The organism is Cupriavidus sp. SS-3 (assembly GCF_035818815.1).
GTDB lineage: Bacteria > Pseudomonadota > Gammaproteobacteria > Burkholderiales > Burkholderiaceae > Cupriavidus > Cupriavidus taiwanensis_C.
On sequence record NZ_JAYLVT010000010.1, the window covers coordinates 53,951 to 108,408 of the forward strand.

General features: G+C 68.3%; 56 protein-coding genes and 1 pseudogene (2 of these 57 running past the window's edge). 28 read left to right on the forward strand and 29 right to left on the reverse strand.

The window, feature by feature from the left end:
• Positions 1 to 59, forward strand: the 3' end of a protein-coding gene (locus tag U9J39_RS16755; protein ID WP_115679087.1) for a transcriptional regulator GcvA. It extends 898 nt beyond the left edge of the window; 59 of the gene's 957 nt are visible here — the last part of the coding sequence; the start codon falls outside the window, past its left edge; it ends in the stop codon at positions 57 to 59.
• A gap of 1 nt (position 60) precedes the next feature.
• Here the strand turns inward: U9J39_RS16755 and U9J39_RS16760 are convergent, their stop codons facing one another.
• From U9J39_RS16760 to U9J39_RS16790, 7 genes are all read right to left on the reverse strand, one after another.
• On the reverse strand, positions 61 to 1,143 hold the full coding sequence (locus U9J39_RS16760) for a tyrosine recombinase XerC (protein WP_116312016.1): 1,083 nt from the start codon (positions 1,141 to 1,143) through the stop codon (positions 61 to 63).
• Between the two features lie 24 nt (positions 1,144 to 1,167).
• Positions 1,168 to 1,854, reverse strand: a complete 687-nt coding sequence (locus U9J39_RS16765; protein ID WP_115707718.1) for a DUF484 family protein — start codon at positions 1,852 to 1,854, stop codon at positions 1,168 to 1,170.
• 140 nt (positions 1,855 to 1,994) lie between these two features.
• Entirely contained in the window at positions 1,995 to 3,137 is a 1,143-nt protein-coding gene (gene rodA / locus U9J39_RS16770) for a rod shape-determining protein RodA (protein WP_115707716.1), read from the reverse strand.
• Between the two features lie 11 nt (positions 3,138 to 3,148).
• Positions 3,149 to 5,455, reverse strand: coding sequence for a penicillin-binding protein 2 (gene mrdA, locus U9J39_RS16775; RefSeq protein ID WP_116312015.1), 2,307 nt, complete (start codon positions 5,453 to 5,455; stop codon positions 3,149 to 3,151).
• Between the two features lie 60 nt (positions 5,456 to 5,515).
• Positions 5,516 to 6,028 carry a rod shape-determining protein MreD gene (mreD, locus tag U9J39_RS16780; protein WP_012351397.1) on the reverse strand — a complete coding sequence of 171 codons (513 nt, stop codon included), beginning with the start codon at positions 6,026 to 6,028 and terminating at the stop codon, positions 5,516 to 5,518.
• Positions 6,025 to 6,990 (reverse strand): rod shape-determining protein MreC, encoded by a 966-nt coding sequence (mreC, locus tag U9J39_RS16785; protein WP_115707712.1) that lies wholly within the window; start codon positions 6,988 to 6,990, stop codon positions 6,025 to 6,027. Before mreC ends, mreD begins: the two co-directional genes overlap by 4 nt.
• Before the next feature lie 196 nt (positions 6,991 to 7,186).
• Positions 7,187 to 8,230 (reverse strand): rod shape-determining protein, encoded by a 1,044-nt coding sequence (locus tag U9J39_RS16790; RefSeq protein ID WP_008648066.1) that lies wholly within the window; start codon positions 8,228 to 8,230, stop codon positions 7,187 to 7,189.
• Positions 8,231 to 8,833: 603 nt separating this feature from the next.
• On the opposite strand from U9J39_RS16790, the gene gatC reads away from it, so the two are divergent.
• The 5 genes from gatC (at position 8,834) to gatB (ending at position 13,881) form a co-directional block, all read left to right on the forward strand.
• Complete coding sequence (gene gatC, locus U9J39_RS16795) at positions 8,834 to 9,133, forward strand: Asp-tRNA(Asn)/Glu-tRNA(Gln) amidotransferase subunit GatC (protein WP_018006687.1); 300 nt, start codon at positions 8,834 to 8,836, stop codon at positions 9,131 to 9,133.
• 76 nt (positions 9,134 to 9,209) lie between these two features.
• A complete protein-coding gene (gatA, locus tag U9J39_RS16800) occupies positions 9,210 to 10,715 on the forward strand; it encodes an Asp-tRNA(Asn)/Glu-tRNA(Gln) amidotransferase subunit GatA (protein WP_115707710.1) in 1,506 nt (501 codons plus the stop codon).
• A 2-nt stretch (positions 10,716 to 10,717) separates the two neighbouring features.
• A complete protein-coding gene (locus U9J39_RS16805) occupies positions 10,718 to 11,176 on the forward strand; it encodes a hypothetical protein (protein ID WP_115707709.1) in 459 nt (152 codons plus the stop codon).
• A gap of 35 nt (positions 11,177 to 11,211) precedes the next feature.
• Complete coding sequence (locus U9J39_RS16810; RefSeq protein ID WP_116312014.1) at positions 11,212 to 12,333, forward strand: dienelactone hydrolase family protein; 1,122 nt, start codon at positions 11,212 to 11,214, stop codon at positions 12,331 to 12,333.
• 90 nt (positions 12,334 to 12,423) lie between these two features.
• A complete protein-coding gene (gene gatB / locus U9J39_RS16815) occupies positions 12,424 to 13,881 on the forward strand; it encodes an Asp-tRNA(Asn)/Glu-tRNA(Gln) amidotransferase subunit GatB (protein ID WP_115707705.1) in 1,458 nt (485 codons plus the stop codon).
• A 264-nt stretch (positions 13,882 to 14,145) separates the two neighbouring features.
• On the opposite strand, the gene U9J39_RS16820 is transcribed toward gatB, so the two are convergent.
• Both U9J39_RS16820 and U9J39_RS16825 read right to left on the reverse strand, forming a co-directional pair.
• Positions 14,146 to 14,850 (reverse strand): tetratricopeptide repeat protein, encoded by a 705-nt coding sequence (locus U9J39_RS16820; RefSeq protein ID WP_115707703.1) that lies wholly within the window; start codon positions 14,848 to 14,850, stop codon positions 14,146 to 14,148.
• A 144-nt stretch (positions 14,851 to 14,994) separates the two neighbouring features.
• A complete protein-coding gene (locus U9J39_RS16825; RefSeq protein ID WP_116312013.1) occupies positions 14,995 to 15,966 on the reverse strand; it encodes a magnesium and cobalt transport protein CorA in 972 nt (323 codons plus the stop codon).
• Positions 15,967 to 16,184: 218 nt separating this feature from the next.
• On the opposite strand from U9J39_RS16825, the gene minC reads away from it, so the two are divergent.
• The 4 genes from minC to U9J39_RS16845 all read left to right on the forward strand — a co-directional run bounded on the left by minC (position 16,185) and on the right by U9J39_RS16845 (position 19,559).
• Positions 16,185 to 16,985 (forward strand): septum site-determining protein MinC, encoded by an 801-nt coding sequence (gene minC / locus U9J39_RS16830; protein ID WP_115707700.1) that lies wholly within the window; start codon positions 16,185 to 16,187, stop codon positions 16,983 to 16,985.
• 67 nt (positions 16,986 to 17,052) lie between these two features.
• Entirely contained in the window at positions 17,053 to 17,868 is an 816-nt protein-coding gene (minD, locus tag U9J39_RS16835; RefSeq protein WP_115707698.1) for a septum site-determining protein MinD, read from the forward strand.
• Between the two features lie 21 nt (positions 17,869 to 17,889).
• Positions 17,890 to 18,144, forward strand: coding sequence for a cell division topological specificity factor MinE (gene minE / locus U9J39_RS16840; RefSeq protein WP_012351386.1), 255 nt, complete (start codon positions 17,890 to 17,892; stop codon positions 18,142 to 18,144).
• A 335-nt stretch (positions 18,145 to 18,479) separates the two neighbouring features.
• The gene (locus U9J39_RS16845; protein ID WP_116312012.1) at positions 18,480 to 19,559 is read left to right on the forward strand and encodes a porin; all 1,080 of its coding nucleotides are present in this window, start codon (positions 18,480 to 18,482) and stop codon (positions 19,557 to 19,559) included.
• 51 nt (positions 19,560 to 19,610) lie between these two features.
• Here U9J39_RS16845 and U9J39_RS16850 read toward each other — a convergent pair whose 3' ends face one another.
• Complete coding sequence (locus U9J39_RS16850; protein WP_116312011.1) at positions 19,611 to 20,372, reverse strand: sensor histidine kinase; 762 nt, start codon at positions 20,370 to 20,372, stop codon at positions 19,611 to 19,613.
• Positions 20,369 to 21,097: a response regulator transcription factor gene (locus U9J39_RS16855; protein WP_115681359.1), complete on the reverse strand. Its 729-nt coding sequence runs from the start codon at positions 21,095 to 21,097 to the stop codon at positions 20,369 to 20,371. Before U9J39_RS16855 ends, U9J39_RS16850 begins: the two co-directional genes overlap by 4 nt.
• A 231-nt stretch (positions 21,098 to 21,328) precedes the next feature.
• Here U9J39_RS16855 and U9J39_RS16860 point away from each other — a divergent pair, with 231 nt between their 5' ends.
• Positions 21,329 to 22,009: a response regulator transcription factor gene (locus U9J39_RS16860; protein ID WP_115679073.1), complete on the forward strand. Its 681-nt coding sequence runs from the start codon at positions 21,329 to 21,331 to the stop codon at positions 22,007 to 22,009.
• A 35-nt stretch (positions 22,010 to 22,044) separates the two neighbouring features.
• Here the strand turns inward: U9J39_RS16860 and U9J39_RS16865 are convergent, their stop codons facing one another.
• The 3 genes from U9J39_RS16865 to U9J39_RS16875 all read right to left on the reverse strand — a co-directional run bounded on the left by U9J39_RS16865 (position 22,045) and on the right by U9J39_RS16875 (position 24,409).
• Complete coding sequence (locus U9J39_RS16865) at positions 22,045 to 23,034, reverse strand: Bug family tripartite tricarboxylate transporter substrate binding protein (RefSeq protein ID WP_115707692.1); 990 nt, start codon at positions 23,032 to 23,034, stop codon at positions 22,045 to 22,047.
• Positions 23,035 to 23,133: 99 nt separating this feature from the next.
• Positions 23,134 to 23,400, reverse strand: coding sequence for a hypothetical protein (locus U9J39_RS16870; RefSeq protein ID WP_240987640.1), 267 nt, complete (start codon positions 23,398 to 23,400; stop codon positions 23,134 to 23,136).
• A 97-nt stretch (positions 23,401 to 23,497) separates the two neighbouring features.
• On the reverse strand, positions 23,498 to 24,409 hold the full coding sequence (locus U9J39_RS16875; protein ID WP_116313211.1) for an EamA family transporter: 912 nt from the start codon (positions 24,407 to 24,409) through the stop codon (positions 23,498 to 23,500).
• Positions 24,410 to 24,506: 97 nt separating this feature from the next.
• Here U9J39_RS16875 and U9J39_RS16880 point away from each other — a divergent pair, with 97 nt between their 5' ends.
• Positions 24,507 to 25,058 carry a MarR family winged helix-turn-helix transcriptional regulator gene (locus U9J39_RS16880; protein ID WP_116377969.1) on the forward strand — a complete coding sequence of 184 codons (552 nt, stop codon included), beginning with the start codon at positions 24,507 to 24,509 and terminating at the stop codon, positions 25,056 to 25,058.
• A 21-nt stretch (positions 25,059 to 25,079) separates the two neighbouring features.
• On the opposite strand, the gene U9J39_RS16885 is transcribed toward U9J39_RS16880, so the two are convergent.
• Entirely contained in the window at positions 25,080 to 26,327 is a 1,248-nt protein-coding gene (locus tag U9J39_RS16885; RefSeq protein ID WP_326347566.1) for an MFS transporter, read from the reverse strand.
• 127 nt (positions 26,328 to 26,454) lie between these two features.
• On the opposite strand from U9J39_RS16885, the gene U9J39_RS16890 reads away from it, so the two are divergent.
• Positions 26,455 to 27,327, forward strand: coding sequence for an AraC family transcriptional regulator (locus tag U9J39_RS16890; protein WP_198035956.1), 873 nt, complete (start codon positions 26,455 to 26,457; stop codon positions 27,325 to 27,327).
• Between the two features lie 24 nt (positions 27,328 to 27,351).
• Here U9J39_RS16890 and U9J39_RS16895 read toward each other — a convergent pair whose 3' ends face one another.
• The 3 genes from U9J39_RS16895 to U9J39_RS16905 all read right to left on the reverse strand — a co-directional run bounded on the left by U9J39_RS16895 (position 27,352) and on the right by U9J39_RS16905 (position 30,405).
• Positions 27,352 to 28,596, reverse strand: a complete 1,245-nt coding sequence (locus U9J39_RS16895; protein WP_116312008.1) for a M20 aminoacylase family protein — start codon at positions 28,594 to 28,596, stop codon at positions 27,352 to 27,354.
• A 204-nt stretch (positions 28,597 to 28,800) separates the two neighbouring features.
• Positions 28,801 to 29,649: a fumarylacetoacetate hydrolase family protein gene (locus U9J39_RS16900; protein WP_116312007.1), complete on the reverse strand. Its 849-nt coding sequence runs from the start codon at positions 29,647 to 29,649 to the stop codon at positions 28,801 to 28,803.
• Positions 29,650 to 29,685: 36 nt separating this feature from the next.
• Complete coding sequence (locus tag U9J39_RS16905; protein WP_172581706.1) at positions 29,686 to 30,405, reverse strand: GntR family transcriptional regulator; 720 nt, start codon at positions 30,403 to 30,405, stop codon at positions 29,686 to 29,688.
• 190 nt (positions 30,406 to 30,595) lie between these two features.
• Here U9J39_RS16905 and U9J39_RS16910 point away from each other — a divergent pair, with 190 nt between their 5' ends.
• The 3 genes from U9J39_RS16910 (at position 30,596) to gstA (ending at position 33,487) form a co-directional block, all read left to right on the forward strand.
• On the forward strand, positions 30,596 to 31,894 hold the full coding sequence (locus tag U9J39_RS16910; RefSeq protein ID WP_115679065.1) for an MFS transporter: 1,299 nt from the start codon (positions 30,596 to 30,598) through the stop codon (positions 31,892 to 31,894).
• Between the two features lie 98 nt (positions 31,895 to 31,992).
• On the forward strand, positions 31,993 to 32,721 hold the full coding sequence (locus U9J39_RS16915; RefSeq protein ID WP_116312006.1) for a maleate cis-trans isomerase family protein: 729 nt from the start codon (positions 31,993 to 31,995) through the stop codon (positions 32,719 to 32,721).
• A 139-nt stretch (positions 32,722 to 32,860) separates the two neighbouring features.
• Positions 32,861 to 33,487, forward strand: a complete 627-nt coding sequence (gene gstA, locus U9J39_RS16920; RefSeq protein WP_115707682.1) for a glutathione transferase GstA — start codon at positions 32,861 to 32,863, stop codon at positions 33,485 to 33,487.
• Positions 33,488 to 33,512: 25 nt separating this feature from the next.
• On the opposite strand, the gene U9J39_RS16925 is transcribed toward gstA, so the two are convergent.
• From U9J39_RS16925 to U9J39_RS16950, 6 genes and pseudogenes are all read right to left on the reverse strand, one after another.
• Positions 33,513 to 34,142, reverse strand: a complete 630-nt coding sequence (locus U9J39_RS16925; RefSeq protein WP_116312005.1) for a glutathione peroxidase — start codon at positions 34,140 to 34,142, stop codon at positions 33,513 to 33,515.
• Positions 34,143 to 34,225: 83 nt separating this feature from the next.
• A pseudogene (locus U9J39_RS16930) lies at positions 34,226 to 35,715 on the reverse strand (MDR family MFS transporter).
• A 360-nt stretch (positions 35,716 to 36,075) separates the two neighbouring features.
• Complete coding sequence (locus U9J39_RS16935; protein WP_018006712.1) at positions 36,076 to 36,516, reverse strand: CBS domain-containing protein; 441 nt, start codon at positions 36,514 to 36,516, stop codon at positions 36,076 to 36,078.
• Positions 36,517 to 36,671: 155 nt separating this feature from the next.
• Complete coding sequence (gene dbpA / locus U9J39_RS16940) at positions 36,672 to 38,081, reverse strand: ATP-dependent RNA helicase DbpA (RefSeq protein WP_116312003.1); 1,410 nt, start codon at positions 38,079 to 38,081, stop codon at positions 36,672 to 36,674.
• A gap of 22 nt (positions 38,082 to 38,103) precedes the next feature.
• Entirely contained in the window at positions 38,104 to 39,039 is a 936-nt protein-coding gene (locus U9J39_RS16945; RefSeq protein ID WP_116312002.1) for a DUF72 domain-containing protein, read from the reverse strand.
• Positions 39,040 to 39,191: 152 nt separating this feature from the next.
• Positions 39,192 to 40,397, reverse strand: a complete 1,206-nt coding sequence (locus tag U9J39_RS16950) for a DUF4382 domain-containing protein (protein ID WP_326347567.1) — start codon at positions 40,395 to 40,397, stop codon at positions 39,192 to 39,194.
• A gap of 302 nt (positions 40,398 to 40,699) precedes the next feature.
• Between U9J39_RS16950 and U9J39_RS16955 the strand changes: the two genes are divergently transcribed.
• Entirely contained in the window at positions 40,700 to 42,499 is a 1,800-nt protein-coding gene (locus tag U9J39_RS16955) for a methyl-accepting chemotaxis protein (protein WP_116312000.1), read from the forward strand.
• 12 nt (positions 42,500 to 42,511) lie between these two features.
• Here the strand turns inward: U9J39_RS16955 and U9J39_RS16960 are convergent, their stop codons facing one another.
• The gene (locus U9J39_RS16960; RefSeq protein ID WP_116311999.1) at positions 42,512 to 42,955 is read right to left on the reverse strand and encodes a helix-turn-helix domain-containing protein; all 444 of its coding nucleotides are present in this window, start codon (positions 42,953 to 42,955) and stop codon (positions 42,512 to 42,514) included.
• 65 nt (positions 42,956 to 43,020) lie between these two features.
• On the opposite strand from U9J39_RS16960, the gene U9J39_RS16965 reads away from it, so the two are divergent.
• Entirely contained in the window at positions 43,021 to 43,914 is an 894-nt protein-coding gene (locus U9J39_RS16965) for a class I SAM-dependent methyltransferase (RefSeq protein WP_115707666.1), read from the forward strand.
• A complete protein-coding gene (locus U9J39_RS16970) occupies positions 43,907 to 44,416 on the forward strand; it encodes a DUF2938 domain-containing protein (RefSeq protein WP_116311998.1) in 510 nt (169 codons plus the stop codon). The genes U9J39_RS16965 and U9J39_RS16970 overlap by 8 nt, the downstream gene beginning before the upstream one ends.
• Before the next feature lie 30 nt (positions 44,417 to 44,446).
• Here U9J39_RS16970 and U9J39_RS16975 read toward each other — a convergent pair whose 3' ends face one another.
• The 4 genes from U9J39_RS16975 to U9J39_RS16990 all read right to left on the reverse strand — a co-directional run bounded on the left by U9J39_RS16975 (position 44,447) and on the right by U9J39_RS16990 (position 46,486).
• Positions 44,447 to 45,337 (reverse strand): restriction endonuclease, encoded by an 891-nt coding sequence (locus U9J39_RS16975; RefSeq protein WP_116311997.1) that lies wholly within the window; start codon positions 45,335 to 45,337, stop codon positions 44,447 to 44,449.
• Between the two features lie 113 nt (positions 45,338 to 45,450).
• On the reverse strand, positions 45,451 to 45,774 hold the full coding sequence (locus tag U9J39_RS16980) for a nucleotide pyrophosphohydrolase (RefSeq protein ID WP_116355271.1): 324 nt from the start codon (positions 45,772 to 45,774) through the stop codon (positions 45,451 to 45,453).
• 95 nt (positions 45,775 to 45,869) lie between these two features.
• Entirely contained in the window at positions 45,870 to 46,211 is a 342-nt protein-coding gene (locus U9J39_RS16985) for a type II toxin-antitoxin system RelE/ParE family toxin (RefSeq protein WP_326347568.1), read from the reverse strand.
• Positions 46,211 to 46,486 carry a type II toxin-antitoxin system Phd/YefM family antitoxin gene (locus U9J39_RS16990; RefSeq protein WP_062796107.1) on the reverse strand — a complete coding sequence of 92 codons (276 nt, stop codon included), beginning with the start codon at positions 46,484 to 46,486 and terminating at the stop codon, positions 46,211 to 46,213. Before U9J39_RS16990 ends, U9J39_RS16985 begins: the two co-directional genes overlap by 1 nt.
• A gap of 215 nt (positions 46,487 to 46,701) precedes the next feature.
• Here U9J39_RS16990 and U9J39_RS16995 point away from each other — a divergent pair, with 215 nt between their 5' ends.
• The 9 genes from U9J39_RS16995 to U9J39_RS17035 all read left to right on the forward strand — a co-directional run.
• Positions 46,702 to 47,496, forward strand: a complete 795-nt coding sequence (locus U9J39_RS16995) for an IclR family transcriptional regulator (protein WP_326347569.1) — start codon at positions 46,702 to 46,704, stop codon at positions 47,494 to 47,496.
• Between the two features lie 82 nt (positions 47,497 to 47,578).
• Positions 47,579 to 48,334 (forward strand): glutamine ABC transporter substrate-binding protein, encoded by a 756-nt coding sequence (locus tag U9J39_RS17000; protein WP_115702899.1) that lies wholly within the window; start codon positions 47,579 to 47,581, stop codon positions 48,332 to 48,334.
• 18 nt (positions 48,335 to 48,352) lie between these two features.
• On the forward strand, positions 48,353 to 49,021 hold the full coding sequence (locus U9J39_RS17005) for an amino acid ABC transporter permease (RefSeq protein ID WP_115679049.1): 669 nt from the start codon (positions 48,353 to 48,355) through the stop codon (positions 49,019 to 49,021).
• A complete protein-coding gene (locus U9J39_RS17010) occupies positions 49,018 to 49,779 on the forward strand; it encodes an amino acid ABC transporter ATP-binding protein (protein WP_115707654.1) in 762 nt (253 codons plus the stop codon). Before U9J39_RS17005 ends, U9J39_RS17010 begins: the two co-directional genes overlap by 4 nt.
• A complete protein-coding gene (gene hutG / locus U9J39_RS17015; RefSeq protein WP_326347570.1) occupies positions 49,776 to 50,726 on the forward strand; it encodes a formimidoylglutamase in 951 nt (316 codons plus the stop codon). The genes U9J39_RS17010 and hutG overlap by 4 nt, the downstream gene beginning before the upstream one ends.
• Positions 50,727 to 50,910: 184 nt before the next feature.
• Positions 50,911 to 52,305, forward strand: coding sequence for a saccharopine dehydrogenase NADP-binding domain-containing protein (locus tag U9J39_RS17020; protein ID WP_326347571.1), 1,395 nt, complete (start codon positions 50,911 to 50,913; stop codon positions 52,303 to 52,305).
• Complete coding sequence (locus U9J39_RS17025) at positions 52,305 to 53,480, forward strand: glutathionylspermidine synthase family protein (protein ID WP_326347648.1); 1,176 nt, start codon at positions 52,305 to 52,307, stop codon at positions 53,478 to 53,480. The genes U9J39_RS17020 and U9J39_RS17025 overlap by 1 nt, the downstream gene beginning before the upstream one ends.
• Before the next feature lie 3 nt (positions 53,481 to 53,483).
• Positions 53,484 to 54,206 carry a hypothetical protein gene (locus U9J39_RS17030; RefSeq protein WP_326347572.1) on the forward strand — a complete coding sequence of 241 codons (723 nt, stop codon included), beginning with the start codon at positions 53,484 to 53,486 and terminating at the stop codon, positions 54,204 to 54,206.
• Positions 54,207 to 54,266: 60 nt separating this feature from the next.
• Positions 54,267 to 54,458, forward strand: the beginning of a protein-coding gene (locus U9J39_RS17035; RefSeq protein WP_326347573.1) for a DUF350 domain-containing protein. It continues 207 nt past the right edge of the window; the window shows 192 of its 399 coding nt (coding positions 1-192); its start codon is at positions 54,267 to 54,269; its stop codon lies beyond the right edge, outside the window.

The window sequence follows — 54,458 nt, forward strand, 5'->3', positions numbered from 1 at the left end:
GCGGCTGGCTGCTGCCCGAGATCGAGCGCTTCCGAGAGGTGCTGGCGCAGTGGGAGTGAGTCAGTCTTGCGGGGTGTCGTCGACGTGCGCCGCACTGGCAGCGGCAGCGGCATCGGCTGCCGGCTTTGCGCGCGCCCGGCCGGCGCGCGGGTGAGCCTTGTCGTAGACCTTGGCCAGGTGCTGGAAATCCAGCGCGGTGTAGACCTGCGTGGTCGAGATGCTGGCATGGCCCAGCATCTCCTGCACCGCGCGCAGGTCGCCAGATGACTGCAGCATGTGCGTGGCGAAGGAATGCCGCAGCATGTGCGGATGCACGTCGGCCGGCACGCCGGCGCGCAGCGCCTGCTGCTTGAGCCGCAGCTGCACGGTGCGCATCGACAGGCGCCGTCCGCGCGGACCGAGGAACAGGGCATGGGCGTCCTCGGGCGCGGCGCCCGGCCGCAGCAAGCCGTCGCGCACCGCCAGCCACGCCTGCAGCGCCGCGAGGGCCTTGCTGCCGACCGGCACCGAGCGCCGGCGCGAGCCCTTGCCGGTTACGGTGACCTCGGCGCCGGCCAGGTCGAGCCAGCCGCTGGAGCGGTAGCCGTCGGCATCGGCATAGCGCAGGTCCAGTTGCACCAGCTCGGACAGCCGCAGCCCGCTCGAGTAGAACAGTTCGTAGACGGCCTGGTCGCGCAGCGCCTCGGCGTCGGTGCCGGCAGGGTGCGCCACCAGCGCCACCGCGTGCTCGACCGACAGCGCCTTGGGCAGCGCGTGCCCGGAGCGCGGCGCGCGCACGCCGTCGACCGGATTCACGCTCACGCCATGGCCATGGCGCGCCGCCCAGAGGTAGAAGCCGCGCCATGCCGACAGCGCGCGCCCGATACTGGTGCCGACCAGTCCGGCGGCATGCAGCCGTGCGGCGAAATTGCGGATATGGTGGGTCTGCAGCGCCAGCAGCGCGACGCCCGGCGCATGCTGCGCCGCGTGCGCCTGCAGCACGCGCAGTTCGCGCGCATAGCCCGACAGCGTGTGCTCGGCCAGCTTGCGGCTGCCGCGCAGCCAGTCGAGATAGCGCGTGACCAGCGGGTCAGGCGGCGGCGCTTCGCCGCCGGCGGGAGCGGACGGCGCGACCACATCGCGCGGCGGCCGGCGTGCAGTCATGGCGTCATGCCGAGTGCCGCGGCTTCAGTCGCGCAGCCGCTTCAGCGCGGCGCCCGCGACCTCGCCGATCTGCGACAGGTAGGCGGTGCCCATGCCGTCGTGGAAGCGGCGCGGATCGGGCGAGCCGAGCACCAGCAGGCCAAAGGCCGCGCCACGCACGTCGGCGCCGGCCTCGGCCTCGCCGGCGCGCAGCGGCACGCGCAGCGTCACCATCGCCAGCGAGGTGATATCGTCGCGCTCCAGCAGGCTGGCCGCCTCGAAGCCGCTGTTGCTGCCGCAGTACGGCGCACGCAGGCCTTCGGCGAAGATGCGCAGGTCTTCGCCGGCGCCCTGCGCCACTTCCATGTGCGCGTACTGTTCGGCGACATCCCACAGCCTGAGCGCCACCGCCGGCACGTCGAACACCTGCCGCAGGCCGTCCTGCACCGCATACGGCAGCGCATGCGAATCGGCCTCGGCCAGCAGGCGCAGTTGCCAGTCGTGCAGGCGCTGCTGGGTGCGGTCGTTCTCGTGGCCATGGCGGACCAGGTCCGCCAGGCGCAGCTCCAGGCCCTTGTTCTTCTCGCGCAGGATTTCCATCTGGCGCTCCTGCAGCGACACGGCGCGATGGCTGTGCGGGCTGGTCAGCTGCACCGCGGCCAGCAGCTCGGCATGTTCTTCGAAGAACTCGGGATGGCTCTGCAGGTAGGCGGCAACGTCTTGGGCGTTCATGGGGCGTGGACCGGTAGAGGTAAAGTGGGTGGCAGTTTAGCAAAGGGGGCGCCAAGCGCACGGCGAAGGCGGTCGCGCCGCGCTGGCAGGCTCCCTCTCCCGCAAGCGGGAGAGGGGAGCAAACCACCGGCGTGCCCCCGCTACGTCTGGATCAGCCGCTTCTGCCGCGAAATGCTCATCAAGATGCCGATGCCCGCGCCCAGCGTCACCAGCGCGGTGCCGCCGTAGCTGAGCAGCGGCAGCGGCACGCCCACCACCGGCAGGATGCCGCTGACCATGCCCATGTTGACGAAGGCATAAGTGAAGAAGATCAGCGTGATCGACCCCGCCAGCAGTCGCGAGAACAGCGTCGGCGCATTGGCCGCGATAAAGAGCCCGCGGAAGATCAGCAGCAGGTACAGCACCAGCAGCACCGCGTTGCCGATCAGGCCAAACTCCTCCGAGTACACGGCGAAGATGAAGTCGGTGTGCTTTTCCGGAATGAACTCCAGGTGGGTCTGCGTCCCCTTGAGCCAGCCCTTGCCCTCGACCCCGCCCGAGCCGATCGCAATGATCGACTGGATCGTGTGGAAGCCCTTGCCGAGCGGATCGCTGGTCGGATCCAGCAGCGTGCAGACGCGGTGCTGCTGGTAGTCGTGCAGCACCGGCCAGTTCACGCCTGGCGCGCACATGTCGTTCTGGAACGTGATCAGCAGCGTGATGGCGACCACCAGGATGCCCATCAGCGGCAGGATCAGCTTCCACGACAGCCCGGCGAAGTAGATCACGTACAGGCCCGCGGCCATCACCAGCAACGCCGTGCCCAGGTCGGGCTGCTTGGCGATCAGGCCCACCGGGATCAGCAGCAGCCCCAGCGCGACGATGAAGTCGAACCAGCGGATCACGCCTTCGCGCTTCTGGAAGTACCATGCCAGCATCAGCGGCATCGAGATCTTCATGATCTCGGACGGCTGGATCACCATGCCGACATAGAGCCAGCGGCGCGCGCCCTTGCGGATCAGGCCGAACATGGCCACCGCGATCAGCAGCGCCACCCCCACCGTATAGATCGGCACCGCCACCCGCATCAGCGTCTGCGTCGGCAGGTAGGCGATCACGAACATCACCACGTACGACAGCAGGATGTTGCGCAACTGGTCCTCGACCCGGCCGGGCATGTCGATGGCGGCCGAGTACAGCGCCACGATGCCCGTGGCGAACAGCAGGAACACGATCAGCGAGAGCGGCTTGTCAAAACCGGTCAGCGCGCTCTTGACCAGGGACATGACGCGGCGTCGATCCATGCGCGTCTCCTTCAGCGGGTGGCGTCGGCACCGCTGGCTGCCTTGGCAGCGACGGGCTTGACGCGTGGTTTGGGCGCGGGCGCCTTGGCCGGCACGACCGTCGCGGAGGCCGGCGCGGGGGTCTGCGGCTTGCTGTGGCCCAGCGCCTGCAGCATGCGCTGGTCCAGCGTCTGCACCGCCGAGGCCGGGGCGATGGCGTCCGGGTCCAGCATCGCGGCGATCGCCTCCGGCGTCGGCACCTGCGCGGCCGAGGCCGCCGCCACCGCGCTGGCGTCAGCGCCGCTGGCCGGTGCGCCGCCGCTGGACATCACCGTGGCACTGGCAATGCTGGCGGTCTGGCCGGTGGTGAACACGCTCGGCGTATCCACCGGCGCGCGGCCGGCCACGCGCTCGCCGGCGGGCGGCGCGATCGCCTCCAGTTCGGCGGGCCACTTGCCGGTCAGGTAGTAGTCCATCACCTTGCGCGCGATCGGCGCGGCCACCGCGGCGCCGAAGCCGGCGTTCTCGACGATCAGCGCGATCGCGATCTTGGGGTTGTCGGCTGGCGCGAAAGCGGTGTACAGCGAGTGGTCGCGCTTGTGCTCGGCGAGCGCGTGGTGGTTGTACTTCTCGCCCTTGGACAGGCTGTAGGTCTGCGCCGTGCCGGTCTTGCCGGCGGATTCGTAGGCGGCGCCGGCAAACACGCGCGCGGCGGTGCCCGAGTGCGTCACCGCCACCATGGCGCGCTTGATCACGTTGATGTCGGCCTGCTTGAACGGGATGGTGTAGCTTTCCTTGGGCACGGTCAGCGTGCGCTTGCGCGTGACCGCGTCCTCGATGGCCTTGACCAGGTGCGGCTTCATCACCTTGCCGTCGTTGACGATCACCGAGGTGGCCTGCGCCAGCTGCAGGATGGTGAAGCTGTTGTAGCCCTGGCCGATGCCCAGCGAGATGGTCTCGCCCTCGTACCACTTCTGCTGCTCGGGCTTGCGGTAGGCGCGGCGCTTCCAGTCGGTCGACGGCAGGATGCCGCGGCTTTCGCCTTCGATATCGATGCCGGTGATCTGGCCGAAGCCCAGCGGCTTCATGAAGTCATGGATGCCGTTGACGCCCATGTCGCGCGCCAGCGCGTAGTAATAGGTGTCGCACGAATGCACGATCGAGCTGTGCATGTCGACCCAGCCGTGGCCGCCCGGCTTGTCGTCGCGGAAGGTGTGGTTGCCCAGCGTGAAGAAGCCCGGGTCGGACATGCCCCACGCCGCGGTGCGCTTGCCGGTGGTCAGCGCGGCCAGCGCCATGAACGGCTTGTAGGTCGAGCCCGGCGGATAGGTGCCCCGGAGGGGTCGGTTCAGCAGCGGCTTGTCGGGCGAGCCGTTGAGCTCGTTCCAGGTATTGGTGTCGATGCCCTCGACGAACAGGTTGGGGTCGAAGGTCGGCTTGGAGACGAAGGCCAGGATGTCTCCGGTGGACGGCTCGATCGCCACCAGCGCGCCGCGGCGGTTGCCATAGAGCGCCTCGGCCAGCTGCTGCAGGCGGATGTCGAGCGACAGGATCAGGTTGTTGCCCGGCGTGGCGGGCGAGGTCGACAGCGTGCGGATCGGGCGCCCGCCGGCGCTGACTTCCACTTCCTCGAAGCCGGTCAGCCCGTGCAGCTCGCTCTCGTAGCTCTGCTCCAGGCCAATCTTGCCGATGTAGTTGGTGCCCTTGTAGTTGTCGGCATCCTTGCGCGGATCGTACTTGGCGCCGTCGGCGTCGTTGGCCTCGTCCATGGCCTCGATGCGCTCCTGGTCGCGCTGCGAGATCCGGCCCAGGTAGCCAACCACGTGCGAGGCCGACTCGCCCAGCGGGTACTGGCGGAACAGCCGCGCGCGCACGTCGACGCCGGGGAAGCGGAAGCGCTGCGCGGAGAAGCGCGCCACCTCGGCATCGGTCAGCTGGCTGCGGATCGGCAGGCTTTCGAAGCTGCGCGACTCCTCCATCAGCCGCTTGAAGCGGCGCCGGTCGCGCGGCTGGATCTCGACCAGGCCGGACAGGCTCTCGATGGTGTTGTCGAGCGTATCGGTCAGCTTGGACGGAGTGATCTCCAGCGTATACGCCGAATAGTTGCGCGCCAGCACGATGCCGTTGCGGTCCATGATGATGCCGCGGTTGGGCTCGATCGGCGCCACCGAGATGCGGTTGTCCTCGGCCTTGGCCGAGTACTGGTCATGCTTGTACCACTGCAGCCACAGGAAGCGCGAGAACAGCAGGCCGAAGCAGATCACCGTAAACAGCGCCGCGGCCGCCACGCGGATGCGGAAGCGGCCGATTTCCAGTTCGACGTTGCGGATTTCGGTCATGGTACTGCGTGGCCTGGAGAAATCGGGGGTGGACGGTGGCGGGCGATGGCGGCGGCGGCGTCAGATCGGCCGGGTCTCGTCGACATCGGTCGAGCGGCGCTGCGGCGCCAGCAGCAGGCTGGTGGCCAGCGGCCACAGCAGCGCCTCGATCGCCGGCGCCAGCAGCAGCGGCCAGCCCGGCAGCGGCGCGCCCATCGCCAGCCGGATCAGCACCGGCACCGCGTGGGCGATAAACAGCAGCGGCAGCACATGCAGCGCCTGGGTATAGACCGTGAACCACAGCACGCGGCGGTGGATGGTGATGGCGAAATAGGCCAGCAGCGTGTACGCCAGCGCATGTTCGCCCAGCAGGCGGGCATCGTGCACGTCCATCAGCAGGCCGAGCAGGAAGGCCACGCCCATGCCCACCTTGCGCGGCTGGTGGATGTTCCAGAACACCAGCACCAGCGCCACCATGTCCGGGATCCACAACGTGGTGCCCCACGGCATCAGGTTGAACAGGAACGCCAGCACGAAGCTGAAGGCGATAAAGGCCGGGTTGACCGGCCGCAGCAGGTATTGGGGATTGGTCACCGTGATGCCTCCTTGGCGGGCGCCGCCTTGCCGGCCGCGGCGCTGTCTGCGGCGGCGCGCGCCGCGGCGGACTTGGCGCCCTTGACCGGCGCTTCCGGCCGGGCCTCGACCGCTTCGCGCGCCGGGATGTTGGCGTCGTAGCGCACCACCAGCAGCTGGCGGTGCGCGCGCACGCCGGCCACCGGCTCGCAATACACGCGCGAAAACGCGGTATCGGCCTTGCGCTCGATCTGCACGATCTTCGCCACCGGCAGGCCCGGCGGATAGGTGCCGTCCAGGCCCGAGGTCACCAGCAGGTCGCCCTGCTGCAGGTCGGCGGCAGCGGCCATGAAGCGCAGGTCCAGGTGGCCCGCGCGCGCGCCGCCGAAGGCCACGCTGCGCAGGCCGTTGCGCACCACCTGCACCGGAATCGCCTGGTCCTTGTCGGTCAGCAGCGTCACCTCGGACTGGAACGGCGACACGCGCGTCACCTGCCCGACCACGCCGCGCTCGTCGATCACCGGATAGCCGGCGCGCAGGCCGTGCTGGCTGCCCTTGTCGATGACGATGCGCTGGCTGTACGGGTCGCGCGCGTCATACAGGATCTCGGCCGCGGTCACCGGCGTGGCCGACTGCTGCGCCAGCCCAAGCAGCTTGCGCAGCTGGTGGTTCTCGGCCTCGAGCTGCGCCTGGCGCACCGAGGCCTGGGCCTGCTGCACCGCGTTCTGGCGCAGTTCGCGGTTCTCGGTGGCGAGCATCGCCGACGACTGCGCATAGTCGAACATGGTGCGCAGCGCGTCGCGCGGCGCCAGCACCAGGCGCTCGACCGGCATCAGCACGGTGGCGGCAACCTGCCGGCCCACGCGCAGCGCGTCGAAACGGGCATCGACCACCAGCAGCGCCAGCGCGATGCCGACGTACAGGACCAGCCTGGCGACGGCCGAGGTGCCTTGCTTGAAGAGCGGCGGAGGGGAGTAATCCATTTACCCGAACAAAGGCCGGAGGCCACGCGGAAACGCCCCGCCGCCCGCCGTGGCGCGCCCCGCCCCCTGGCGGGGACAGGCGCGGCACGGTCGGGCGGCGGGAGCTGCCAGGGCCCGGCCCCGGCGGATGAGGCGCCGCGACGCCGCCATGATCGGTCGATCCGGCAGGCCGCGCATCGCCACGTGAGCGTCCTTCTTACTCGTAGGAGAAGATGCTGCCCAGCTTGTCCATGCGTTCCAGCGCCATGCCGGAGCCGCGCACCACGCAGGTGAGCGGGTCTTCGGCGACCAGCACCGGCAGGCCGGTTTCCTCGGCCAGCAGGCGGTCCAGGTCGCGCAGCAGCGCGCCGCCGCCGGTCAGCATCATGCCGCGTTCGGCGATGTCGGCGCCCAGTTCGGGCGGGGTCTGTTCCAGCGCGATCTTCACCGCCGACACGATCTGGTTCAGCGGATCGGTCAGGGCTTCCAGGATTTCATTGGACGACACCGTGAAGGCGCGCGGGATGCCTTCGGACAGGTTGCGGCCCTTGACTTCCATCTCGCGGACTTCGGAGCCCGGGAAGGCCGAGCCGATTTCCTTCTTGATGGCCTCGGCGGTCTGCTCGCCGATCAGCATGCCGTAGTTGCGGCGGATGTAGTTGACGATGGCCTCGTCGAACTTGTCGCCGCCGACGCGCACCGAACCCTTGTAGACCATGCCGCCCAGCGAGATGATGCCGACCTCGGTGGTGCCGCCGCCGATATCCACCACCATCGAGCCCGACGGCTCCGACACCGGCAGGCCGGCGCCGATCGCGGCCGACATCGGTTCCTCGATCAGGTACACCTGGCTGGCGCCGGCGCCCAGCGCCGATTCGCGGATGGCGCGGCGCTCGACCTGGGTCGAGCCGCACGGCACGCAGATGATGATGCGCGGGCTCGGGCGCAGCAGCTTGCTGTCATGCACCATCTTGATGAATTGCTTGAGCATCTGCTCGGTCACGGTGAAGTCGGCGATCACGCCGTCCTTCATCGGGCGGATCGCCTCGATATTGCCCGGCACCTTGCCCAGCATCTGCTTGGCTTCCTTGCCCACCGCCGTGATGGTCTTCTTGGCGTTGGGGCCGCCCTCCTGGCGGATCGCAACGACCGAGGGCTCGTCCAGCACGATGCCCTTGTCGCGCATGTAGATCAGCGTGTTGGCGGTGCCGAGGTCGATCGCCAGGTCGTTGGAGAAGTAGCTGCGGAGAAATCCGAACATCAGGAATCCTGTCTGTGATGGGGTTCGCGGGTAAGCGAAGCGGCCGGCGCCGCGAGCGGCCCGGCCACGAAATGGGTTGTGTTGCGTTGAATACGGAATGGTTCTCGGCTTCCCGCTCCGCCCGCCGCCCGGGCCGGAGGCTGTCCGGCCGGATGGGAATGGGATCGGTACCGCCGGCGCACCGTGCGCGCCGGCCCTACGGGAACCTTTGATTAGACCCCGCCGAAAAGTTCGCGGAAATGTGCAGGCGCCGGCGCATCATGCTGCTTGTCGCGCAGCATGCGGAGACCGGCGGCAAGGCCTAATCAGAGGACCCAGGTTTGCCCTTCGGGCGCCTTCGGACACCGGGCGCACAGGCGCCGGACGCAGGCCATGTGGCGTAGGCGTTGCCAAAGGTCGGTAACTCGCAATGATACCTTATAATTCTGGCGACTTCGGGCGTTTACAGCCTGAAAATACCTGCAATTCTGGCGACTGCGGCGTGCCCACCGGCGCCTGCGGTCAGGCTTCGGGCCGTGCGACGCAATGGCCCCGTGAGCCAGCCGCCGGCGCAGCCCGCGCCGCCCTTCGTATCCCAGTATCCGAGCATCGACCCACCACGCCATGGCCCTCGACCTATCCGACGTCAAGCGCATTGCCCACCTCGCCCGCATCGAAACCAGCGATGACGAGGCCGCCCAGACGCTTGCGCAGCTGAACAACTTTTTCTCGCTGGTCGAGCAGATGCAGGCGGTCGACACCACCGGCATCGAGCCGCTGGCGCATCCGCTGTCGGCAGTGCGCGACATGGTCCAGCGCCTGCGCGAGGACGTGGTCACCGAAGCCGACCGCCGCGCCGATTACCAGCGCCCCGCGCCGGCCACCGAAAACGGCCTGTACCTGGTGCCCAAGGTCATCGAATGACCCTTGCCCGGGCCGTGCCGCCAGCCGCGCCACGGTCCGCCCGCCAGTACAACACCCCTGATGCCAACCGACTGTCATGCCCTTTTCCGCTGATTCCGTGACCTCCCTGCGCCAGCTTGCCGACGCCCTGGCCGCGCGCTCCGTCTCCGCCGAGGAACTCGCGCGCGAGTACCTGGCCCGCATCGAGCAGGCCGCCGCGCTCAACGCCTTTATCCACGTCGATGCCGAGCTGACCCTGGCCCAGGCCCGCGCCGCCGACGCACGCCGCGCGCGCGGCGAAGCCGCGCCGCTGACCGGCGTGCCGGTCGCGCACAAGGATGTGTTCGTCACGCGCGGCTGGCGCGCCACCGCCGGCTCGAAGATGCTGGGCAACTATGAAAGCCCGTTCGACGCCACCGTGGTCGAGCGCATGGCCGCCGCCGGCATGGTCACGCTGGGCAAGACCAATATGGACGAGTTCGCGATGGGCTCGTCCAACGAGAATTCGCATTTCGGCCCGGTACGCAACCCGTGGGACGCCAGCCGCGTGCCCGGCGGCTCGTCGGGCGGCTCGGCCGCGGCCGTCGCCGCCGGCCTCGCGCCCGCCGCCACCGGCACCGACACCGGCGGCTCGATCCGCCAGCCGGCATCGTTCTCGGGCATCACCGGCATCAAGCCGACCTACGGCCGCGTGTCGCGCTACGGCATGATCGCCTTTGCCTCGTCGCTGGACCAGGGCGGCCCGATGGCCCACACCGCCGAGGACTGCGCGCTGCTGCTCAACGCCATGGCCGGCTTCGACCCCAAGGACTCGACCAGCATCCCGCCCGCGCAGGGCGGCGTGGACGAGGACTACACCCGCCTGCTGGGCCAGCCGCGCGCCGGCGCCAGCGCCGAGCGCCCGCTGGCCGGCCTGCGCATCGGCCTGCCCAGGGAGTACTTCGGCAAGGGCCTGGCGGCCGACGTCGAGCAGGCCGTGCGCGCGGCGCTGGCCGAGTACGAGAAGCTGGGCGCGACGCTGGTCGAGGTGTCGCTGCCCAAGACCGAGCTGTCGATCCCGGTGTACTACGTGATCGCGCCGGCCGAGGCCTCGTCCAACCTGTCGCGCTTCGACGGCGTGCGCTACGGCCACCGCGCCGCCGAGTACCGCGACCTGCTCGACATGTACAAGAAGACCCGTGCCGAAGGCTTCGGCGCCGAGGTCAAGCGCCGCATCATGGTCGGCACCTACGTGCTGTCGCACGGCTACTACGACGCCTACTACCTGCAGGCGCAGAAGATCCGCCGCATCATCGCCGACGACTTCCAGCGCGCGTTCGCCCAGTGCGACGTGATCATGGGCCCGGTGGCGCCGACGGTGGCATGGAAGCTGGGCGAGAAAACCTCGGACCCGGTGCAGATGTACCTGGCCGATATCTTCACGCTGTCGACCAGCCTGGCCGGCCTGCCCGGCATGAGCGTGCCGTGCGGCTTCGGCGCGGGCAACATGCCCGTCGGCCTGCAGCTGATCGGCAACTACTTTGACGAAGCGCGCCTGCTGCAGACCGCGCACGCGTTCCAGCAGGCGACCGACTGGCACCTGCGCCGCCCCGCCAAGGCCTGACCATGACCCGCGCCCTGCTCCGCCTGCTTGCCGCCGCCGCGCTTGCCGCGCTGGTGGCCGGCTGCATCCAGCTGCCGATCATCGGCAAGCCCACGCCGATCGCCAGCCGCGACATCGACCTGGCCGGCGACTGCCGCCGCACCGAGGAAGACGGCTTCCGCGAAGACGCGCAGCTGCGCATTGCGGACAACAGCGTGCAGCAGCTGTCGTGGAAGCTGTGGGTAGGCAAGCGCGGCTCGTGCAGCTTCAACCTGGCCGAATTCCGCCAGGTCCAGAAGAAGCCGCATATCGAGCTGCGCGCCAACGACGGCAGCGGCTGCAAGCTGATGGTGTGGCAAGACCCGCGCCGCGTCACGCTGGCGCACGCCAACTGCCAGCAGCGCTGCACCCCGGGCATCTATGAAGAGGCCTGGCCAGTGATGTTCGAGCCGGGTACCGGCGCCTGCGCCCGCACGCGCTGAAGCCACAGTCGCCACCGAAGCCACAGCAGCCGGCCATGGTCCACGCCCACCTCCCCCCGCAACACGCGCCGCGCGCCGCCCGTCCGGCGGGCGCGTGGCTGCGCGCCGCGGTGGCGCTGGGCTTTGGCACGTGGCTGGCCGGCGCCGCGGCGCATACGCCGGACCTGACGGCCCCCGCACTGGACGCGCCGGCACCGCTGACGCCGGCGGGCGTGCTGGCGCCAAACGCCGTGAGCCGGGCCGCGCCCGCCTCGTCGGCAGCCGCCAGAACTGCAGTCGCGCCCGTGCCCGCGCAGCGGGTCCAGCTGCGCGGTGATGCCGCCACGCCGGCGCTGAGCGCCTACTGGTTCCTGCCGCGCGAAGGCGCCACGCCGCGCGCGCTGCCGGTGGTGGTGGCGCTGCACGGCTGCGGCGGCCTGCTGGCGCAGCGCGCCGCGCGCGACGGCACCGCAGCGACAACCGCGACGGCAGCGGGCACCGACACCGCCGATGCTGCCGCGCTGCTCCAGCAACGCTACCGCGAATACGCGCACTGGCTCACCGAACGCGGCTACGCGGTGCTGATGCCCGACAGCTTCAGCGCGCGCGGCAGGCCCCACGGCATCTGCGCCGAGCCCGTCGACAACCGCGCCATCGACGACCGCACCCGCCGCGCCGACGCGCTCGCCGCGCTGCGCTGGGTGGCGCAGCAACCCGCCGTGGACGCGTCGCGCATCGTGCTGCTGGGCTGGTCGAACGGCGCGCAGGCGGTGCTGGCCACCGTCGACGCCAGCCGCCCGTGGCCGGCCGGCACGCCGCTGGTCGAGCGCGCGGTGGCGTTCTATCCCGGCTGCAAGCGCGCGGTGCAGCAGCACAGCTTCCGCCTGCGCTCGCCGCTGCTGCTGATGATCGGCGGCGCCGACGACTGGACCCCGGCGACCCGCTGCGCCATGCTGCAGAGCGCGGTGCAGGCGCGCCAGCCGGGCGCGCGCTTCCGGCTGGAGATCTACCCCGGCGCCTATCACGGCTTCGACGGCACCAGCGAGCTGCATCGGCGCACCGACGTGCCTGCCGCAGCCATGCGCAAGAGCCAGAGCGTCACCGTCGGCGGCGACGCGGTAGCGCGCGTGGCCGCGCTGGCCCAGCTCGACTCCTGGCTGGCCAGCCCCGACCCCTGACGACCACGCCATAACCAGACAGAACACCGGGGCGGCGCTGCCGCTCCCCCGCAACAGACAACACCGAAAGAACCGAACAGGAATACCGCCATGCAATGGGAAGTGGTGATCGGCCTCGAAACGCACGCGCAGCTGTCGACGGCCTCCAAGATTTTTTCCGGCACCTCCACCGCCTTCGGCGCCGAGGCCAACACGCAGGCATCGCCGGTGGACCTGGCGCTGCCGGGCGTGCTGCCGGTGCTCAACCAGGGCGCGGTCGAGCGCGCGATCCAGTTCGGCCTGGCGATCGGCGCCACCATCGCGCCGCGCAGCGTCTTTGCGCGCAAGAACTACTTCTACCCCGACCTGCCCAAGGGCTACCAGATCAGCCAGTATGAGATCCCGGTGGTGCAGGGCGGCACCATCACCATCCAGGTCGAGGGCAAGCAGGGCGAGTCCTACGAAAAGACCGTCAACCTGACGCGCGCGCACCTGGAAGAAGACGCGGGCAAGTCGCTGCACGAGGACTTTGCCGGCATGACCGGCATCGACCTGAACCGCGCCGGCACGCCGCTGCTGGAAATCGTCACCGAGCCCGACATGCGCAGCGCCGCCGAAGCGGTGGCCTACGCCAAGGCACTGCACTCGCTGGTGGTGTGGCTGGGCATCTGCGACGGCAACATGCAGGAAGGCAGCTTCCGCTGCGACGCCAACGTCTCGGTGCGCCCGCTCGGCCAGAAGGAATTCGGCACGCGCCGCGAGATCAAGAACCTGAACTCGTTCCGCTTCCTGCAGCAGGCCATCGAATACGAAGTGCAGTGGCAGATCGCAGAAATCGAGGACGGCCGCAAGATCCAGCAGGCCACCGTGCTGTTCGATCCGGACACCGGCGAAACCCGCGCCATGCGCACCAAGGAAGACGCACACGACTACCGCTACTTCCCCGACCCGGACCTGATGCCGCTGGAGATCGAACCGGCCTGGATCGATCGCGTGCGCAATGCGCTGCCGGAGCTGCCGGCCGCGATGCAGGCACGCTTTGTCTCGCAATACGGCCTGTCGGCGTATGACGCGACCACGCTGACCGCAACCAAGGCATTCGCTGCCTACTACGAGGCCGTGCTCGCCGATGCCGGCGCCGCCAACGCCAAGCCCGCCGCCAACTGGCTGATGGGCGACGTGGCCTCGCAACTGAACCGCGAAGGCATCGCCATCGACGCCGCCCCGGTCACGCCGGCGCAGCTGGCCAGGCTGCTGGCGCGCATCGCCGACGGCACGGTCTCGAACAACACCGCCAAGAAGGACGTGTTCCCGGCGATGTGGGCAGGCGAGCACGGCGGCGACGCCGATGCCATCATCGCCGCCAAGGGCCTGAAGCAGATGTCCGACAGCGGCGAGCTGGAGAAGATCATCGACGACGTGCTGGCGGCCAATGCCAAGTCGGTCGAGGAATTCCGCTCGGGCAAGGAAAAGGCGTTCAACGCGCTGGTCGGCCAGGCGATGAAGGCGACCAAGGGCAAGGCCAATCCGGCGCAGGTGAATGAACTGCTGAGGAAGAAGCTGGGCTGAGTGCAGTCACTCGCCCGGTTGTTTGCTCCCCTCTCCCGCCTGCGGGAGAGGGGCCGGGGTGAGGGCGGGTCAAAGGCTGAAGCCCGTGGGTTAACACCGTTGGCCTTGCTTTAGGTGGTACCTCGCTAGCCCACCCCTCACCCCTACCCTCTCCCCATGAGGGGAGAGGGAGAACACCTTGCTAAGGCTAGCTCGGGCGGCTTTGGAGCACCCAAAACCGCTCTCCTCTTTGTGTGTCGGGCAGCTTATGTTGGGCAGTTCTGCCTACATCCCCGCCCTTCCCCGCACCGTCTCCTCCAGCAAAGACCTCAGCTTTGCCAGCGCCCCCGGATCCCCGTGTGCCGCGGAGCGCGCGTACCAGATCTTCGCCTGCTCTAGATCCCGGTCGACCACGCCCGGCTCGCCACGCTCATAGAAACTGCCGACGATGTACTGCGCGCCGCCGTTCCCCGCGCTTGCCGCGCGCTGGTACCACGCAAACGCCTGCGCGTAGTCGCGCGGCACGCCGCGGCCGGTGAAGTAGTTCGTCGCCAGTTCCATCTGCGCCTGCACGTGGCCGCCCTGCGCCGCGCGCTCATACCAGCGGTTCGCCTCTTCCAGCGATTTCGGCACCAGCTCGCCGCGCTCGTACAGGTCGCCCCAGGTGTATTGCGCATGGGTCATGCCGTTGTCGGCTGCCTTGCGCAGCCACACCAGCGCTTCTTGCGGCTGCGCGGCGGTGCCCTCGCCGCGCAGCAGCATCATCGCGTAGTTGAATTGCGCGAGGCGGTTGCCCTGGCGCGCGGCGGCGGAGAAACCCTGCAGAGCCTGGTCGAAGCGGCCCGACTCGTAGGCCGCGACAGCGTCGCGGGTCTGCGCCTGCGCCGGCGCGGGCGGCTGCGGTGCCGCGGCGGCGGCTGGCAACAACACCAGCCACGCGCAAAACGCGCCGGCCAGCACGGCGGCATGCGGGAAACGGGCTTTCGACATGGCGGACTCCGGCGCGAGGCCTTCTTTGCTTCAGTGTAGGAGTCCGCCGAGGTGCCCGGTAGCGACTGCATTATCTACACGAATAATCAACTAGCTGAGAATTCAGCTATAATCATTCGTCGCACCAATAATCCGAACGCTGGCTCAGATCCAGCCTGCGCGGTGCAGCCGCCGCCACAGCGCGCCGCAGGCCACCGCGGTCACGCCGATCACGGCCGGGTACGCGTAGTGGATCTTGAGCTCGGGCATGAAATCGAAATTCATGCCGTAGAGGCTGAACACCACGGTCGGAATCGCCAGGATCGCGCCCCAGCCGGCCAGCCGCTTTACCACTTCGTTCTGGCCGACGGTCACCAGCGCAAGATTGACCTGCACCGCGGTGGTCAGCATTTCGCGCACTACGTCGAGCGTGCGCACTAGCCGGCTGGCGTGGTCTTCGATATCGCGGAAATAGGCGCGCAGCTCCTTCGGCACCAGTTCTTCGTGCAGCCGGATCAGCTGGCCGCACATGTCCTCGACCGGGCTGACCGCATTGCGCAGGCGCAGCACCTGGCGCTTGACCTGGTACAGGCGCTCGATCGCGGCGCGGTCGAACTCGTCGCGGAAGATGCCCTGCTCGAGCGCCTCGAAGTTGTCCTCCAGGCGCGTAACGATGGGCAGGTAGTGGTCGACGACGAAGTCCATCAGCGCGTACAGCACATAGCCGGGCCCGTTGGCCAGGCCGTGCGGGTCGTGCTCGCAGCGCTCGCGCACCGGCGCATAGGTGCTGCTGGCGCCGTGGCGGACCGAGACCACGTAGTTGGGGCCGACGAACAGATGGGTCTCGCCGACCACGACTTCGTCCTGCACCAGCTGCGCGGTGTTGAGCACCACGAACACGGAATCGCCGTAGGCCTCGAGCTTGGGCCGCTGGTGCGCGTTGGTCGCGTCTTCGACCGCGAGGTCGTGCAGGCCGAAGGCCTGCTGGGCCTGCCGCAGCAGCGCCAGGTCGGGCTCGTGCAGGCCCAGCCAGACGAAGGTGCCGGGCACCGCCAGCATCGCCGGGATTTCCTCCATGCCTACCGTGCCGAGCCGCTTGCCCTGCCGGTAGGCCACGCAATTGACGATGGCGCCCATGGAAACTCCGCTGATCAGATGGCGCAATCGTAACAAGGCTTTGCACGATGCCCGCGCCGCGCGATGCCGAGGCCGCGCAAGCCGCGCCGGCCACACTTGCGCCGCGCCACCGGCGCGCGCATGGAGCCCACGCGCCACCTGCGGTACATATCGATCCAATTGTTACAGTTCGCGACAGATACGACGTTAGAATGTGGCATTTCCACGGTCACCCGGCTATGTCCCAGAAGAAAACGCCACGCTTCGAGCTGCGCAGTGGCAACGTCGACGCCCTCCTTCTCGCCCTCCAGACCGCCGACATGGCTGCGCTGCGGGATGACCTCCTCACCCGCTTCGAAGCCACCCCCGACTTCTTCTCCAATGATGTGATCGCGCTGGACCTGCGCGCGCTCGACGATGACAGCGAAGTCGCGCTCGGCACCGTGATCGACACGCTGGCCACACTCAAAGCCCGCGCCATCGGCGTGGTGGCCCGTGCCGGCCAGCGCGAGTGGGCCGAGCGCTTCGGCCTGCCGCTGCTCGACAGCCAGGCCCGCCGCAACGGCGCCGCCGAGCGTGCCGCCGAGGCCAAGGCCGCTGTCGCCGCGGAACAGGCCGCCGCCGAACAGGCGGCGCGTGAAGAAGGCGCCCGTGCCGCGGCCCAGGCAGCCACCGACGCCGCCGTCGCCGCGGCCGTGCGCCAGACCCAGACCCTGCTGATCGACAAGCCGCTGCGCTCCGGCCAGCAGGTCTACGCGCATGGCGACGTGGTCATCATGGACGTGGTCAGCTACGGTGCCGAGGTCATCGCCGAAGGCAACATCCATATCTATGCCCCGCTGCGCGGCCGCGCGCTGGCTGGCGTCAAGGGCAACACTGCCGCGCGCATCTTCAGCACGTGCATGGAGCCCGAACTGATTTCCATCGCCGGCATCTACCGGACCGCGGAGCAGACGCTTCCGGCCGATGTGCACGGCAAGACCGCCCAGGTGCGCCTGGCCGATGAAAAACTGATCCTCGAAGCGCTGCGGCTCAAGTAACCGCGGCGCTCATCGGGACCGGATCACAGAGAGCGCAAGCTTCAACTTATTACTGGACCAAAGAGCCATGGCAAAAATCATCGTTGTGACCTCCGGCAAGGGAGGCGTCGGCAAGACCACCACCAGCGCCAGCTTTGCCGCCGGCCTGGCCCTGCGCGGCCACAAGACTGCCGTGATCGACTTCGACGTCGGCCTGCGCAACCTCGACCTGATCATGGGTTGCGAACGCCGCGTGGTGTATGACCTGATCAACGTGGTGCAGGGCGAAGCCAACCTGCGCCAGGCGCTGATCAAGGACAAGAAGTGCGAGAACCTGTTCATCCTGCCGGCCTCGCAGACGCGTGACAAGGACGCGCTGACCAAGGAAGGCGTGGAGAAGGTCATCAACGGCCTGATCGAGATGGACTTCGAGTACATCATCTGCGATTCGCCCGCCGGCATCGAGTCGGGCGCGCTGATGGCGATGTACTTTGCCGATGAGGCCCTGATCGTCACCAACCCGGAAGTGTCGTCGGTGCGCGATTCGGACCGCATCCTCGGCATCCTGTCGTCCAAGACCAAGCGCGCCAGCGAGGGCGGCGACCCGATCAAGGAACACCTGCTGATCACCCGCTACAACCCCAAGCGCGTGCATGGCGGCGAGATGCTGTCGCTGACCGACATCCAGGAAATCCTGCGCATCAAGCTGATCGGCGTGGTGCCGGAATCGGAAGCGGTGCTGCACGCCTCCAACCAGGGCACGCCCGCCATCCACCTGGAAGGCAGCGACGTGGCCGACGCCTATGGCGACGTGGTGGACCGCTTCCTCGGCAAGGACAAGCCGATGCGTTTCACCGACTATCAGAAGCCGGGGCTGTTCTCGCGCATCTTCGGCAACAAGTAACGGTCAAGGAGGGCTCACCCCATGTCGATCCTTTCCTTCCTGCTGGGAGAGAAGAAGAAGTCCGCGTCAGTCGCCAAGGAGCGGCTGCAGATCATCCTGGCGCACGAGCGCACCGGCCATTCCGCCCCCGCCGACTACCTGCCCGCGCTGCAGCGCGAGCTGGTGGCGGTGATCTCCAAGTACGTCAAGATCGGCGACCAGGACCTGCGCGTCAGCCTGGAACGCCAGGACAACCTCGAGGTGCTCGAGGTCAAGATCGAGATCCCGCAGCACTGAGCACGGGACCCGGCAGCGCCGGGTCCATGCGGGGCTCGTCGCCCCGCCCCTTCCTTCTCCCCCCTCCTTCCCACCCTCCCGCTCCAACGCCCCGCCGCCGTGCCAGCGCGCCGCCGAGGCTTCTCCGCTGCGCTGCCGTATCACCCAAATGCAGAATTCTGTAGCGGCCAGACAACGGAATTGCACCAATTTCCTGCTTGAAAGCGCGGCTCCACGGAGTTTTGTGTCCTTGTTCCTTACGTTTTGTTAAATTTTCGCGGCGTTTACAGGAAACGTAGACCTTATCCCCGCCGTGATCCGGCGAAGGGCACAGTACAAGACAGAAAAGGAGCACCATGAAGAAATCGGCCATCGTCCTCGCAGCCGGCAGCCTGTTGGCAGGTTCGGCTTTCGCACAATCCTCCGTCACCCTGTACGGCATCGTCGACCAGAGCATCCGCTTCCAGACGAACGCGAACGCCAACAATGACAACTCGTGGGAACTGACCAACGGCGCCGTCACCAACAGCCGCTGGGGCATCAAGGGTAGCGAAGCCCTGGGCAACAACCTGAAGGCGATCTTCCAGCTGGAAAATGGCTTTGATCCGGACACCGGCCGCGCCAACCAGAATGGCCGCCTGTTCGGTCGTCAGGCCTACGTGGGCCTGAGCGGTGACTTCGGCACGATCAAGCTGGGCCGCCAGTACACCGAAGGCTTTAACTTCTTCGGCGACTACGATCCGCTGACCATCGGCAACTACACCAACAACGCCTGGCCGTTCTTCCTGACCAACTTCCGTAACGACAACGTGGTCAGCTACGGCGGCAAGTTCGGCGGCCTGGACGTGGGCGCCAGCTACGGCTTCGGCGAGCAGCCGGGCAGCATGAGCCAGAACCAGTACTGGGGCACCCGTGCCGCTTACACCTTTGGTCCGTTCGGCATCGGCGGCGTGTACCAGGAAGTCCGTAACACCACCGGCGAGAAGCAGCAGATGTGGGGCGCTGCCGGTAAGTACTCGATCGGCCCGGCCAAGATCTTCCTGGGCTACATCGGCGGCAAGGACCGCACCGGTTCGGTTGATGCTTCGCTGAACTTCACGGGCGGCGCCACGCTGAACCCGATCCCGGCTGGCGGCAACGCTGCAGCCAATCCGCGCAAGGACACCATCGGCTACATCGGCGTGACCTACCAGGCCACCCCGGCGCTGGCCCTGACCGGCGTGTTCTACGGCGACTACGTCGAAAACGTCAACGGCGTGAACGACAACAACGGCCGCCGCTACACCGGCGTGCTGCTGGCCGAGTACTCGCTGTCCAAGCGCACCCAGGTCTACGGCACGGTTGACTTCAACAAGGTTTCGGGCGGCACCATCACCGAAATGCCGGGCCGCAACAACCAGACCGGCGCTGCCATCGGTATCCGCCACATCTTCTGATCGATTCCTGATCAGCAGTCACTGGCAAAAGGCACCTTCGGGTGCCTTTTTTCATGGGCGCGGCCGGCGCCGCAGCCACAGGTACCAGCCGGCCTGCGCGGCAGCGGCTTGCATCGGCTGCAGCGGCACCAGCAGGCCACCATGGCGGGCCACCACGCGCTGCGCGCACAGCAGCGCGGGACCGGGCCGCGCCAGCTGCGCGGCGCCCGCATCATCGGCGGGCTCGAACACGATCGACACCGCCACGCCACCGGCATGGCCGCGGCACGCGGTGCGCACGGCCGTGCCATGCGCCGCCGCGCCGATGGCGCTGCTAAGCAGCCATTCCAGCGTAGCGGCGAGCATCCCCGCGTCGCCGCCGATGCGCGGCAGGCGCCCGGCCGGGCGTTCGAGCCGGATGCCGGCCGCGCCGGCCTCGGTCCAGACGCGGTCGAGCGCTTCATCGAGCAAAGTTTCCATGGCGAGCCGCCGCATCCGATAGGCATGCCGCGTTTCGCGCAGCAGCCGGTTCAGGTCGTCGATATGGCGCAGCGAGCGGCGCGCATGGCCGTCCACCTGCGCCAGCAGCGCCGCATCGGCCTGCGACCGGGTCTGGCGCAGCGCCAGCCACGCCAGCAGCGAGGCATTGGGCTCGCGCAGGTCGTGGCCCAGCGCATGCAGCAGCATGTCGTGCACGGCGGCCGGATCGCGCACGTCGCAGCCACCTGCTGGCGCCTGCACCGCAGCCCCGCTGCGGCTGCGTCGCGCCAGCCAGCAGCCGCCCAGGCACCACGCCGCAGCAAGCAGCGCAAGGCGCAGCGGGCGCGCCGTCATGCCGCGGCCCGCTCGGCGTGTGCCAGGCGCTCCAGCCGGTACCCGTGCGTATAGACCGGGGTCAGCCGCATGCCGCGCCCGGCCTGCAGCCCGAGCTTGCTGCGCACGCGCGACACGTGGGTATCGATGGTGCGCGACATCGGCGAGATCTCGCGGCCCCAGACCGCGGCGGTGATGTGGTCGCGCGTGACGATGCGGCCTTCGTGGCGGAACAGCAGCACCGCAAGATCGAACTCCTTGGGCGTCAGGCCGATCGGCTGCCCGTTGCAGGTGACCCGGCGCAACGCGCAGTCGAAGGCGTAGTCGCCCAATCGCAGCGGCGCGTGCGGCGACGCCTGCGCGGGATACGCGCGCCGCAGCAGGCATTCGATGCGTGCGGCCAGCTCGGCCGGACGGATCGGCTTGACCATGTAGTCATCGGCGCCCGCGGCGAGCGCGCTGACGATGTCGTGCTCGGCATCGCGGCAGCTCAGGAACATGACCGGGATGCGCCGGTCCAGGTGGGTGCGCACCCAGGCCAGCACCTCGCGCCCGGACAGGTCCGGCATCTGCCAGTCCAGCAGCAGCAGGTCGAAGCCGGCGTCGCGCAGCGCCAGCAGCAGGCGCCGGCTTTCGCTGAAGCTGACGCATTCGAATCCCGCGCTGGCGACGACCTGGCGGATCAGCGCCGCATCCGCGGGCGCGTCCTCGAGCGATGCAATGCGCGGTGCCGTTTTCTTTCCCATGTTGCCTCCGACGTAGCTGGCCATCAGCGGGACATTTAATCCGGTGTAGCGGCCCGCCCGAATAGGAAAGCGCTCAATCTCGCCTTTCAACAATCTTTTACTTCTCGCCTCAGCGGGCCGCTCCTACCATGGGCTTCGCTGCGGTGCGACCCGTGCCCGCACAACCTGTTTGTCGAGCTGTGTCCATCCCGGCGGCGCACTGCGGTGCGTCCGCGCACAGGAGCCACGTCCGTGAAGATCGCCGCGCTGCAGGCGGACCCCACCCTCGCCGTCAGCATCGAACAGACCCTGCGCCTGAACGGCCACCAGTGCACGCGCTACCTCAGCGGGCGCGCCGTGATCGGCGCGCTGCGCGGCAGGTCGTTCGACCTGCTGATGCTGGATTGCGATACGCCGGGCCTCCCGGCATTGGAAGTACTGGCGTGGGTGCGCCGCATGCTGGGCCCCGAGATGCCGGTGATGCTGACCGGAACCTCTAACGAAGAAGGCTTTGTCGCGGCCTGCCTGGCGCAGGGCGCGGACAGCTACGTGCCCAAGCCGCTGCGCACCGCGGAACTGGCCGCGCGCGTGCTGGCGCTGCTGCGCCGCGCGCGGCCGGCGAGCGCGGATTGCGACCTGGAACACGGGCCGTTCCGCTTTGCCACCGCCGAGCGGCAGGTGTGGGTGCAGGGCAAGCCGGTGCTGCTGGCCCCGAAGGAATTCGACCTGGCGGTGCTGCTGTTCCGCAACCTGGGCTCGCTGGTGCTGCGCCAGACCATGGTCGACCAGGTCTGGCGCTATCACATGGACGCCGCTTCGCGCACGGTGGACAGCCACCTGTCGCGCGTGCGCACCAAGCTGGCGCTGTGGCCGCACAACGGCGTGCGGCTGTCGTCGGTATACGGGCTGGGCAGCCGGCTCGATGCGGCCTAGCGCTTCTGCGGCGCCGGCACGCCGGGCCGGGTGATTCAGTCAGCCTTGATGCCGGCTTCCTTGACGATGCGGGCGTTCTCCGCGGACTCTTCGCGGATGGCCTTGGCAAACTGCGCCGGCGTGCCGCCGGTCGGCACTTCGCCGCCCTTGAGCAGGCGCTCATGCACTTCCGGCTCTGCCAGCGCCTTGTTCAGCTCGGCGTTCAGGCGGTTGATGATGGCCGCGGGGGTCTTGCCCGGCGCGAACACACCGAAGGTGGAGGTCAGGTTGGCCTTGGGGTAGCCCAGCTCGGCCAGCGTCGGCACGGCGGGCAGGCTCTCCAGGCGCTTGGGCGCGCCCACCGCCAGCGCGCGCAGGCGGCCCGCCTGCATATGCTGGCTCAGCACCGGGCTGGCGTTGGTGCTCATCACCTCGAACTGGCCGCCGAGCGCATCGTTCATCTGCTGGCCCGCGCCCTTGTACGGGATCAGCACGATGTCGGCCTTCGATTTCTGCTTGACCTGTTCCAGCACCACATGGCCAACCGTGCCCAGGCCCGACGTGGCCCAGCGTACCGAACCCGGTTTGGCGCTGGCCTGGCCGACCACGTCGGCAAAGCTCTTGCCGCTGAACGCGGAAGTCGCGACCACCAGCACCGGCGAGTACATCACGCTCATCACCGGCGCCACGTCCTTCTGCGGATCGTAGTTGACGCGGCCGACGTGCGGATTCAGCGTCAGCGGGCTGGTGGCGGCAAAGCCGAGCGTGTAGCCGTCCGGCGCTGCCTTGGCCACCGCATCGATGCCGATGCTGCCGCCCGCGCCGGCCTTGTTCTCGACCACCACCGAGGTGCCCATCTGCGCCGACAGGCGCTCGCCGAGCGCGCGCGCGACGGTGTCGCTGATGCCGCCGGTGGGATAGGCGACGATCAGGCGGATCGGGCGGCTGGGATAGGCGTCGGCCGCGGCGGCCGTAACGTGGGTCAGTGCGGTGCCAGCGAAGACGCACGCTGCGGCCAGCAGCGACGGGCGGAAGGGGAAGGCCATGATGGGAAAGCGGGAGAGATTCGACGGAAGCGGCCGCGCGGCGGCAACGGGCCGGCGCGGCGCGGAACAGCCGCTATCTTAGCCGATCATGCGGCGCGTTCAGCGCTCCAGCGGCCGCTCCGGCACCCACGAGACGAAGAGCTCGTTGGCGCGATCATAGAGCCGCCAGCCCGTGCCGCAGTCGCGGCAGCAGAACGACAGCATGCTGTACGGCACCCCGGCGGCGCTCTGGGTCACCACCGGGGCCGTGCCGCGCAGCGCCAGGCAGGCCGGCGGCTCGCGCCGGCGCGGATCGTCGGCCAGCGCCAGGCAGCGCTCGCAGGGCGGCATGGCGGGGGCGGTGGAAGGGTCTGGGGCGGCTGGCATCGTCGGCGGCGTCGGCGGAAACGGGGCAGGTCTGACTTGAGTGCCCGCCATGATGCCGCAAAATTCCGCGCGGCAGCAGCACCCTTCGCGGATGACATCAGGCCGCCTGCGTGCGCGCCACCGTGGCTGGTGCCGCCGCGCGCTGGCCAAGCCACACGCTGCCCAGCACCAGCAGCGCGCCGGCCGCCTGCACCGCGGTCAGTGCCTGCCCCAGCACCAGGAAGCCGAGCACGGTGGCGCTGACCGGACTGAGCAGGCCCAGCGCCGCCACCGCCGCCGGCGCCATGCGCCCTACCCCGCGAAACCATAGCGCGTAGCTGAAACCGGCGCCGACGATGCTGAGCCACGCGTAGCCCAGCCAGTTGACCAGCGTGAAATGACCCGGCAGCGGTTCCAGCACCAGCGCGAACGGCAGCAGGAACAGCCCGCCCGCGCACAACTGCCATGCCGTCAGCACCAGCGGCGAGACCGGCGGCCGCCAGTGCCGCGTCAGCACCGTGCCCACCGCCATCGACACCGCTCCCGCAGCCGCCGCAGCGACGCCGACGGCATCCAGCCGGGCGGCCGGTCCGAGCACCAGCAGCGCCACGCCGAGCAGCCCGCCCGCGCCGGCCATCCACGCGGCGGGGCGCGGCCGCGCGCCCAGCCAGGCCCACGCCAGCACCACCACGATCAGCGGCTGGATCGCCCCGACCGTGGCCGCCACGCCGCCCGGCAGGCGGTAGGCGGCGATGAACAGCATCGCCTGGAAGAAGCCGATATTGAGCACGCCCAGTACCGCCGCGCGCCACCACCACCCGCCCTGCGGCAGTTGCCGACCGATGGCGAGCATCGCCAGGCCGGCCGGCAGCGCCCGGATCACGCCGGAAAGCAAGGGCTGCCCAGGCGGCAGCCACTGACTCGTCACCAGATAAGTGCTGCCCCAGATCGCGGGGGCCAGGCCCGTCAACAGGATGTCCCGGAACCCTGGCCCGGCCGCCGCAGTCGTCGAAACGCTGTTCGCCTTCATGTCGATATTCTTGATGTCAAGATAAATCACTTTACGAAGGCGATCGGTTGATGTCAAGATACTTCGCTCACCCCTTGCACCTGTATCCCCTGCCCTGATGACCGCCCGCCGCAAACCCGAAGACGCGCCCGACCATGTCGACGGCATCCTCGCCCAATGGGCGCGCGAACGGCCCGATCTCGATGCCTCGCCGATGGGCATCCTGGGGCGGCTGGGCCGGCTCAATCGCCATACCGGCCGGGCGATCGAGGCCGCGCTGGGCGCGACCGGGCTGCAGCCGTGGGAGTTCGATGTGCTGGCGACGCTGCGGCGTGCCGGGCCGCCCTATGCGCTGTCGCCAGGCGCGCTGATCGGTTCGCTGATGATCACCTCGGGCACCATGACCAACCGGCTCGATCACCTCGAGCGGGCCGGGCTGGTACGGCGCGAGCCCAATCCGGAAGACCGGCGCGGGTTGCTGGTGGCGCTGACCGACGCCGGCCGCGAGCGCGTCGACCACGCGGTGGAGCTGCACGTGGCCAACGAGCACCGCCTGCTGGAAGGGCTGACCGCGACGGAGCGCGCGCAGCTGGCCGCGCTGCTGCGCCGCTGGCTGCGCATGTTCGAGCCGCCCGCCGGCGATGGCGGCGAAGGCAAGTCGGGCGACTAAATCAGTCGACTGAGCTGCGCTTCAGGCGCGCTGCGGGCGTTCGCGCAGGTCCGGCAGGAATACCGTCAGCAGCCCCAGCAGCGGCAGGTAGGCACAGTACTCGTACACCGCGCGGATGCCGTGCGTATCGGCCATGCCGCCCAGCACCGCGGCGCCGATGCCGCCCATGCCGAAGGCAAAACCGAAGAACAGGCCCGACACCATGCCGACCTTGCCGGGGATCAGCTCCTGCGCGAACACCAGGATCGCCGAGAACGCCGAGGCCAGGATAAAGCCGATGATGAAGGTCAGCACCGTGGTCCAGAACAGGCCCACGTGCGGCAGCAGCAGCGTGAACGGCGCCACGCCCAGGATCGAGGCCCAGATCACGCGCTTGCGGCCGATGCGGTCGCCAATCGGGCCGCCCAGGATGGTGCCGGCCGCGACCGCGAACAGGAACAGGAACAGGTGCAGCTGCGCGTCCTGGCGTGCCAGCGCGAAGCGCTCCATCAGGTAGAAGGTGTAGTACGAGGTCAGGCTGGCCATGTAGAAGTACTTGGAGAACACCAGCACCATCAGCACCACCATGGCCCGCACCACCACGCGCGTCGCCACCGGGCTGGCCGAGGCGCCGGAGGCCTTGCGCTTGCGCGCGCCCTGCGCCAGCTGGCGCGCGTACCAGCCGCCGATGCGCCACAGCACCACGATGCCCACCAGCGCCGCCAGCGAGAACCACGCCAGGCTGGCCTGCTGGTGCACGATCAGCGCCGCCAGCAGTGGGCCCATGGCGCTGCCGCCGTTGCCGCCGACCTGGAAGATCGACTGCGCCAGCCCGTGCTGCCCGCCCGACGCCATGCGCGCCACGCGCGACGACTCCGGGTGGAAGATCGACGAACCCGTGCCGACCAGCGCCGCGGCCACCAGCAGCACGCCATAGCTGGGCGCCACCGACAGCAGTAGCAGGCCGGCCAGCGTAAAGGCCATCGCCACGGCCAGCGAATGCGGCTTGGGATGCTTGTCGGTGTACAGCCCCACCACCGGCTGCAGCAGCGACGCGGTGACCTGGTAGGTCATGGTCAGCAGCCCGATCTGGGTGAAGCTGAGGTTGAAGCCGCCCTTCAGCATCGGATAGATCGCCAGGATCAACGACTGGATCATGTCGTTGAGAAAGTGGGCGAAGCTGATCGCGGACAGCACGCGGAAACCGGTGCGTTCCGCCTGCGGGGACGGAGCAAGCGAGGGGGTCGCGGGGGCTGCGCCAGCCGGCGCGGAGTCGATGGTTGTGCTCATTGGCGGCTCTCGACGAACGGAAAGCGGCCAGCGGGGAGGCCGGCCACGAAGGATCTGAGCACCGATGCTAGCTGGCACGCCGGCGCCTGTCCTGCGAGAATAGGTCCGCAACCTTGGAGAAAAGGACATGGCGCGCGCCCCCCGCCCTCTTTCCGCCGCGGCCCCCGACAGCCGCCGATCCCGGCAGCCACTTCCCGATCCCACGCCCGAGACGCTGGCGCTGGGCGATACCTACGCCGATCCGCCGCCCTATTTCCGCTTCGACCGCAGCCCGCTGCCGGTCACAGCGATGGCGGCCGACTACCTGCCCGGCCACGTGACCCAGCCTCACCAGCACCCGCATGCGCAACTGATCCACGCGGTGCATGGCGTGATGGTGGTGGCCACCGCCGAAGGCCAGTGGATCGTGCCGCCTACGCGTGGCATGTGGATGCCGGGCGGCACCACGCACTGGATCCGCATGGTTGGCCGGGTGCAGATGCGCACCGCCTATATCCGCCCCGATGCCGCGCCCGACCTGCCGCAGCGCTGCACCGTGCTGGGCATCTCGCCGCTGCTGCGCGAGCTGATCCTGGCCGCGGTCGAGATCGCCCTGCCCTACGCGCCCGACACGCGCGATGCGCGCCTGATGCGGCTGCTGCTCGATGAAGTGATGCTGGTGCCGTCGCTGCCGCTGCACCTGCCGCGCCCGGTCGATGCCAGCCTGCGGCAGATCTGCGAGGCCATCGCCGAGGCGCCCGACACCGCGCTGACACTGGCAGACTGGGGCGCGCAACTGGGGCTGGACCCCAAAACCATCCAGCGCCGCTTTGCGCGCGAAACCGGCATGACCTTCGGCCAATGGCGCCAGCAGGCGCGCCTGCTGGCCGCACTGGAAAAGCTGGCGGCCGGCAGCAAGGTGGTGGATGTGGCGCTGGACCTGGGCTACGACAGCCCGAGCGCGTTCGCGACCATGTTCCGGCGGCAGTTCGGCGTGCCGCCGAGCGCTTTCTTCCGTTGAGGCCCCGGAGCGCGGAAGCCGCGCTCAGTTGCCCAGGTAGCGCTCCACCAGCCGGGTCCAGTAGGCCGCGCCGACGGTCAGGTTGTCGTCGTTGAAGTCATAGCCGGCGTTGTGCAGCAGCGGCTGGTTGGCGCCGTTGCCCAGCCGCACGAAGCAGCCGGGGCGCTGTTGCAGGAAGTAGGCAAAGTCCTCGCTGCCGGCAATGCGCGCGGCCTGGTCCACCACCTTGCCGGGGCCGACCAGTTCCTCGGCCACCTGCCGCGCGAACTCGGTCTCGCGCTCGCTGTTGACCAGCACGGGGTAGCCGCGCACGTAATCGATCTCTGCCACCGCGCCGTAGCCTTCGGCGTGCGCCGTGGCAAGCTGGCGGATGCGGTGCTCCAGCGCGGCGCGCACGTCGGGGCTGAACGAGCGCACGCTGAGTTCCATGCGCGCATGGTCGGGGATCACGTTGGGGGCGTGGCCGGCGTGCAGCGTGCCGATCGTCACCACGGCGGTCTCGTTCGGATCGACATAGCGCGACACCACCGACTGCAGCGCCATCACCAGGCTGCCTGCCACCAGGATCGGATCGACCGACTGGTGCGGTCGCGCGGCGTGGCCGCCCTTGCCGCGGATGGTGATGGTGACGGTGTCGCACGCCGCCATGAACGGACCGGAACGGAACAGGAATGTGCCCTGCTCCACGCCCGGATGGTTATGCAGCCCGAAGATGGCATCGCAAGGAAAGCGCTCGAACAGCCCGTCGGCCAGCATGCGCTCGGCACCGCCGCCGGCGCCGATTTCCTCGGCCGGCTGGAAGATCAGGTGCACGGTGCCGTTGAAATTGCGCGTGCGCGCCAGCTGCCGCGCCGCGCCGAGCAGGATCGCGGTATGGCCGTCGTGGCCACAGGCGTGCATGCGGCCCGCGTTGACGCTGGCGTACGGCAGCGCGGTGCGCTCGTGGATCGGCAACGCGTCCATGTCGGCGCGGATGCCCACGCTGTGGCCACTTTCGCCGCAGCGCAACGTCCCCACCACCCCGGTCCCGCCCACGCCGCGCGTGACCGCGTAGCCCCAGCCTTCCAGCAAGGTGGCGACCAGGCCGGCGGTGCGGACCTCGTCGAAGGCCAGTTCGGGGTGCTGGTGGATATTGCGCCGGATGGCTTCGAGTTCGGCGCGGCTGTCGAGGGTATCGGCCAGCGCGCAGTATCGGCGCTTCAGCGGGGACGCGGGGGACTGGAGGGTGGCGCCGAGGTAAGACTCGATTTCGGGGGCGTGCTCGGACATGACGTTTTGCTCTCTGGCGAAACCTGTATAACCAGTATTTCACGCAGAAAACGCGAGCGAAACGTCAGGCCCCGGATTTCCTGTAAAACCATGTAATCGGGCCGCTTTCTGCGCCAGATCTGTTGCCCTAATCGTACGCTTTGTGTGGAAACCCAACGCTTTGTATGAAAGCGTATCGCTGGGGAACCCTTTCGGCAGTCCCCTTCAGCGCTCGCCGTACGCCACCACCCGCTGCACCTGCTCGCCCAGCTTATCCACGCCCAGGCGCATGGTGTCGCCGGCTTTCAGGAAGCGCGGCGGCTTGCAGCCCATGCCCACGCCGGGCGGGGTACCGGTCGCGATCAGGTCGCCTGGCAGCAGCGTCATGAAGCGGCTGACATAGCTGACCAGCGTGGCCACGTCGAACACCATGGTCGCGGTGGTGCCCTGCTGCACGCGCTCGCCGTTGACCTCCAGCCACAGGCCCAGCGCCTGCGGGTCCGGCACTTCATCGCGGGTCACCAGCCACGGGCCGGCCGGGCAGAAGGTGTCGCAGCCCTTGCCCTTGTCCCAGGTGCCGCCGCGCTCGATCTGGAATTCGCGCTCCGAGACATCGTTGACCACGCAGTAGCCGGCCACATGCTCCAGCGCCTGTTCGCGCGAAACATTGCGCGCAGTAGTGCCGATGATCACGCCCAGCTCCACTTCCCAGTCGGTCTTGTGCGAGCCGAACGGCAGCATCACCGCATCGTTGGGACCATTGAGCGAACTGTTGGCCTTGAGGAATACGATCGGCTCGGCCGGCAGCGGCATGCCGGCTTCGGCGGCGTGGTCGGCATAGTTCAGGCCGATCGCCACGATCTTGCCGATACCGGTCCAGGGCACGCCAAAGCGCGCGCCTTCGATGACCGGCAGGGTGTGCGGGTCGACCTGGGCCAGCGACTGCAGCGCGGCCGGCGCCAACTGCGCCGCATCGACATCGTGGATCACGGCGGAAAGATCGCGCACGCGGCCTGCCTCATCGATCATGCCGGGGCGCTCCGCGCCGGGGTTGCCTACTCGAACCAGTTTCATCGTCGTCGTTGGGTGGTGTGTGTTCTTGGAAGGGGTTCAGGCGGATTGCTTGAGCGCGCCGTTGCGCGCATTGCCTTCGGCCAGCGTCTGCGCCACCACGGTCAGCACTTCCCGCGCGGTGTTCTCGGAATGGCTGCGCAGCACCTGCGCCAGCCGCGGCCGGCCGGGCTCGCGCAGCGCGGCCATGATGGCCTCGTGCTCCTCGTGCGACTCCTGCCAGCGCAGGGTATCGGCGTTGGCGGCACCGCGGGCGCGGTGCACCTTGCTCATCAGCGTGGCGTAGACGCCGGCCAGCACCGGGTTGGCGGCGCCGTCGATGATGAGCTGGTGGATCTCCTGGTTGATGCGGAAATAGTCGGTGCGCCGGCCAGCGGCGTGGGCATCGATCATGGCCTGGTGGCGCCGCTCCAGCTTGGCCATCGCCGCCGCGCCCAGCCGCTGCGCCGCCAACTCGCCCGCCAGCGCCTCCAGCCCGTGCAGGGTTTCGAAGGTGGCGCGCAGTTCTTCCAGGTCCAGCGGCGCCACCCGGTAGCCGATGTACTGCCGGTGCAGCACCAGTCCCTCGGACACCAGCACCTTCAGCGCCTCGCGCAGCGGCGTCTTCGAGACATCGAAGGTCTCGCAGAAGGCCCGTTCGTCGATGCGCGCACCGGGCGGCAGTTCGCCCTCTTCGATCATGGTGCGCAGCCGCGCGGCGATCTCGGCCGACATGCCGAGCGTGCGCAGGCGCGCGGAAGGGGAAAGCGTTTGTGTCACAGACGTCACCAAAATGGGGAAATGCACCACAGCAAGGCTACCACACCCCGAAATTGTGCATCCGCAACATCGTAAAATCAATGACTTACGAGCGTTGTAATTACAGATTACGTATCCTATACTCCGGCCTGTTGCGCGACACCCCCATCAGAACTGCCTCAACCAAAGGACGAAAACAGGAGACGCCGTCATGCAGACGACAACGCGGGCAACAGTGATGACCGAGGCCAGGACCTCGGTGCGCTGGAAGATTTTTTTGATGATGCTGTTTCTCATCGCGATCAACTACATCGATCGCGCCTCGCTGTCGGTGGCCATGCCGCTGATCGCCAAGGAGTTCGACCTCAGCCCCACCATGCAGGGCCTGATCCTCAGCTCCTTCTTCTGGACCTACGCGCTGATGCAGGTACCGGGCGGCATGCTGGCCGACAAGTACAAGCCGCGCATCGTGATTGCGTGCGCCACCGTGTTCTGGGGCATTGCCCAGGCCGTGGCGGCCTTCACCACCAACGCCACGCAGCTGCTGCTGACACGCCTGGGCCTGGGCGCGGCCGAGGCGCCGATCTACCCGGCCGGCGGCAAGCTCAACGCGATCTGGATGACGCAGAACGAGCGCGGCCGCGGCGCCACCCTGCTGGACGGCGGCGCCCCGCTGGGCGCGGCCCTGGGCGCGATCATCATCACCTGGCTGATCGCCGCGCTGGACTCGTGGCGACTGGCCTTTATCGTCGCCGGCGTGGGTACGGTACTGGCCGGCGTGCTGGCCTGGTACTACGTGCGCAATTCCCCGCGCGAGCACCGCGGCGTCAACGAACTGGAAGCCCGCTACATCGAGGACGCCCTGGCCAATGAACACCGCGCCGAGCCGGCCAACCTGTCGGGCCGCTCGCTCGACTTCTTCAAGTACCGCTCGGTGTGGTGCATGGCAATTGGCTGGATGTGCTTCAACACCGTGTTCTACGGCCTGCTGACCTGGATGCCCAACTACCTGAACAAGGTGCACGGCTTCGACATCAAGCAGATGGGCGGCGCCAGCTTCATCATCTTCTTCAGCGGCTTCGTCGGCGAACTGATCGGGGGCTGGATCGCCGACAAATGGAAGGAAGCCGGCGGCCGGCCCAACGTGGTGATGCGCACGCTGTTCGGCATCGCCGCGGTGGTGGCGACGGCGTCGATCTTCTCGGTCGCCTATGTCACCGACCCGCTGGTGGTGGTCGTGCTGCTGTCGTCCACGCTGTTCTTCCTGCGCTGGTGCGGCCTGTTCTGGTGCGTGCCGTCGATGCTGGGCACGCGCAACAAGGTCGGCTTCCTGGGTGGCGTGATGAACCTGGGCGGCAATATCGGCGGCATCTCGGTGCCGATCATCGTCGGCATGATCGTGCAGTTCACCGGCTCGTACTTCCTGGCGCTGATGTTCTTTGCCGCGGCCGGCGTGGGCCTGCTGCTGGCTTCCACCGCGATCGACTACGAGACTAAGATCCCGGTCTGAAGACCCGTCGGATCACCGAGTTCCGCAAACAGACGAAATCCCGCGACAGGCGCCGGCAACGTCCCGGCGCGCGCACTCACTCCTGAGACAAGAGCAAAATGACCAAGCAAATCCGACTCGGCATGCTGACGCCGTCTTCCAACACCGCGCTCGAACCCATCACCAGCGCGATGGTCGCCGGCCTGCCCCATGTCAGCGCGCATTTCTCGCGCTTCACCGTCACCGAGATCTCGCTGCGCGACCAGGCCCTGGGCCAGTTCAACCTCGACAAGATCCTGGCCGCCGCCAGCCTGCTGGCCGACGCGCGTGTAGACGTCATCGCCTGGAACGGCACCTCTTCCGGCTGGCTCGGCTTCGACAAGGACGAAGCGCTGTGCAGACAGATCACCGAAGCCACCGGCATCCCGGCCACCACCTCGGTGCTGGCGCTCAACGAGATCCTGGAAAAGACCGGCGCGCGCAACTTCGGCCTGGCCACGCCGTATCTGGACGACGTGCAGCAGCGCATCATCGCCAACTATGAGCGCAGCGGCTTCCATTGCGTGGCCGAGAGCCACCTGGACCTGCACGTGAACTACAGCTTCGCCGAGGTCGAGGAAGACACCATCCGCGAGATGGTGCGCGGGCTGGCGCAGCACCAGCCGCAGGCCATCACCACCTTCTGCACCAACCTGCGCGCCGCGCACCTGGCCGAAGAACTGGAAGCCGAGACCGGCATCCCGCTGTACGACACCATTTCCACGGTGGTATGGAAGTCGCTGCGCCTCTGCGGCGTGGATACGCGCGAGCTGCGCGGCTGGGGCCGCCTGTTCCGCGAGGTCGACTAAGCCGGGACCTCAGCCGGCCCTGTGCAGATCTGCAATGCGCGTCCGCACGGACGCGCATTGCTGCATAAGGGCCCCGATCCTAGACTGCCTCCACGGTCGCCGCATGGCGTGGCGGCCAGGCAACCACTACAGGATCGCGATGAAGCTCTATTACACACCGGGCGTCTGCTCGATGGCCGTCCATATCGCCCTGCGCGAAGCCGGCCTGCCGGTCACGCTGGCCAAAGTCGACCTGCACACCCACAAGCTGGCCGTGCCGGAACACGGCACCGACGACTACTACACCATCAACCCGCGCGGCTACGTGCCGCTGCTGCAGCTGGACGACGGCTCGCGCCATACCGAGGTGGCGTCGCTGCTGCAGTACATTGCCGACCTCGTACCCGAACGCGCGCTGCTGCCCGCGGCCGGCACCCGCGAGCGCCTTGACGCCACCGGCTGGATCACGCTGGTGTCGACGGAATTGCACAAGGTCTTCAGCCCGTGGCTGTGGCACAAGGAAACCGCGCAAAGCACGCAGGACGAGTGCAAGGCCAAGCTGCAGCGCCGCTTTGCCGAACTCGACCAGCACCTGCAAACCCGCCAGTACCTGACGGGCGACACCTTCACGGTGGCCGATGCGTACTGCTTCACCATCGTCGGCTGGGCCCGCATCCTGAAGCTGCCGCTGAACGACTACCCGGCGCTGCAGCAATACCTGTCGCGCGTTGCCGCGCGGCCCGCAGTCCAGGAAGCAATGCGAGCCGAAGGGCTGGTGCGCGACTGAGCCCAGCGGCACGGAGGATCGCTGCTCAGCGCGGCGCGGCGAGCAGCGATTCGATCTTCGCCACCAGTTCCTTGTCGTCCGGCGTGGTGCGGCTGCCGTAGCTGGCCACCACCTTGCCGTCGCGGCCGATCAGGTACTTGTAGAAATTCCATTTCGGCGCGGTGCCGGTCTGCTTCGCCAGCAGCGCGTACATCGGGTTGGCGTCGCTGCCGCGCACATGCGACTTGCCCAGCATCGGGAACTTGACGCCGTAGGTGTTGTAGCAGAAGTCCGCGATCTCTTTCTGCGAGCCCGGCTCCTGCGAGAAGTCATTGGACGGAAAGCCCAGCACCACCAGCCCGCGCGCGTTGTACTTGGCGTACAGCGCCTCCAGCCCTTCGTACTGCGGCGTGAAACCGCAATAGCTCGCGGTATTGACCACCAGCACCACCTTGCCCGCGTACTGGCACAGGTTCTGCGGCGCATCGTCCTGCAGGCGCGGGAAGGTGAAGTTGAGCGAAGCCGGGCACGCGCCCGCGGCAGCAGGGACCGCGGCCGCGGCAGGCTTGTCGGCAGCGCGCAGCGGCGCCGGCAACAGGGCTGCGCTGGCGGCTGCCACGGCAAGGGCGGCAGCCAGGGGAACGGACAGGCGCAAAGGCGGGGGGCGACGGCTCATGGCAACGGGGCTCCGGTGGTCGGCTCGCTGGTTCGGGTACGCGTGGTCTACGCCGATGGCGGGCAGCCGGAGGCGGCCGCGCGTCAGTCCATCGCCAGCGTGGCGGCGTGCTCGGTGACGCTGCTGCGCAGCTCCACGTCCGGCATGCGGCGCACGATCAGCAAGGCCAGCACCGCCGCCGCGGCACCCACCGCGAAGATCAGGTGGAAGCCGGATTCGACGCCGCCGGCCAGCACCGCGCGCACCGACGGCGACAGCTGCGCGAAGGCTTCGCTGCCATGGCGCAGCGCGCCCAGGTCCAGCGCTTGCGTGACCCCCGAGGCCGCCAGCGCCTGGCGGAATTCCAGCGTCAGCAGCGTGCCGGCCAGCGCGCCGCCCAGCGCGCTGCCGAGCGAGCGCAGCACCAGCAGCGCGCCGGTGCCGGCGCCGGTATCGCGGCGCTCCAGCGCGTTCTGCACGCTCATCAGCGTTGCCACCATGGTGATGCCCAGGCCCACGCCCGCCAGCGTCATCGCCGCCAGCACCACCGCCAGCGGCACCGCCGGGGTCACCAGCGCCAGCACGATCAGGCCCAGCGCGCCGGCAACATAGCCCGCGCTCAGGATGCCGCGCAGGCGGCCCACGCGCGGCGCCAGCCACGCCACGATGAAGTTGCCCGCCACCGTCGCCAGCAGGAACGGCATCACCAGCAGGCCGGAGGTCGACGCATCGGCGCCGCGCACCAGCTGGAAGTGCAGGGGCAGGGCGAAGATGCACAGGAAGATGTCGAGCGCCGCCAGCGCCGACGCGGCCACGCCCAGCACATAGGCACGATTGTGGAACAGGCGCGGCGGCAGCATCGGGTCGGCCGCGCGGCGCTCCTGCCAGGTCAGCAGCAGCACGGCCGCGACGGCGGCCAGCAGCAGGCGCCCAGTTCGGGCGAGAGCCAGTCGTAGACATCGCCGCCCCAGCTCATCGCCAGCAGGAAGGCGACGATGGCCACCGCCAGCAGCAGCGCGCCCAGCCAGTCGACGCGCGCACGCCCGCCGCGCGCGGGCAGCATGGCCAGGCCGCGGTAGCACATGAACATCGCCAGCAGGCCCAGCGGCACGTTGACCCAGAACAGCCAGCGCCACGACATGTGGTCCGAGACCCAGCCACCCACCAGCGGCCCGGCGATCGACGCCACCGCCCATACCGTGGCCAGGTAGCCCTGGTAGCGCCCACGCTGGCGCGGCGCCACCACGTCGGCGATGGCGGCCTGCGCCAGCGACATCAGCCCGCCGCCGCCCACGCCCTGCAGCGCGCGGAACAGGATCAGCTGCCCCAGCGTCTGCGCCAGCGCGCACGCCACCGAAGCGCCGATGAACAGCGTAATCGCCACCATCAGCAGGCGCCGCCGCCCGAAGCTGTCGGACAGCTTGCCGTACAGCGGCGTCGTCACCGTCGACACGATCAGGTAGGCCGTGACGATCCACGACAGGTGGCCGAAGCCGTTCAGGTCATTGGCAATCGCCGGCACCGCCGGGATCACCACGGTCTGGTCGAGCGCGGCCAGCAGGATGCACAGCACGATGCCGCCGATCACGCGCATCACCGCGCGATGGTCATGCGCGGGCAGGGCGGATGCGAGGTTGGGCGATGGCGAGACAGCGGACGCGGTGGGACCGGCGGAGGCGGGCGAAGACATGGGCAAGCACAAGGCCGCAGCAATGTGCGGCGAAAGCAACGTCAAGGGCAGGGAATCTCGGCCGGGAACCGCGCGAGGGGGGCGTGATGCCGGAGCGGGTGGCCTAATTCAGCGAACGCATAATTATATGCGGCCAACGAATATCGTGCTGGCGGAGGATCGGGATGGACGGCAGGATCCGCGCGCGGCGCTGCTGCCTTGCCGTGAAAGCAAGGGACAAAGCAGGCCGCAGCAAGGCGGCCCTGCTTCAGGCGGATGCAAACGCTAGCGACCGCCGCCAGTGATGTAATGCTCCAGCTGTTCGATGATGAACTGCTGCTCGGAGATGATGTCCTTGACCAGGTCGCCGATCGACAGCATGCCGATCAGCTCGTCGCCCTGCATCACCGGCAGGTGGCGCAGCCGGTGCCGTGTCATCAGCGCCATGCATTCGTCGGTGGTCTGGTTGGCGCTGACGTAGATGACCGCGGTGGTCATGATGTCGCGCACGAGCGTCTCGCGCGAGGTGCGCTGCATCAGGATCACCTTGCGCGCGTAATCACGCTCGCTGATGATGCCCTTGATCTCGCCATGCTCGATAACCAGCAGCGCACCGATGCCTTTCTCGGCCATCAGCTGCAGCGCGGCGTAGACGGACGCCGTGGGCGGAATGCTGTAGATGGCCTGACTCGGCTTGGACTCCAGAACCTGGCGTGCGGTTTTCATCACCAACTCCTTTTCCATCGAGAAAACATGCGGCTGGCGCTACCTGGCTTGCTGCCAATGGAACCAGAGTAGCAAAGGAATGCGCGGGCTTACAGGGTGACTTACGCTAATCTTTGTAAGCAAGGGGGTGGCGCTCCCAGTACCGGGCGCGCGCATTACTCCGTCAGCATCCGCACCTTCACCTTTTTGCCCTTGACCTTGCCGGCGTTGAGCCGCTTCACCGCCTCGCGGCCGATGCTGCGCTCGACGGCGATATAGGTGGACATTTCCAGCACGTTGATCTTGCCGATCTGCTCCTTGGCAAAGCCCGCCTCGCCGGTCAGCGCGCCAAGGATGTCGCCGGGGCGGATCTTTTCCTTGCGGCCGCCCAGCATCTGCAGCGTCACCATCGGCGCCAGCAGGCGCTCGGTGCTGGCCGGCGTCAGCTCGGCCAGCGGGTGCCATTCGAACTCGCCGCCGTGATGCTGCTCCAGGTTGCCCACGCGCCCCATCTCGTCCATGCTGACCAGGCTGAAGGCCCAGCCCTCCTGGTCGGCACGGCCGGTGCGGCCGATGCGGTGCACGTGGACTTCCGGGTCGGGCGTGATCTCGACATTGATCACTGCCTCGAGCTGGGCGATATCGAGCCCGCGCGCCGCCACGTCGGTGGCCACCAGCACCGAGCAGCTGCGGTTGGCAAATTGCACCAGCACCTGGTCGCGCTCGCGCTGTTCCAGTTCGCCATGCAGCGCCAGCGCCTGGTAGCCCTGCGCGCGCAGCAGTTCCACCAGGTCGCGGCAGCGCGCCTTGGTATTGCAGAAGGCCAGCGTGCTGGCCGGGCGGAAGTGGTCCAGCAGCCGCCCCACCGCGTTCAGGCGCTCGCTTTCTTCCACCTCGTAGAAGCGCTGGCGGATGGTGCTGTTGTCATGCGTGGCCTCCAGCTTGAGCGACTGCGGGCTGCGCAGGAAGCGGTGGCTGAGCTTGTCGATGCCGGGCGGGTAGGTCGCCGAAAACAGCAGCGTCTGCCGGTCCCTGGGGCAGCGGCTCGCCACATAGGCGATATCGTCGAAGAAGCCCATGTCGAGCATGCGGTCGGCCTCGTCCAGCACCAGCGTGTTGATGGCCGACAGATCCAGGCTGCCGCGATCGATATGGTCCAGGATGCGGCCCGGCGTGCCGACCACGATATGCGCGCCATGGATCAGGCTGTCGACCTGCGGGCGCATCGGCGCGCCGCCGCACAGCGTCAGCACCTTGACGTTCTCTTCGGCGCGCGCCAGGCGGCGGATTTCCTGCGTGACCTGGTCGGCCAGCTCGCGCGTGGGGCACAGCACCATGGCCTGCACGTCGAAGCGGCGCGGATCGAGCCGGTGCAGCAGCGCCAGTCCGAACGCCGCGGTCTTGCCGCTGCCGGTCTTGGCCTGCGCCACCAGGTCCTGGCCGGCCAATGTGATCGGCAGGCTGGCCGCCTGGATCGGCGTCATTTCGTCATAGCCGAGCTGCGCCAGGGTGGCGAGCATGGCGGGCGACAAGGGCAGGGTGGAGAAAGCGGGGCCGGCTGGCGGCTGGGCGGGGGTAGAGTTCATGCGGGATTATAGCGAGCCTGGGTCAGGCATCCGCTTCAGCGGGCGGCGTCCAGCCCAGCCGCTCCAGCAACGCCTGCGCGGCGGCCGGCGCGCGTTCCTTGGCACCGTTGATGAAGAACACAAAGACCTCGCGCTGGCGTGCCGCCGGCTTGCGGTCCTCGAGCATCGGCAGGTCATCCGGCTGCGCGCCTTGCGCCCACGACTGCGCGCGTGCGGCCCATTGGTCGAGCGCCTTCGGTCCATAGCCGGCCTTGAGCTTCGCGCTGCTTTCCATCAGCCGCGCGTAGACAAAATCCGCGGTCAGGTCTGCCATCGACGGGAATTTCGGCGCATCGGTGAAGACCGTGGCGGCCTTGTACTTGCGCGCGAGCCTGAGATAGTCCGGCGACCTGAAACTGTCGTGCCGCACCTCCAGCACGTGGCGCAGTGTCACGCCTTCGACAGAGGCCGGCAGCAATTGCAGGAAGGCCTCGAAGTCTTCCGCGTCGAATTGCTTGGTCGGCGCGAACTGCCACACCACCGGGCCCAGCTTGCGGCCCAGCTCGGCAATGCCGCTGTCGATAAAGCGCGCGATCGAGTCGCCGGACTCCGCCAGCACGCGGCGGTTGGTGGCAAAGCGCGAGGCCTTCACCGCAAAGACGAAGTCATCCGGGGTCTCGTCGCGCCACTTGGCAAACGAGGTGCGCTTCTGCGTGCCGTGATAGGTGCTGTTGATCTCGATCGCGCTGAGGTGCCGGCTGGCATAGGCCAGTTCGCGCGCCTGCGGCAATTTGGCGGGATAGAAGTTGTCGCGCCACGGCGCGTAGTTCCAGCCGCCGATGCCGACGCGCACCAGCCCGGCCGGCGCGGCGGCCTTGCGCGATGGCACGGTCGATGGGGATCTGGACGCGGCTTTGGTTGCGGCCGCAGAGGTTGCGGCAGGCGTGGATGCGGCCTTCGCCGCGGTGCGTGCTGGCATGGCGCGGTCTCCCGAGACGCGAGACTGGCAGTCTAGCGGGAAACCGCGCGATGCGGTAACGCCGCGGTGGCGATGCGGCCAAATCCATCGCCCATAAAAAAACCGGAAGAGGGCAATGCCCCCTTCCGGCCCCGCTCCCCGATCCCCCGGGTTCAGAACGAGAAATTGAGCAGCACGTCCGCGATATTGACGTCAGCGGGCTGCGTCTGCACGGCACCCGCGGCGCTGGTGGCCTGGATGCTGTACTTGCCTGCCGCGGCGCCATCCGGCGACAGCGGGATCGGCAGCGCGGCCTGGTAGGTGCCGATCACCGGCGCGGCCACCGGCAGCGCGGGTTCGGTCGCGAACAGGCTGTAGGCGCCGGTATCGCTGGCCGCCGCGGTCGCGGCGATTTCAAAGGTACCGCCGCTGACCAGCTGCAGCGCGCGCAGCGTGGCTTCGGCCGAGGCCGGCGCCACCGCGCCCGAGACGCGGCGATAGGTCGATGCCGGCAGCGTCATCGGCGCCGCGGCGGTCGAGATCGCCGTGGGCGTACCCACCACCACCGGCACGCCGCGCACGATGCCCGCCGCCTTGGCGTTGGCCGCACCCGGCACCACCACCACGTCGACCGGACCGGCCGTGCTGCTTTGCTCGATCGGCGACAGGCGGAAGCTGCCGTTGGCATCCGCCACGGTCGACTTCACCACCACGCCATTGCGCTCGGCATAGACCCGCGCACCGGGGGCCGCGGCCACCACGCCGTTGACTTCGCCGCTGACGGTCATGGGGATCGCGGTCACCACCGGCTTCAGGCCATAGGTGCCATTGCCGCGCGTCACCACCGACTTGCAGGCGTCGAAGTCGAGCACCAGGTCGGTCAGCGTGTCGCGCGCCACCGTGAACGGACGATTGATCTTGATACCCGACTGGACCGCGCTGGGCGTGTCGAGCGGCTGCTCTGCGCCACCAACGGGCACCACCGAATTGGCCAGGGCCGAGGCACCGCTGCCGCGGTTGGCATCCAGCACCAGGCGCACCTGCTGGTAATCGCCGGCCGGCAGTGCGGTCTGGCCCAGCACCGTCATCACGCCGTTGGTCAGCGACAGCAGGTCGATCCTGCGCGCGGGCACCACGTCGATATCGACCCAGCCCCCGGCGCTGGCCTCGGCGCTGGCGCTGCTGTGCACGCGCACCTTGTTGACGGTGACGAAGACATTGTTGAAACCGCAGGCCGGCGCATCGGTCATCGATACCTGCAGCGTGCCGCGACCGGAGCCGTCGTCGCCGCCGCCGCCACCGCCGCAGGCGGCCAGCGCAAGCACGCTGCTCACGGTAAGCAGGCGCAACGGGGCAGAACTCTTAACAAGGAATGACACGGCAATTTCTCCGTTTATTGTTTGTGGGTTGATCGCAGCATATGTGGCGGTTCGCATAACCGGTGTAAATCTTTGTAATACGTTGTGAAAAAGTTCGCTCCATTGTCTGCATGACTGATCAGCAGGCCTTGAGCGATCGCAACGATTCGCGCTGCATTGTTTCGTCAACTCCGGCAATCACGAGCGCATGCATCACATTGCTCAAGTCGGCGCGGCGCGCTCCGTATACAGCGGGGTGGAAATCCCACCCTGCAGATTCCCTGCAAACGCCCCCAACGATTCCTTACGAAGGATTCCCCTTGATGTTCACTACCATCCGCGCGCGGATCGTGGCCCTGTGCGTCGCCATCGTGGTCGCCGCGCTCGCCATCAACACGGCACTGAACCAGTTCGTTGCCAATCGCCATAACGAAGACGCCATCGACAGCAGCCTGGCCGCGGTGCAGAGCGGCCACGCCAGCGCCATCGCCGACTGGGTGGCCTCGCACAGCCGGATGATCGAGTCGCTGCAGGACGCCGTGCTGCAGCCCGAACCCGATGCTGCGCTAAGGCAGATCGCGCAGGCCGGCGGCTTTACCAACGTCTACGTCGGCTACGCCGACAAGACCGCGAAGTTCTCCAACCCGCAAGGCATCCCGCCCGGCTACGACCCTACCGGCCGCCCGTGGTACCGGCAGGCCGCCGCGGCCGGCAAACCCGTGGTCACGCCGCCTTATGTCGATGCCGGCACGGGCAAGCTGGTGGTGGCGTTCGCCGCGCCGGTGGTGCGCGACGGCGCCGTGCAGGCCGTGGTCTCCGGCGATGTCGCGATGGATACGGTCATCGCCAACGTCAAGGCCATCCATCCGTCGCCGGCCAGCTTCGGCATGCTGGTGGCGCAGAACGGTGACATCGTCGCCCACACCGACGACAAGCTCACGCTCAAGCCGGTCACGGAACTCGTGCCGGCGCTGAGCGCCGACAAGCTCGCCACGCTGGCCGGTGCGAAGACGCCGCTGCAAGTCGAGGTGCACGGCAGCACCAAGCTGCTCGGCGCGCGCGCCATCCCCGGCACCGACTGGCTGGTCATCGTCGCGCTGGACCAGGCCGAGGCCACCGCCGGCATGCGCTCCGTGCTGATCGCGTCGGTGATCGCGCTGGTGCTGATCGCCGGCGTGGCCGCGGCGGTGGTGTGGGGTGTGGCGACGATGTCGCTGCGCGGGCTGTCCACCGTGCGCGACGCCATGAATGCGATCGGCTCCGGCGACGGCGACCTGACCCAGCGCCTGCCCGCGCACGGCAACGACGAGGTCGCGCAGATCGCGCGCGCCTTCAACACCTTCGCCGACAAGCTCTGCACCATCATGCGCCAGATCCGCGACGCCAGCGAATCGGTGCGGGCCGCGTCCGACGAAATCGCCGCCGGCAACATGGACCTGTCGCGCCGCACCGAATCCGCCGCCGCCAGCCTGCAGCAGACCGCCGCATCGATGGAAGAGATCACCGCCACCGTCGGCCAGTCGGCCAGTTCGGCGCAGCACGCCAACGCGTCCGTCGCCGCCGCCTCGCGCGTGGCCGGCGACGGCGGCGTGGTGATCGGCGAAGTGATCAGCACCATGGGGCAGATCGAGACCGCGTCGGTCAAGGTGTCGGACATCATCGGCGTGATCGAGGGCATCGCCTTCCAGACCAACATCCTGGCGCTGAACGCCGCCGTCGAAGCCGCGCGCGCCGGCGACCAGGGCCGGGGCTTCGCCGTGGTTGCCGGCGAGGTGCGCGCGCTGGCCCAGCGCAGCGCCCAGGCCGCGCGCGAGATCAAGACCCTGATCGAAACCACCGTGGGCAGCGTCGCCTCAGGCTCCGAGCAGGTCCGCCGCGCCGGGGACACCATGGGCGAGATCGTCAGCAACGTCTCGAAAGTGACCGGAATTATCAACGAGATCACTCACGCGACGATGGAACAGACGCGCGGCATTCAAGAGGTGAATATGGCGGTGAGCCAGCTGGACCAGATGGTGCAGCAGAACGCGGCGCTGGTGGAACAGTCGACTGCGGCGGCCGCGGCGCTGCAGACGCAGGCCGGGAGCCTTGCGGGGGCGGTGGGGCAGTTCAGGCTGGGCTGAGATTCCCGGGCGTCATCGCGATTTGCCCGGCGGCACGGGCACCCGCTCGCGCCGCCCGCCGATCGCCCCGGTGCCCGCGGCCTTCACGATCCTGCGGAAGGTCGGGCACTCCATATGGCTGGGCGCCGGACACACCGCCGCATGGCGCAGCCCGTCGCGCATCGCCGTCAGCTTGCGGATGGTCCGATCCAGCTCGTCCGCCTTGGCGGCCAGCATCTGCCGGTCGATGCGCGGCTGGCCCTGCGGCGAGAACATCCGCGCGATGTCGTCCAGCGAAAAGCCGGCCGCCCGCCCCAGCGCGATCAGCGCCAGCCGCTCCAGCACCTCCGCATCGAACACGCGCCGCATCCCGCGCCGGCCGATCGATGCGATCAGGCCCTTTTCCTCGTAGTAGCGCAGCGTCGATGCCGGCACACCGGCCTGCCGGGCCACTTCCGCAATATCCAGGCTTGTCACCGCTTGACCTCAAGTCGACTTGAACTGGCACAGTGTAGCTTCCAGCCACGCGAGGGGATACGACCATGGGTGAACAACGGCAAACCAGCAGCAACGGCGGCGAGCAGGCCGCACTGTGGAACGGCGCCTCCGGCCAGGCGTGGGTGGAGCACCAGGGCCTGCTGGATGACATGTTCCGGCCACTGGAAGAGCAGCTGGTCCAGGCCGCCGGCAACGCCGCGGCGCAACGCATCCTCGATGTCGGCTGCGGCACCGGCAGCACCACGCTGGCGCTGGCGCGGCGCCTGGGTGAGAAAGGCCATTGCACCGGCATCGACATTTCCGCGCCGATGCTCGCCGCCGCGCAGTCCCGCGCGCAACGCGAGGGCATCAACGCAAGCTTTATCCACGCCGATGCGCAGGAGCACGCCTTCGCCCCGGCAAGCTTCGACATGATCGTGTCGCGCCTGGGCGTGATGTTCTTCAGCGACCCGGTGCGCGCGTTCGCCAACCTGCGCTGGGCCGCGACGTCGGACGCCACGCTGCACTGCATCGCCTGGCGCAGCGCCGCCGAGAACCCCTTCATGACCACCGCCGAGCGCGCCGCCGCCCCGCTGCTGGCGAACCTGCCGCCACGGCAGCCCGGCGCGCCGGGGCAGTTTGCCTTCGGCGAGCGCGAGCGCGTGTCGACGATCCTGCAAGGGAGCGGCTGGGGCGATATCGAGATCCGACCGACCGACGTGACTTGCACGCTGCCGGAGCCGGCGCTGGCCGGCTACCTGTCGCGTCTCGGCCCGGTCGGGCTGGCACTGCAAGGCGCCGACGCCACCACACGCGAGCGCGTCGCCACAACCGTGCGCGCCGCGTTCGAGCCCTACGTGCAAGGCGATTCCGTGCGCTACACCGCAGCGTGCTGGACCATCACGGCGCGCGCGACCGCGGCTGTTCCGCTCAATTGCCGGGACACCAACCATGCCTGACCACACCACCGCCATGCTGCTCCATGCCACGGTCATCGGCACCGGCGCCACGCTGGTCATGGATGCCTGGGCCATCCTGCGCAAATGGCTGCTCGGCTTGCCTGCGCTGAACTATGGCCTGGTCGGCCGCTGGCTTGCCTGGGTCCCGCGTGGACGTTTCCACCATCGGCCCATCGCCGCCACGCCACCGGTGCGCGGCGAGCAGGCCATCGGCTGGATCGCGCATTACCTGACCGGCATCGCGTTCGCGGGGATACTGCTGGCGTTATGGGGGCTGGACTGGGCGCGCAAGCCGACGCTGGCACCAGCCTTGATCGTCGGCATCGCCAGCGTCGCCGCGCCCTTCCTGCTGATGCAGCCCGCGATGGGCGCTGGCATCGCGGCCAGCCGCATGCCACGGCCGAATGTCGCGCGGGTGCATAGCCTGGTGACGCATGCGGTTTTTGGGGTGGGGATGTATGCGGCGGGTTGGGTGGCGAACCTTACGACGAGGTCGCTCTGATCAGCGGACAGCCAAGCAGTTTGCCGACCGTCAGAGCCCCCGCACCCCGCGGCATTTCGGAAACGTGGTGCAACCCCAAAAGGGATTGCCAGCGTTCGCGCCCTGTTTTGAGATGCGCTGAATCATGGCAGCGCCACAGCGCGGGCAGGCCGGTGCGCCAGGAGGCCTTGCCTCTTGCTGTGGCGGCTGCATGGAGGCTGCGTGCGAACTCGCAGGAGCGGATGGTCTGGCGGTGAAATCGACCGGCGCTGCCGCGCGGACGCGCTTGACCAGCGCGCTCAGTGCCTCGCCGTCGATCAGTTCGATGTTCCGCCCCGACGCGAAGGCCCGAGCATCGGCCGTGAACTGTCCCGATGTCACCACGTACCCCTGCGCCACACCTTGCGCGGCCATCACACCGTACAGTTCGCGCACCACCGTGACTGGGACCTTGTAGGCGCGCCATTGCTTGCACTGAACCAGCGCCAGCTCATTTCCCTTCCTGAGCCGCAGATCGATTCCGCCGTCCGCTCCGCTGCCTCCAGTCTCGGCGACGGCATATCCCCGCATCCGAAACAACTCGCCCACCAGCCGCTCGAAATCCCGCCAGCTCATTTGACGCAGCGCGTCGCCTGACCGTGCCGCCGCCACGTCGCGGACCAGACCTTGCCGCTTGCGGCGTCCCAGCCATGAGGCCAGCGCGCCCGCGAGCAGTATCAGCGGAACAAGGTACTGGCCGTATGTCGACAGCGCCTTGGCCATCTGCGATACAACCATCTGTCCCATCTGCCCCGGCGCTGCGTTGATCGGCACTTCAGCGACTGCATAGCGATGCAACACGACGTAGGCAAAGATTGCTGCCGTTACGCCAACCCACCATGGCAGCGCCGCGGCGATGCCATAAAGATCCTCGAAGACGCTCGATTGCTTCCTGCGACCCATGTTGTGACCCTCGTCTCTATTGTTTTTGTCAGACGGAAGGATGCCGTCGGGAATGGGGGATGTCGTCCCTGCGCACGCGGGGGTAGCGGCAGGGCAAGCGGCTTATCGCATTTTCACTCCGGCACCGGATACTTCCTCGCATTGATTTCCATCTTCGCCCGCACCGCGGCGTCCAAATCCACGCCGAGCGCCGTCACCAGCTGGGTCAGATAGATGGTGATGTCTGCAAGCTCCTGCTCCACATGCTCGCGCTTGGGCGTAGACATGATGGCGCGCGATTCGTCCTCGGTCTGCCACTGGAAGATCTCGACCAGTTCGGAGACCTCGACGCTCAGCGCCATCGCCAGGTTCTTGGGGCTGTGGTACTTGCCCCAGTGACGGGCTTCGCCGAAGTCGTAGGCGGCTTGCTGCAGGTTCTTGATATCGATCAGGGGCATGGTGGTGTGGCGAATGCTTCGTGTGGCAGCACGCCGGCATCGGCGTGTGCAATGGTTGAGTTGCCCTTGGGCAGTGAACGGATGGCTGCGGCGGTTCAAGCGCCGAGCAGCCGGCGCGCCAGCAATGCCTGCAGGTCGCGCCGGCCATCCGCGATGACATAGATGAGCACGCTGTCGTCCACTAGGCGGTAGATCACGCGATACGGCTTGAATGCGGTCTGGCGATATTCCCGGATACCCAGCGCGATCAGCTCGGCCGGGTAGCTGCCCTTCTCGGGGAAGCGCGAAATCTGGTCCACGGCTTCCAGCAACCGATCCAGCAAGTAGTCCGCGTTCTCGACACAGTCGAATTCCGCAATGTAGTCGTAGATGGACTCCAGATCCTGTTCGGCCCCGACGGTAAGCAGGACCTCATGGCGCTTGCCGCCCGCCGGCATCAGCCGGCGGCCCGCTTGCTGCGCAGGCGCGCGACCACGTCCTTGACAGGCTTGAGCTTGCCGGCGGCGATTTCCTGGTTGCCCAGCGCCAGGATCTTCAGCAGGGCCAGCGTTTCCTGCGTCTGCTCGAACGACGCAACGTCCTGCAGCACCGCGCGCGCCTCGCCGTTCTGGGTGATCACCAGCGGCTCGCGCCGCTCATTGACCTGCTCGAGCACCTCGGCGGCATTGGCCTTCAGGTAGCTGATCGGCTTGACCTGGGAAGAGTAGCGCATGATGTGAGCCTGACTGTGCAATGGACCGAATATAGACTTTATTCGGTCCTGCAACAACCGACGGCAGCCGGCGATTTATTGCCAACACGAAGCGGCGCCGCGCGCACCCCACCCAGCAAATCGCCACCCTCCAAGGGTTATCCCTAGGCAAGCATTCCCATTTTTCGGGACTGGCGGTTTTGATTTCCGGGAATCCGGTCCTATTCTTGGGCCCCATGTTGAATGCAGTCGACCACACCACGCCGCGGCAGCCCGCGGCTCCCACAAGCGCCGATGCCGCACAGCCGGCCGGCGGTGCCGACCGCGTGCTGTTCGTGCTGGCCGCGCTGGCGCAACACGGCGCCCCGATCACGGTGCGCGACCTGGTGGCCCGGACCGGCTTGCCCAAGAGCACGCTCTATCGCCAGTTGATGCTGCTCAAGCGCTGGGGCTTCGTGCTGGAGTCCGACGGCGAATACGCGCCGGGCCCGATCAGCCTGCAGCTCGCGCTCGGTTTCGACATGGCCTCGCACCTGGCCCGCGAAGCGGTGCCCGATATGCGACTGCTGGCGCAGCAGTCGGATGAAAGCGTCGGCCTGGTGGTCGCGGTCAAGGACCACGCGGTGTGCCTGGAGATGGTGGAGAGCCGCCAGTCGCTGCGCTGTTCGTTCGAGAAGGGCCGCGGCGTGCCGCTGCGCGCGGGCGCGTCGGCCAAATCGCTGCTGGCCTTCATGCGCGACGACGCGCGCGAACGCGTGGTCCGGGCCCAGTGCGAGCCGGCCGAAGCGGAAAGACTGCTGGCGGAACTCGCTGCGATCCGCGCCACCGGCTATGCCGTCAGCGAGGGCGAAGTGGACCCCGGCGTGTGGGGCGTGAGCGCGCCGCTGTTCTCGCGGCGGGCCAAGGCCGACGCGCTGGGCTCGATCACGCTGATGGTGCCGGCCACACGCCGGCAAGGGCGCGAAAGCGCGCTGATCGACATGACCGTGGCGGCAGCCATGCGGATTTCCGCGCGGCTGCAGTCTTACTGAAAACAGCCAGGCAATCTTTACCGCACCGTCCGCAGACCCGCGCGACGGCAGATTTCCCGTTCCCGGAAAAAAGGAGACCCCCATGAACCTTCGTCGCAAATGCCTGATCGCCGGCCTCTCGGCCGTGGCCGGACTGACCTTCGGCGCCGCCGCGCACGCGCAGGACAGCAACGTGCTGCGCGTGGCCACCGACGCCACCTTCCCGCCGATGGAATTCATCGAGAACGGCAAGCGCACCGGCTTTGACGTCGAGCTGGTCGAGGCCATGGCCAAGACCATGGGCAAGCAGGTGGAATGGACCAACATCGACTTCAAGGGCCTGATCCCGGGCCTGGTCTCGCGCCGCTTCGACATGGCCGTATCCGGCATCTACATCACCCCGGAGCGCCGCAAGGTGGTGGACTTTACCGAGCCCTACTACACCGGCGGCCTGGTGGCGCTGGTCAAGAGCGGCAACGCCACCATCAACAAGCCGGAAGACCTGAACGGCAAGAAGGTCAGCGTGCAGGTGGGGACCAAGTCGGTCAGCTTCCTGCGCGACACCTATCCGCAGGTGCAGCGCGTGGAAGTCGAGAAGAACCAGGAAATGTTCAACCTGGTCGAGATCGGCCGCGCCGATGCCGCCGTGACCGGCAAGCCGGCCGCGATGCAGTACGTGAAGACCCGCGGCGGCCTGCGCGTGGTGGAACAGCAGCTGACCACCGAGGAATACGGCATGGCCGTGCGCAAGGACACGCCCGAGCTGACGCGCGCGCTGAATGCCGCGCTGGCCAAGCTCAAGGCCGATGGCACCTACGCCAAGCTGACCCAGAAGTGGTTCGGCGCGGCCGCCAAGTAAGCCACGCGGACCGACACCATGGAACTGGATTTTTCTCCCGTCTTCGCCGGGTGGCCCGACATCCTGCACGGCGCCGTCATCACCGTGCAGGTGACGGCCTGCGCGCTGGTGCTGGGCTGCGTGATGGGCCTGCTGGTCGGCATCGGCCGGCTGGACCCCAGGCGCCGCGTCATCTACGGCATCTGCACCGCCTATGTGACCTTTATCCGCGGCACGCCGCTGCTGGTGCAGCTGTTCCTGCTGTTCTTCGGGCTGCCGCAGTTCAACATCCTGCTGCCGGCCTTTGTGTGCGGCGTGATCGGGCTGGGCATCTATTCCGGCGCCTATGTCTCGGAGATCGTGCGCGGCGCGATCCAGTCCGTCGACAAGGGCCAGATGGAAGCCGCGCGCTCGATCGGCATGTCGTCCGGCCAGGCCATGCGCGCAATCATCCTGCCGCAGGCCATCGTGCGCATGATCCCGCCGCTGGGCAACGAGTTCATCGCGCTGATCAAGAACTCGGCGCTGGTGTCGCTGCTGACCATTGCCGACCTGATGCATGAGGGCCAGAAGATCATCAGCGTGTCGTACCGGTCGCTGGAAGTCTACCTGGCGATCGCGCTGGTGTATCTGATCCTGACGAGCGCGGCCGGGCTGATCCTGCGCCGCGCCGAACAACGGCTGCGCATGGGAGGCATGGTGCAATGAGCGATTCCGCAATCATCCGGATCCGCAACTTGGGCAAATCATTCGGCAACCACACCGTGCTGCGCGGCATCGACTTCGACGTGGAACCGTCGCAGGTGGTGGTGGTGATCGGCCCCAGCGGCTCCGGCAAGAGCACCTTCCTGCGCTGTTGCAACGGGCTGGAGCAGCCCGAGGCCGGCACCATCGACATCGTTGGCAAGCGCCTGGTAACCGACGGCCAGCTGATCGACGAGCAGGGGCTGAACCAGCTGCGCACCGAAGTGGGCATGGTGTTCCAGTCGTTCAACCTGTTCCCGCACCTGTCGGTGCTGCACAACGTCACGGTGGGGCCGCGCATGCTGCGCGGCGTCTCGCGCGACGACGCCGAGCGCAAGGCAATGAGCCTGCTGGAGAAAGTCGGCCTGGCGCACAAGGCGCACGCCATGCCGGCCAGCCTGTCCGGCGGCCAGAAGCAGCGCGTGGCCATCGCCCGCGCGCTGGCGATGGAGCCGCGCGTGATGCTGTTCGACGAGCCGACCTCCGCGCTGGACCCCGAGCTGGTGGGCGAAGTGCTGCAGGTGATGAAGGTGCTGGCCGCCGAAGGCATGACCATGGTCGTGGTCACCCATGAAATGGGCTTTGCCCGCGAAGTGGCCGACGTCGTCGTGGTCATGGACGGCGGCGGCATCATCGAGGCCGGGCCGCCGTCGGTGATCTTCTCCGCGCCGACGCAGGAACGCACGCGCGGCTTCCTGCAGGCGGTGCTGACGCGGGCATGAGGATGGCAGTGACGCAAAACCCCTGGCAGGGCCGTGTCGACCACGGCGAGCAGGGCGACACCACGCGGCTGTTCCGCATCGTGCAGGCGCTGGACCCCGCGGTCACCGCGCCGCTGGACCACGCGCCGGTATTGCTCGGCTTTCGCTGCGATGCCGGCGTGCTGCGCAACCAGGGCCGCCCCGGCGCCGCCCACGGCCCCGACGCCATCCGCCAGGCGCTGGCCAACGTGCCGGCGCACGGGCTGCCGGCGCTGTACGACGCCGGCAATGTCAGCTGCGACGACGGCGAGCTGGAATCGGCCCAGCAGGCGCTGGCCGGCGCGGTCCAGGCGGTGCTGGCGCGTGGCGGCTTTCCGCTGGTGCTGGGCGGCGGCCATGAAGTGGCGTGGGGCACGTGGCAGGGCCTGCGCGCGCACCTGGATGCGCGGGACGATGCTGGTCGCGTGCTGATCATCAATATCGACGCCCACTTCGACCTGCGCACCAGCCGGCCCGCCAGCTCCGGCACGCCGTTCGACCAGATCGCCCATGTCTGCGCGGAGCGCGGCCAGCCGTTCGACTATGTCTGCCTGGGTGTCAGCCGCCTCAGCAACACGCCGGCGCTGTTCGGCCGCGCCGAGGCGCTGGGTGTCAGCTACGTCGAAGACGTCGACATGCAGGAACGCCACCTGCCAGCGCGGCTGGCGGAGTTGTCCGAGCGCATCGATGCCGTGGACCACGTGTACCTGACCATCGACCTCGACGCGCTGCCGGGCGCGGTGATGCCGGGCGTGTCGGCGCCCGCCGCTTACGGCGTGCCGTTGCCGGTGGTCGAGGAAGTGGCGCGGCTGGTCCGCCGCAGCGGCAAGCTGCGCGTGGCCGACCTGGCGGAGTACAACCCCCAGTACGACCGCGACCACCTGGGCGCGCGTGTGGCGGCGCGGCTGGCCTGGCGCCTGCTGCGCTGAAGCGCGGGCCAGGGACCCTTCCGCCAGTTGGCAGCCGCCGCGCGCGGCGATAGTATTGCCCTTCGCTAGATTTAGCGATTCTGATCAGAATTGATAAAGCCAGGCAAGGGCAGTCCTGCGCCGGCGCGGCCGTTGCCGCGCCCGGGGATCCGCCGCTTGCCGTTGCTCGGGCGGAAGGGTCTGCGTGATCGAACAAATAGTCATCGTCGGTTTTGGCTGCATCGGCCAGGCCGTGCTGCCGCTGCTGGAGCGGGCCTGGCCGCGGGCAGCGATCACCGTGGTCGACCGCGTGCTGGACCGCGCGCGCCAGCAACTGGTCGCCCGCCACAATCTGCAAGCCATCCAGGCCACCATCACCGCGGCCAACTACGAAACCACGCTGGCCCCGTTGCTGCGGTCCGGCGCCTTCCTGCTGAACCTGGCCCCGTCCGTCTGCAGCCGCGACCTGATCGCACTGGCGCAGGCGCACGGCGCATTCTATGTCGACGCTGGCATTGAACCCTGGGACTACGCCGCCGATCCGCGGGCCTCGCACCTGAGCAACTACGCGCTGCGGCACGAGATGCTGGCCTTCGCCCGCGGCCGCGAAGCGCTGCCGACCGCGCTGGTCGCGCATGGCGCCAATCCCGGGCTGGTCTCGGTGCTGGTCAAGTCCGCGCTGATGGCATTGGCCGGCAAGGCGGGCATGGATCGGCCGGAACCCCGGGATCGCGCCGGCTGGGCCGCGCTGGCGCGCGCGCTGGACGTGCGCGTGATCCAGGTCGCCGAATACGACAGCCAGCAGGCGCCTGGCTATCCGCGCGACGGCGAGTTCGCCAACACCTGGTCCGCCGAAGGCTTTATCACCGAATGCCTGCAGGACGCCGAACTCGGCTGGGGCAGCCATGAACCCCGCATGCCGCCCGCTGGCTACCGCCACGGCTACGGCAGCGGCGCGGCGATCGCGCTGGACCGGCCGGGCCATCGCACCCGCGTGCGCTCGTGGTCGCCGGTGCACGGCCCGTTCGACGCCTGCCTGATCACGCACAACGAATCGATCTCGATCGCCGAGTACCTGACCGACACCCGCGCCGGCCAGCCGCTGTATCGCCCCACCGTCTACTACGCCTACCGCCCCACCGCCGCCACGCAGGCCTCGATGCAATGGCTGGACGACCGCGCCGCCCCGCGCGTGCGCGGCGAACGCATCCTGCGCGACGAGATCCAGTGCGGCGAAGACGAACTCGGCGTGCTGCTGATGAGCGGCCGGCACGGTGCAGTCTGGCATGGCTCGCGCCTGTCGGTGCAGCGCGCGCGTGCGCTGGCGCCGTACAACACCGCCACCAGCCTGCAGGTGGCATCGAGCCTGGTCGCCGGCATGCAGTGGATGCTGGCCAATCCGTCGCGTGGCGTGGTGGAATCTGATGCGCTCGACTTCGGCCCGGTACTGGCCGATGCCGCGCACTGGTGGGCGCCGCTGAGCATCGCATTTACCGACTGGCTGCCGCAGCCCGGCGCCGCCTCGCTCGCCTTCACCGACTTCCTGCTGGACGACACCACGGTCCGGTCCGATTCCTCCCTGCTGACCCTTGCCTGTTGATGCAACGCATCCCGCAAACCCCGCGCCGCAACTGGCCGCGCGAACTCGAGAAGGTGGGCTTCCACTTCCATTCGCTGGACGAGTTCAACGTCCCGCGCGAAGTCGATGACCACACCTTCTTCTACTGGCGCGAAGACGCTGCCTACGCCTTCAGCAAGCAGGAGGTGGAAACGCTCTATGCCGCGGCCTACGACCTGAACCAGCGCTGCCTGGAAGCCGTGCAGCATGTGATCGACCACGACCTGTTCGCGCGCCTGGCGATCGACGCGGACTTCGCGCAACTGATCCGCACCTCGTGGGACCGCGACGAGCCCACGCTGTTCGGCCGCTTCGACATGACGCTGGACCCGCACGGCGTGCCCAGGCTGTACGAGTTCAACGCCGACACCCCGACATCGCTGATCGAATCCGCCGTCGCCCAGTGGTACTGGAAAGATGCCGTGCAACCGCAGGCCGACCAGTTCAACAGCCTGCACGACGCCCTGGTGGCGCGCTGGCAGTGGCTGCGCAACCACTACCGCAACGCCCGCCTGCTGCACCTTGCCTGCATGTTCGACAGCCAGGAAGACGTCTGCAATACCGAGTACCTGATGGACACCGCGCTGCAGGCCGGCTGGTCGGTCAAGCTGGTCGACCTGCAACAGATTGGCACCGACGGCCGCGGCAACTTCTACGATGCCGACAACGTGCCGATGGAAGTCGTGTTCAAGCTCTACCCGTGGGAATGGATGGCCACCTCCGACTACCGCGACCAGCTCGCGCACAGCCCGGTGCGCTGGGTCGAGCCGCCTTGGAAGGCGGTGCTGTCCAACAAGGCCATCCTGCCGATCCTGTGGGACCTGTTCCCGGGACATCCCAACCTGATCGAAGCCAGCTTCGACCCCGGCCACTTCGCCGGCAAGCCGCACGCGAAAAAGCCCTTCCTGTCGCGCGAAGGCGAAAGCGTGACGCTGCTCACCCCCGAGGGCGAGCGCGTCCACAACCCCGGCGAATATGGCGAAGAAGGTTTCATCTACCAGGCCTACGAACCGGCGCGGCGCTTTGACGGGCGCTACACCACGCTGGGCGTCTGGATCGTCGACGACGTGCCCAGCGGCCTGTGCGTGCGCGAAGAATCCGGGCCCATCGCCAAGAACACCAGCTTCTTCGTCCCCCATTACTTCACCCACGCGTAAGCCATGGCCAACAAGAAGAAGGGCACCAAACGCTCCAAGTACGGCAGCCCATACCAGCCCGGCCGGGGCGGCTCCGGCGGCCCGTCGCCGCGCATCGCCGCCTACCAGGCCGAACAGAAAAAGCAGGGCGGCTCGCCCGCGCTGTGGATCGTCGGCGCCTGCGCCGTGGTCGCCGGCGTGGCCGTGCTCGGCTCCTGCGGCGACGACGCCGACGACGACCCCGGCGTCACCGTGCGCCGCGCCAGCTACGCCACGCTGGAAGACTGCGAGGCCGACTGGAACACGCCCAACGACTGCGAAAGCGTGCCGATCGACGACCCCAGCACCATCTACAGCTCCAGCCTCAACGCCCCCGCCAGCGAAGCCGCCGGCTCAGGCACCACCCACAGCAGCAGCGCGTACTACGCACGCTGGTACGGCCCGTACTACACCGCCAGCGGCACCGTCTACCACCCCAACGGCACCCAGACCCAGCGCGACATGTCCTCCGGCCCGCTGCGGCCGATGCAGGTCTACGACCGCAACGGCACGCCCACGCAATCCTTCACCAACGCCACCCCGCGCGCAGCCATGGTGGAAGAAGCCACCGTACGCCGCAGCGCGCTCGGCGGCGGGCGCTCCATGGGCCTGACCATGCGCTCCGCGGCCGTATCGCGCGCACCGGTGGTATCGCGCGGCGGCTTCACCAGCCGCTTCGGCAGCTCCGGGCGCTCCGGCGGCGGCTGAATGCCCCTGCCGAACGCCATCCCGCACGCAAACCCAGACAACCGACAACGAGTCCATCCAATGGTCAATACCATGCACCCGGCGCTTGCCTACCTGATCTACATCGTCACCAGCTTTGCCATGCTGGGGCTGTTCCTGCTGGTCTATACGCGCGTCACGCCGCATCGGGAATTCACGCTGATCCGCGAGGGGAATATCGCGGCGGCATTGTCGCTGGGTGGAGCGGTGCTGGGGTTCTCGCTGACGTTGTCG

Excerpts from the sequence above, each read along its gene's own strand:
- U9J39_RS16760 (WP_116312016.1), bottom strand. The coding sequence starts at position 1,143 with ATGACTGCACGCCGGCCGCCGCGCGATGTGGTCGCGCCGTCCGCTCCC.
- U9J39_RS16765 (WP_115707718.1), bottom strand. The coding sequence starts at position 1,854 with ATGAACGCCCAAGACGTTGCCGCCTACCTGCAGAGCCATCCCGAGTTC.
- rodA (WP_115707716.1), bottom strand. The coding sequence starts at position 3,137 with ATGGATCGACGCCGCGTCATGTCCCTGGTCAAGAGCGCGCTGACCGGT.
- mrdA (WP_116312015.1), bottom strand. The coding sequence starts at position 5,455 with ATGACCGAAATCCGCAACGTCGAACTGGAAATCGGCCGCTTCCGCATC.
- mreC (WP_115707712.1), bottom strand. The coding sequence starts at position 6,990 with ATGGATTACTCCCCTCCGCCGCTCTTCAAGCAAGGCACCTCGGCCGTC.
- U9J39_RS16790 (WP_008648066.1), bottom strand. The coding sequence starts at position 8,230 with ATGTTCGGATTTCTCCGCAGCTACTTCTCCAACGACCTGGCGATCGAC.
- gatC (WP_018006687.1), top strand. The coding sequence starts at position 8,834 with ATGGCCCTCGACCTATCCGACGTCAAGCGCATTGCCCACCTCGCCCGC.
- gatA (WP_115707710.1), top strand. The coding sequence starts at position 9,210 with ATGCCCTTTTCCGCTGATTCCGTGACCTCCCTGCGCCAGCTTGCCGAC.
- U9J39_RS16805 (WP_115707709.1), top strand. The coding sequence starts at position 10,718 with ATGACCCGCGCCCTGCTCCGCCTGCTTGCCGCCGCCGCGCTTGCCGCG.
- U9J39_RS16810 (WP_116312014.1), top strand. The coding sequence starts at position 11,212 with ATGGTCCACGCCCACCTCCCCCCGCAACACGCGCCGCGCGCCGCCCGT.
- gatB (WP_115707705.1), top strand. The coding sequence starts at position 12,424 with ATGCAATGGGAAGTGGTGATCGGCCTCGAAACGCACGCGCAGCTGTCG.
- U9J39_RS16820 (WP_115707703.1), bottom strand. The coding sequence starts at position 14,850 with ATGTCGAAAGCCCGTTTCCCGCATGCCGCCGTGCTGGCCGGCGCGTTT.
- U9J39_RS16825 (WP_116312013.1), bottom strand. The coding sequence starts at position 15,966 with ATGGGCGCCATCGTCAATTGCGTGGCCTACCGGCAGGGCAAGCGGCTC.
- minC (WP_115707700.1), top strand. The coding sequence starts at position 16,185 with ATGTCCCAGAAGAAAACGCCACGCTTCGAGCTGCGCAGTGGCAACGTC.
- minD (WP_115707698.1), top strand. The coding sequence starts at position 17,053 with ATGGCAAAAATCATCGTTGTGACCTCCGGCAAGGGAGGCGTCGGCAAG.
- minE (WP_012351386.1), top strand. The coding sequence starts at position 17,890 with ATGTCGATCCTTTCCTTCCTGCTGGGAGAGAAGAAGAAGTCCGCGTCA.
- U9J39_RS16845 (WP_116312012.1), top strand. The coding sequence starts at position 18,480 with ATGAAGAAATCGGCCATCGTCCTCGCAGCCGGCAGCCTGTTGGCAGGT.
- U9J39_RS16850 (WP_116312011.1), bottom strand. The coding sequence starts at position 20,372 with ATGACGGCGCGCCCGCTGCGCCTTGCGCTGCTTGCTGCGGCGTGGTGC.
- U9J39_RS16855 (WP_115681359.1), bottom strand. The coding sequence starts at position 21,097 with ATGGGAAAGAAAACGGCACCGCGCATTGCATCGCTCGAGGACGCGCCC.
- U9J39_RS16865 (WP_115707692.1), bottom strand. The coding sequence starts at position 23,034 with ATGGCCTTCCCCTTCCGCCCGTCGCTGCTGGCCGCAGCGTGCGTCTTC.
- U9J39_RS16870 (WP_240987640.1), bottom strand. The coding sequence starts at position 23,400 with ATGCCAGCCGCCCCAGACCCTTCCACCGCCCCCGCCATGCCGCCCTGC.
- U9J39_RS16875 (WP_116313211.1), bottom strand. The coding sequence starts at position 24,409 with ATGAAGGCGAACAGCGTTTCGACGACTGCGGCGGCCGGGCCAGGGTTC.
- U9J39_RS16880 (WP_116377969.1), top strand. The coding sequence starts at position 24,507 with ATGACCGCCCGCCGCAAACCCGAAGACGCGCCCGACCATGTCGACGGC.
- U9J39_RS16885 (WP_326347566.1), bottom strand. The coding sequence starts at position 26,327 with ATGAGCACAACCATCGACTCCGCGCCGGCTGGCGCAGCCCCCGCGACC.
- U9J39_RS16890 (WP_198035956.1), top strand. The coding sequence starts at position 26,455 with ATGGCGCGCGCCCCCCGCCCTCTTTCCGCCGCGGCCCCCGACAGCCGC.
- U9J39_RS16895 (WP_116312008.1), bottom strand. The coding sequence starts at position 28,596 with ATGTCCGAGCACGCCCCCGAAATCGAGTCTTACCTCGGCGCCACCCTC.
- U9J39_RS16900 (WP_116312007.1), bottom strand. The coding sequence starts at position 29,649 with ATGAAACTGGTTCGAGTAGGCAACCCCGGCGCGGAGCGCCCCGGCATG.
- U9J39_RS16910 (WP_115679065.1), top strand. The coding sequence starts at position 30,596 with ATGCAGACGACAACGCGGGCAACAGTGATGACCGAGGCCAGGACCTCG.
- U9J39_RS16915 (WP_116312006.1), top strand. The coding sequence starts at position 31,993 with ATGACCAAGCAAATCCGACTCGGCATGCTGACGCCGTCTTCCAACACC.
- gstA (WP_115707682.1), top strand. The coding sequence starts at position 32,861 with ATGAAGCTCTATTACACACCGGGCGTCTGCTCGATGGCCGTCCATATC.
- U9J39_RS16925 (WP_116312005.1), bottom strand. The coding sequence starts at position 34,142 with ATGAGCCGTCGCCCCCCGCCTTTGCGCCTGTCCGTTCCCCTGGCTGCC.
- U9J39_RS16935 (WP_018006712.1), bottom strand. The coding sequence starts at position 36,516 with ATGAAAACCGCACGCCAGGTTCTGGAGTCCAAGCCGAGTCAGGCCATC.
- dbpA (WP_116312003.1), bottom strand. The coding sequence starts at position 38,081 with ATGAACTCTACCCCCGCCCAGCCGCCAGCCGGCCCCGCTTTCTCCACC.
- U9J39_RS16945 (WP_116312002.1), bottom strand. The coding sequence starts at position 39,039 with ATGCCAGCACGCACCGCGGCGAAGGCCGCATCCACGCCTGCCGCAACC.
- U9J39_RS16955 (WP_116312000.1), top strand. The coding sequence starts at position 40,700 with ATGTTCACTACCATCCGCGCGCGGATCGTGGCCCTGTGCGTCGCCATC.
- U9J39_RS16965 (WP_115707666.1), top strand. The coding sequence starts at position 43,021 with ATGGGTGAACAACGGCAAACCAGCAGCAACGGCGGCGAGCAGGCCGCA.
- U9J39_RS16970 (WP_116311998.1), top strand. The coding sequence starts at position 43,907 with ATGCCTGACCACACCACCGCCATGCTGCTCCATGCCACGGTCATCGGC.
- U9J39_RS16975 (WP_116311997.1), bottom strand. The coding sequence starts at position 45,337 with ATGGGTCGCAGGAAGCAATCGAGCGTCTTCGAGGATCTTTATGGCATC.
- U9J39_RS16980 (WP_116355271.1), bottom strand. The coding sequence starts at position 45,774 with ATGCCCCTGATCGATATCAAGAACCTGCAGCAAGCCGCCTACGACTTC.
- U9J39_RS16985 (WP_326347568.1), bottom strand. The coding sequence starts at position 46,211 with ATGCCGGCGGGCGGCAAGCGCCATGAGGTCCTGCTTACCGTCGGGGCC.
- U9J39_RS16990 (WP_062796107.1), bottom strand. The coding sequence starts at position 46,486 with ATGCGCTACTCTTCCCAGGTCAAGCCGATCAGCTACCTGAAGGCCAAT.
- U9J39_RS16995 (WP_326347569.1), top strand. The coding sequence starts at position 46,702 with ATGTTGAATGCAGTCGACCACACCACGCCGCGGCAGCCCGCGGCTCCC.
- U9J39_RS17000 (WP_115702899.1), top strand. The coding sequence starts at position 47,579 with ATGAACCTTCGTCGCAAATGCCTGATCGCCGGCCTCTCGGCCGTGGCC.
- U9J39_RS17005 (WP_115679049.1), top strand. The coding sequence starts at position 48,353 with ATGGAACTGGATTTTTCTCCCGTCTTCGCCGGGTGGCCCGACATCCTG.
- U9J39_RS17010 (WP_115707654.1), top strand. The coding sequence starts at position 49,018 with ATGAGCGATTCCGCAATCATCCGGATCCGCAACTTGGGCAAATCATTC.
- hutG (WP_326347570.1), top strand. The coding sequence starts at position 49,776 with ATGAGGATGGCAGTGACGCAAAACCCCTGGCAGGGCCGTGTCGACCAC.
- U9J39_RS17025 (WP_326347648.1), top strand. The coding sequence starts at position 52,305 with ATGCAACGCATCCCGCAAACCCCGCGCCGCAACTGGCCGCGCGAACTC.
- U9J39_RS17030 (WP_326347572.1), top strand. The coding sequence starts at position 53,484 with ATGGCCAACAAGAAGAAGGGCACCAAACGCTCCAAGTACGGCAGCCCA.